General features: G+C 49.5%; 47 protein-coding genes (1 of these 47 running past the window's edge). 19 read left to right on the forward strand and 28 right to left on the reverse strand.

Going from position 1 to position 57,671, the window contains the following annotated elements; translation table 11 throughout:
- Positions 1-164 precede the first annotated feature (164 nt).
- The 4 genes from BP71_RS36875 to BP71_RS36890 form a co-directional block, all read right to left on the reverse strand.
- The gene (locus BP71_RS36875) at positions 165-455 is read right to left on the reverse strand and encodes an ISAon1 family transposase N-terminal region protein (RefSeq protein ID WP_496386854.1); all 291 of its coding nucleotides are present in this window, start codon (positions 453-455) and stop codon (positions 165-167) included.
- A gap of 1,396 nt (positions 456-1,851) precedes the next feature.
- The gene (locus BP71_RS36880; RefSeq protein WP_496386758.1) at positions 1,852-3,315 is read right to left on the reverse strand and encodes a hypothetical protein; all 1,464 of its coding nucleotides are present in this window, start codon (positions 3,313-3,315) and stop codon (positions 1,852-1,854) included.
- 5 nt (positions 3,316-3,320) lie between these two features.
- On the reverse strand, positions 3,321-3,980 hold the full coding sequence (locus BP71_RS36885; RefSeq protein WP_496386759.1) for a hypothetical protein: 660 nt from the start codon (positions 3,978-3,980) through the stop codon (positions 3,321-3,323).
- A gap of 371 nt (positions 3,981-4,351) precedes the next feature.
- Entirely contained in the window at positions 4,352-4,624 is a 273-nt protein-coding gene (locus tag BP71_RS36890) for a hypothetical protein (protein ID WP_496386761.1), read from the reverse strand.
- Between the two features lie 215 nt (positions 4,625-4,839).
- Here BP71_RS36890 and BP71_RS36895 point away from each other — a divergent pair, with 215 nt between their 5' ends.
- The 4 genes from BP71_RS36895 to BP71_RS36910 are packed head-to-tail and all read left to right on the forward strand — an operon-like array spanning position 4,840 to position 11,492.
- A complete protein-coding gene (locus tag BP71_RS36895; RefSeq protein ID WP_496386763.1) occupies positions 4,840-9,753 on the forward strand; it encodes an AAA family ATPase in 4,914 nt (1,637 codons plus the stop codon).
- A 3-nt stretch (positions 9,754-9,756) separates the two neighbouring features.
- A complete protein-coding gene (locus BP71_RS36900) occupies positions 9,757-10,167 on the forward strand; it encodes a response regulator (RefSeq protein ID WP_496386765.1) in 411 nt (136 codons plus the stop codon).
- A 1-nt stretch (position 10,168) separates the two neighbouring features.
- Positions 10,169-10,852: a sensor histidine kinase gene (locus BP71_RS36905; protein ID WP_496386767.1), complete on the forward strand. Its 684-nt coding sequence runs from the start codon at positions 10,169-10,171 to the stop codon at positions 10,850-10,852.
- Positions 10,845-11,492, forward strand: a complete 648-nt coding sequence (locus tag BP71_RS36910; protein ID WP_496386769.1) for a response regulator — start codon at positions 10,845-10,847, stop codon at positions 11,490-11,492. The genes BP71_RS36905 and BP71_RS36910 overlap by 8 nt, the downstream gene beginning before the upstream one ends.
- Positions 11,493-11,503: 11 nt before the next feature.
- Here BP71_RS36910 and BP71_RS36915 read toward each other — a convergent pair whose 3' ends face one another.
- The 17 genes from BP71_RS36915 to BP71_RS36995 all read right to left on the reverse strand — a co-directional run bounded on the left by BP71_RS36915 (position 11,504) and on the right by BP71_RS36995 (position 29,484).
- A complete protein-coding gene (locus tag BP71_RS36915; protein WP_496386771.1) occupies positions 11,504-12,148 on the reverse strand; it encodes a response regulator transcription factor in 645 nt (214 codons plus the stop codon).
- Positions 12,149-12,196: 48 nt separating this feature from the next.
- On the reverse strand, positions 12,197-14,077 hold the full coding sequence (locus BP71_RS36920; protein ID WP_496386773.1) for a 7TM-DISM domain-containing protein: 1,881 nt from the start codon (positions 14,075-14,077) through the stop codon (positions 12,197-12,199).
- A 139-nt stretch (positions 14,078-14,216) separates the two neighbouring features.
- Complete coding sequence (locus BP71_RS36925; protein WP_496386775.1) at positions 14,217-14,528, reverse strand: hypothetical protein; 312 nt, start codon at positions 14,526-14,528, stop codon at positions 14,217-14,219.
- 189 nt (positions 14,529-14,717) lie between these two features.
- A complete protein-coding gene (locus BP71_RS36930; protein WP_496386777.1) occupies positions 14,718-15,182 on the reverse strand; it encodes a hypothetical protein in 465 nt (154 codons plus the stop codon).
- A 13-nt stretch (positions 15,183-15,195) separates the two neighbouring features.
- Positions 15,196-15,498: a PAAR domain-containing protein gene (locus BP71_RS36935; RefSeq protein ID WP_496386779.1), complete on the reverse strand. Its 303-nt coding sequence runs from the start codon at positions 15,496-15,498 to the stop codon at positions 15,196-15,198.
- 8 nt (positions 15,499-15,506) lie between these two features.
- On the reverse strand, positions 15,507-16,622 hold the full coding sequence (locus BP71_RS36940) for a hypothetical protein (RefSeq protein ID WP_496386781.1): 1,116 nt from the start codon (positions 16,620-16,622) through the stop codon (positions 15,507-15,509).
- A 2-nt stretch (positions 16,623-16,624) separates the two neighbouring features.
- The gene (locus BP71_RS36945; RefSeq protein WP_496386783.1) at positions 16,625-17,470 is read right to left on the reverse strand and encodes a TssN family type VI secretion system protein; all 846 of its coding nucleotides are present in this window, start codon (positions 17,468-17,470) and stop codon (positions 16,625-16,627) included.
- 19 nt (positions 17,471-17,489) lie between these two features.
- Positions 17,490-18,479, reverse strand: a complete 990-nt coding sequence (locus BP71_RS36950; RefSeq protein ID WP_496386785.1) for a hypothetical protein — start codon at positions 18,477-18,479, stop codon at positions 17,490-17,492.
- The gene (locus tag BP71_RS36955; protein WP_496386787.1) at positions 18,469-20,277 is read right to left on the reverse strand and encodes a hypothetical protein; all 1,809 of its coding nucleotides are present in this window, start codon (positions 20,275-20,277) and stop codon (positions 18,469-18,471) included. The genes BP71_RS36950 and BP71_RS36955 overlap by 11 nt, the downstream gene beginning before the upstream one ends.
- 6 nt (positions 20,278-20,283) lie before the next feature.
- Positions 20,284-20,733 carry a GPW/gp25 family protein gene (locus BP71_RS36960; protein WP_496386789.1) on the reverse strand — a complete coding sequence of 150 codons (450 nt, stop codon included), beginning with the start codon at positions 20,731-20,733 and terminating at the stop codon, positions 20,284-20,286.
- A gap of 7 nt (positions 20,734-20,740) precedes the next feature.
- On the reverse strand, positions 20,741-22,507 hold the full coding sequence (locus tag BP71_RS36965) for a type VI secretion system Vgr family protein (RefSeq protein ID WP_496386791.1): 1,767 nt from the start codon (positions 22,505-22,507) through the stop codon (positions 20,741-20,743).
- A gap of 18 nt (positions 22,508-22,525) precedes the next feature.
- Positions 22,526-23,581 (reverse strand): DUF6765 family protein, encoded by a 1,056-nt coding sequence (locus BP71_RS36970; RefSeq protein ID WP_496386793.1) that lies wholly within the window; start codon positions 23,579-23,581, stop codon positions 22,526-22,528.
- 77 nt (positions 23,582-23,658) lie between these two features.
- A complete protein-coding gene (gene tssD, locus BP71_RS36975; protein WP_496386795.1) occupies positions 23,659-24,066 on the reverse strand; it encodes a type VI secretion system tube protein TssD in 408 nt (135 codons plus the stop codon).
- A gap of 45 nt (positions 24,067-24,111) precedes the next feature.
- Positions 24,112-25,473, reverse strand: a complete 1,362-nt coding sequence (locus BP71_RS36980) for a type VI secretion system contractile sheath protein TssC (RefSeq protein ID WP_496386797.1) — start codon at positions 25,471-25,473, stop codon at positions 24,112-24,114.
- Positions 25,474-25,511: 38 nt separating this feature from the next.
- Positions 25,512-25,961, reverse strand: a complete 450-nt coding sequence (locus BP71_RS36985; protein WP_496386799.1) for a hypothetical protein — start codon at positions 25,959-25,961, stop codon at positions 25,512-25,514.
- A 28-nt stretch (positions 25,962-25,989) separates the two neighbouring features.
- Entirely contained in the window at positions 25,990-26,961 is a 972-nt protein-coding gene (locus BP71_RS36990) for a hypothetical protein (RefSeq protein WP_496386801.1), read from the reverse strand.
- Positions 26,962-26,973: 12 nt separating this feature from the next.
- A complete protein-coding gene (locus BP71_RS36995) occupies positions 26,974-29,484 on the reverse strand; it encodes an ATP-dependent Clp protease ATP-binding subunit (protein WP_496386803.1) in 2,511 nt (836 codons plus the stop codon).
- 183 nt (positions 29,485-29,667) lie between these two features.
- Here BP71_RS36995 and BP71_RS37000 point away from each other — a divergent pair, with 183 nt between their 5' ends.
- From BP71_RS37000 to BP71_RS37015, 4 genes are read left to right on the forward strand one after another with little or no spacing between them, the layout of a single operon-like run.
- Complete coding sequence (locus BP71_RS37000) at positions 29,668-30,417, forward strand: FHA domain-containing protein (RefSeq protein ID WP_496386805.1); 750 nt, start codon at positions 29,668-29,670, stop codon at positions 30,415-30,417.
- Between the two features lie 17 nt (positions 30,418-30,434).
- Positions 30,435-31,745 carry a hypothetical protein gene (locus BP71_RS37005; protein ID WP_496386807.1) on the forward strand — a complete coding sequence of 437 codons (1,311 nt, stop codon included), beginning with the start codon at positions 30,435-30,437 and terminating at the stop codon, positions 31,743-31,745.
- Positions 31,746-31,783: 38 nt separating this feature from the next.
- Positions 31,784-32,479 carry an FHA domain-containing protein gene (locus BP71_RS37010; RefSeq protein ID WP_496386809.1) on the forward strand — a complete coding sequence of 232 codons (696 nt, stop codon included), beginning with the start codon at positions 31,784-31,786 and terminating at the stop codon, positions 32,477-32,479.
- A 1-nt stretch (position 32,480) separates the two neighbouring features.
- Positions 32,481-34,037, forward strand: a complete 1,557-nt coding sequence (locus tag BP71_RS37015) for a PP2C family protein-serine/threonine phosphatase (protein ID WP_496386811.1) — start codon at positions 32,481-32,483, stop codon at positions 34,035-34,037.
- Positions 34,038-34,055: 18 nt separating this feature from the next.
- Here the strand turns inward: BP71_RS37015 and BP71_RS37020 are convergent, their stop codons facing one another.
- From BP71_RS37020 to BP71_RS37035, 4 genes are read right to left on the reverse strand one after another with little or no spacing between them, the layout of a single operon-like run.
- Positions 34,056-35,072: a WG repeat-containing protein gene (locus tag BP71_RS37020; protein ID WP_496386813.1), complete on the reverse strand. Its 1,017-nt coding sequence runs from the start codon at positions 35,070-35,072 to the stop codon at positions 34,056-34,058.
- A gap of 21 nt (positions 35,073-35,093) precedes the next feature.
- Positions 35,094-36,566: a serine/threonine-protein kinase gene (locus BP71_RS37025; RefSeq protein ID WP_496386815.1), complete on the reverse strand. Its 1,473-nt coding sequence runs from the start codon at positions 36,564-36,566 to the stop codon at positions 35,094-35,096.
- Positions 36,567-36,577: 11 nt separating this feature from the next.
- Complete coding sequence (locus BP71_RS37030; RefSeq protein WP_496386817.1) at positions 36,578-37,378, reverse strand: hypothetical protein; 801 nt, start codon at positions 37,376-37,378, stop codon at positions 36,578-36,580.
- Position 37,379: 1 nt separating this feature from the next.
- On the reverse strand, positions 37,380-37,754 hold the full coding sequence (locus BP71_RS37035) for a hypothetical protein (protein WP_496386819.1): 375 nt from the start codon (positions 37,752-37,754) through the stop codon (positions 37,380-37,382).
- Positions 37,755-38,387: 633 nt separating this feature from the next.
- Here BP71_RS37035 and BP71_RS37040 point away from each other — a divergent pair.
- The 6 genes from BP71_RS37040 to BP71_RS37065 all read left to right on the forward strand — a co-directional run bounded on the left by BP71_RS37040 (position 38,388) and on the right by BP71_RS37065 (position 47,133).
- A complete protein-coding gene (locus BP71_RS37040; protein WP_496386821.1) occupies positions 38,388-41,612 on the forward strand; it encodes a T9SS type A sorting domain-containing protein in 3,225 nt (1,074 codons plus the stop codon).
- Positions 41,609-43,042 (forward strand): hypothetical protein, encoded by a 1,434-nt coding sequence (locus tag BP71_RS37045; protein ID WP_496386823.1) that lies wholly within the window; start codon positions 41,609-41,611, stop codon positions 43,040-43,042. The genes BP71_RS37040 and BP71_RS37045 overlap by 4 nt, the downstream gene beginning before the upstream one ends.
- 114 nt (positions 43,043-43,156) lie before the next feature.
- Positions 43,157-44,140, forward strand: coding sequence for a TolB family protein (locus tag BP71_RS37050; RefSeq protein WP_496386825.1), 984 nt, complete (start codon positions 43,157-43,159; stop codon positions 44,138-44,140).
- Between the two features lie 23 nt (positions 44,141-44,163).
- Positions 44,164-45,294 (forward strand): hypothetical protein, encoded by a 1,131-nt coding sequence (locus BP71_RS37055; RefSeq protein ID WP_496386827.1) that lies wholly within the window; start codon positions 44,164-44,166, stop codon positions 45,292-45,294.
- A gap of 5 nt (positions 45,295-45,299) precedes the next feature.
- Positions 45,300-46,607, forward strand: a complete 1,308-nt coding sequence (locus BP71_RS37060) for an OmpA family protein (protein WP_496386829.1) — start codon at positions 45,300-45,302, stop codon at positions 46,605-46,607.
- Positions 46,608-46,698: 91 nt separating this feature from the next.
- A complete protein-coding gene (locus tag BP71_RS37065) occupies positions 46,699-47,133 on the forward strand; it encodes a hypothetical protein (RefSeq protein ID WP_496386831.1) in 435 nt (144 codons plus the stop codon).
- A gap of 228 nt (positions 47,134-47,361) precedes the next feature.
- On the opposite strand, the gene BP71_RS37070 is transcribed toward BP71_RS37065, so the two are convergent.
- Positions 47,362-47,562 (reverse strand): DUF6876 family protein, encoded by a 201-nt coding sequence (locus BP71_RS37070; RefSeq protein ID WP_496386833.1) that lies wholly within the window; start codon positions 47,560-47,562, stop codon positions 47,362-47,364.
- 404 nt (positions 47,563-47,966) lie between these two features.
- Here BP71_RS37070 and BP71_RS37075 point away from each other — a divergent pair, with 404 nt between their 5' ends.
- From BP71_RS37075 to BP71_RS37085, 3 genes are all read left to right on the forward strand, one after another.
- On the forward strand, positions 47,967-48,302 hold the full coding sequence (locus BP71_RS37075; protein ID WP_496386835.1) for a PadR family transcriptional regulator: 336 nt from the start codon (positions 47,967-47,969) through the stop codon (positions 48,300-48,302).
- The gene (locus BP71_RS37080; RefSeq protein ID WP_496386837.1) at positions 48,295-50,982 is read left to right on the forward strand and encodes an ABC transporter permease; all 2,688 of its coding nucleotides are present in this window, start codon (positions 48,295-48,297) and stop codon (positions 50,980-50,982) included. The genes BP71_RS37075 and BP71_RS37080 overlap by 8 nt, the downstream gene beginning before the upstream one ends.
- Before the next feature lie 147 nt (positions 50,983-51,129).
- Complete coding sequence (locus BP71_RS37085) at positions 51,130-51,858, forward strand: DUF6088 family protein (protein WP_496386839.1); 729 nt, start codon at positions 51,130-51,132, stop codon at positions 51,856-51,858.
- Positions 51,859-51,939: 81 nt separating this feature from the next.
- Here the strand turns inward: BP71_RS37085 and BP71_RS37090 are convergent, their stop codons facing one another.
- Both BP71_RS37090 and BP71_RS37095 read right to left on the reverse strand, forming a co-directional pair.
- On the reverse strand, positions 51,940-52,437 hold the full coding sequence (locus BP71_RS37090) for a hypothetical protein (protein WP_496386841.1): 498 nt from the start codon (positions 52,435-52,437) through the stop codon (positions 51,940-51,942).
- Positions 52,438-52,446: 9 nt separating this feature from the next.
- Entirely contained in the window at positions 52,447-52,626 is a 180-nt protein-coding gene (locus BP71_RS37095) for a hypothetical protein (protein WP_496386843.1), read from the reverse strand.
- Positions 52,627-53,132: 506 nt separating this feature from the next.
- Between BP71_RS37095 and BP71_RS37100 the strand changes: the two genes are divergently transcribed.
- Together BP71_RS37100 and BP71_RS37105 are read left to right on the forward strand one after the other, a co-directional pair.
- A complete protein-coding gene (locus tag BP71_RS37100) occupies positions 53,133-57,437 on the forward strand; it encodes a T9SS type A sorting domain-containing protein (RefSeq protein WP_496386844.1) in 4,305 nt (1,434 codons plus the stop codon).
- A gap of 23 nt (positions 57,438-57,460) precedes the next feature.
- On the forward strand, positions 57,461-57,671 hold the 5' portion of the coding sequence (locus tag BP71_RS37105; protein WP_496386846.1) for a hypothetical protein. It continues 59 nt past the right edge of the window; only the first 211 of its 270 coding nucleotides appear in the window; its start codon is at positions 57,461-57,463; its stop codon lies off the right edge, out of view.

Here is a 57,671-nt window from a genome sequence, read left to right on the forward strand (position 1 = left end):
TTAGATAGGTGCCGGTGTTTGCTGGGTACAAAAGCCATTCGGCCGCATGCTCGCGTTGATCCCAGTCTTTGTAGTCGCTTATATGGTCTTTATACTGCTGCTGAAGCTGCTTGCCGTCGAGATGAAAGTATTTGCCTAACTGAGAACAACTAACAGGATTATTATCAATACATTGTTTTTAAAAAATCAGCGAACTCTTTGGTCATCCGAGACTGGGCGTCCCCGTCCCCTTGTTGCACAATATTCCAATCTCTGCTGATAATCTCACCCGTATCCTTGACTTCCCAGCGCCGACGCTTAATGCAAAGCGTAACCTTCTGATTGCGAATGGGAAAATCTTGGACGTAAATCTCGGGCAGGAAGCCTTTGGATTCTAACTTTTGGTCTTTGTATTCGGAAGGAGGGAGATTTTTTTCTTCCAGATAGATGTGCAGGCCTGTTAAGCCTTCAACGATTTTAGAAAGTTCGAAATAATCGGGGGCGCCTAGCCGAGGATGTCCTCAGGTAACAGGAAGCGGACTAGGGATAAATAGGACTCGCGGTCCGCCGCCGCGGTGCAATGCGCTCAATATGGATTCATCGCAAAACAAATACATTTTTCGCCGCCCCACAAGTTTTAGGACTGATCCCATATTGGGACGTTTTGAACATTTTGGCATAGCGTTGGAAGAAAAAAGCCTGCAAATCAGTGATTTGCAGGCTTTTAATGTGTTTTGTTATTGATTTGCGCAGAGAGAGAGAGAGGATCTGAAACATATTTGCTAACTATTTATAAAACAGTTAGTTATAATATTTCTAAGATCACTTCCACGATTCATGACATCAGCTCAAAAAACCCCGCGAAAATCACTTAACGACCTGATTATCAATTAATAACAAACCGAGTTTTATGCAAAGTTATAAATTCTCTATTTAAGGGCAAAAATTGGTTTGATTTCTTCTGTATTTTAGGTTCGAATCCCTCGTCTCCGAAGGTTCGAATCCCTTTCGAACGAAAGAATTTCACGGCTCTGTCCTGTACGTCAAATTTAGATTTGACCTCTAAATCTGTTACAACGACCGATTGCTCGTTTGCCACCAAAGTTTCACCGGTGTTAGGGCCAATTCCTTTTACCGTCGGGCAGCTAATAATGTTCGAGATAAACTCGCTGTCTACCGGCTCGGCAATGTAGCACTAATCTTAGTGCCCATTTATAAGACAAATCAAAGATCGACAACCATTGCTTATCTAACCAAGTTGAAATACAGAATTCAAGAGCTATCCAAAACAAAGAGACCGCCCAGAATGATTGCTACGGTCTCCCCTAACCTACAACATCCCGGTACTTGATAAGGTTTTTAATCAAGATCACGCCACCTGGAATCAGGTATGTAATCGCCTCGATAACTGCATCTATAATGTCGAATGCAGTAGCACATTCACTCAAAAATTTGCAGACACATTCTTTGATTTTCTTCAAAGTAATCGCCCGGCCAATAATGAGGAAATCGAAAAATCGCTCCCAGTCGCGAAGGCCTCATTTTTTCAGGGCTATAATACACTAACACACTGGGTCTTGATACTAAAACAGATTGATATAAATTGGCCAAATCGGTCTCGATTTCGGGCTCATCTTCCAAAGGCATTTCGGCCAGGTCCTGATCGATTTCCTTTTCAATTCCTTAACATCGATCAAATTCAATTTTCGTCTTGCAGCAACATAACTTTGATGGTTTAATGCCCACTAATTGATCAGGTTTTCGGCAATTCCTGAGCATATGACGCACGGCTCCGCATCATCATATCGAAAGTAATATTAAACATCGCATTATTGGTTGTAAATACGTCAATTACCATTTTTGTAAAGTAATTTACCTCTCATTCAATCTTTTAAACGCCCAGGCGAAATTTGTCCGAACACTGTCCGGTTTGCCCTTCGTAACGCTGGTCTTTACCCCAGCCTTACTGTGACAAGAAAGGCAGGATGAATTTTGCCCAAAGTTCTCTATCACTGCATTGGAAAGGTAATGTGGCTCGGGAATCCCGATATAACTTTGATCATTGGGAAACAATTTTGGAAGAAAAGGCCATTGACTCCCCACCAAATCATAATATTGCCATACCGATTTTGGATCTATTGCTACCATTTGCTCATGCATCCAATCATTTAGCTGACGAGCTTTGTCGCTGATTTTGTGCTGCCTCGCCAACGGAGACTTACCGGAAACGTCCAGCTGCTTATTAACATTATTTCCGTATTTGCTATGATAGTAACTGTACCGTTTTCCCGGAAGCGCGTTCACATTTCCATTTATTATTTCCGGCACGTTATCGGTATGTTCAAATGTCGCCCAAAGCCATTGAGGCAGTTTTGAATATCTAACAGCTATGTGCATGGCTACAAGCCCAACCTTTACACTTCTCCATTTTTTACCTTCCAGTATCTTTGCCTTTCTGGTGTAAAACCGACTCGGATCATCTTTTCCTGAGATGACCTTCCATGCCATCTTGATCATAATAGATCCCTTGGAAGGCTGCATAGTAACCGTCGAGTCAGGTACGCTGTCCTCATCGACATAAAAAGAACCACCTTTGCTCGTCGAAAATACGGGAAAGTGAATTCTATTGATCCTGGATGCTTTCCCCGCTACCCGCAGCATAAAATTCTCGTCTGCATAAGGAAATGTTTTCACGAATTCTCTAAGCCCATCGAGCGATTTAATGTTCGTTTTCTCGATATAGGAAGACATAATGTCATTGTAGTATGACTGAAAATAAGTTTTATTCCCGTTCTGATCGACGACAGGAGGCACCTTACTGGCCTTATCTCCACGAATTGACTTGAAAGACCCAAGTTCACGGTTTTTGAAGCTATTCAAAAAGAAATCTATCCGATTCTCTTCCGGCACTTTGCCGTCGTCATTTACAAGAGGCTTTTGATTGGGCAGTTTCTTTAAAATGATCCGTGGGTTTCCATGCGGCAGGATCGTGCTGACTTCAAACCAGTGCTGCCATACCGTCTTCGCAGACCCATCGCCAAAACATTTTGTTGAATCGGGCCTGCCGCTCCAATCGGCCGGCCAATTAATTGCAACAAATGTTTTCCAAGATAATGTATCGGCAAAGGCCTGTGCCTGACCGACAAAATGTGTTTTATCCCTTGGATCCAGCGATCCAACGACCTTATCCAGATCAAAATTAACCGGTACGTTTGCATATTCTTTATATGCCAGACACTCACAATCGCGAGATTCAAGGTATTGATTCACGATTACGTAGCCAATCACAAGAGCGGTACCAACAGCAACGCTACCGAATATTATTTTCTTTTTCATAAATCCTAAGTTCTTTCCCAGAGATTATTACGCTTAATTCCGATGTATAACTTGGCCTCCATGCCACCCGATCCCGAATAAGTTATTTTGAAGTGATGAATAAACTCGGTATACAATGATTTCTGCTGACTTGATATTTCAAAAAATGATGCGATTTTATCGGAATACCGTATATCCATCACTTGACTGGACAACAAATAAGCGAGCACTTTTTCCAACCGGTCTTTTTCCCATTTCCTGACATATCCCTCAAATCCGACTACATTCCTTCTCGCCGCTGATTGCGTTTCGACATTCATATCAACGAAATCAAAAAGCTGGTGCATTTCATTTAAAAGTGCAGTTATTCCCTCCTCTTCAAATACATACCCGGCATTTAACAGAAACGGATATATTGCATCTTGAGAAATGTTATGTACGAATAATCTGACTTGCTGGTCGCCAGGTCTTGCAGCCATCATCCCGACTTGCGGTATCCATGCGCCATTGGGCAACGAACCGTGAATGTTTGATATCGAGGCTTGCTCGTCGGGCTTCAAAGTAATGCCTAAAACCGAAAACACATAGGATATAACCTTCGTGAAGTCAGGAGTAGATAATCCATCAGCAGGACCTAAAAAAAAGTTAGGCACCGGTTCGTAAGACCTCATTTGTGGTGCATCCATTTCCAACCATAGATTGCGCACCAGAACGCTGACGGGATCACGTCCGTCTATCCAGCGAGCTGTCAGGTTCAGAAAACTTTTCCACAGAGGGTGGTTGTAACAGGTTTCCGATAGGTAATTATAAAAACTCCTGTACGAAATATGCGAAACACAGATCTGAAAGTCAGTTTCCAGGTCAACATTAGCCAAGCGAAACTCATATCCCCATAACGTGCTTGCAGATGCGGGAATTCCAGAGAGGAACGACACGCTCCTCTCCTTATTTCTTTCCGATAATAGCTGGTGATATGCTGGAGTTTTGAATGTTTCCCACCTGTCTAAATAGCTATAGACAGACCGAAACGAAGGGTCTACGGACATTTAAAGTTCCGTCACAGCGTCTCCATAATATTTTGAATTCGCAAAGGCTGGCCGGGCGGGCACCATTCCGCTCCGCAAGGGTTAATAACGACTCTCGTCATATCACTTAAAACCCTGGTGTCCAATTTGATCAAATCATTTTGAAAAGGGCTCGAATCGGGATCCTTTAATTGTGCTATAACCTCCCCTACCGATTGATCCAGGAAATCTCCGGAAAATTCATCATAAAAAAAGGGGGGAATAATATCCCGCAAACGGTTGCTTGAGTCCATTAAATCTTTCATACTACTGAGAGGAGAGGTTAAGTTTACAACAAATAAAATATTGCCCAGAACGACAACCACCAAATATAACCACTATCTATCTACTACATACAACGTTCAATGTTATTTTTTTTAAAAATCAACATAAAATTTATTTTGTAATGTAAATTATAATCTGGTGTTGTTCAAAAATGATTAAATTACACAAAACCCCGCTCAACCTCTATCTATACTGAATGCTTACGCTGATCTCTGAAAGCCAACGATCGCTCGTTTACCACCTTCATGCGGATGGTGGCAGGCAGGAAATCTGGAAAGTTTATCCTAATGAAATGATTGCCGAGGAATACATGCTGAAAGAGCTCGGCCTCTCTGTAAAGTTTGCCACGACACGCTGTTTTCGTAAGGCAATATCAAGGTCCGTATACCGCAATCAGCCGTGCCTTGTCATGGACTTTGTACCTTGGCCTACTCTCAGGAATTTCAGCAAAAACCAGCGGCTTGAAATCACACAGATTTTGGCAATTTCGGACAGCATTCTCCAACTGCTCGACGAACTATCCGACCACGCTGTCACACACACCCGTATCAACCCCGACAACATCCTGGTTGATCCTGAAACTCTCCGGCTTTCGCTAATAGACTTTTCGAGGGCGGAAGGTTCGGTTTTCACGCCAGCGAGATTTTCGCCCGGGCATTTCGCCACTGACGAACTACCCTATTTCTCCCCTGAACTGACGGGATACCTTGTGTTAAAGGCCGACCACCGTTCCGATTTTTATGCGACAGGCGCTGTGTTGTATGAACTGCTTACTGGCCAGCGTCTTTTCGACTGCAAAGACAGGGATAGCTTGCTATACAATATCTTGGTAACTCCTCCCAATCCACCAACGGCCCATAATCGCTCAATTCCCAGGTTTTTTGAAGATATTGTTTTAAAGTTGCTTTCAAAATCACCCGATGACCGCTACCAGTCCGTGGCCGGGCTGAGGACCGACATTGATCTTTGCCGACAAACTCTGGACGATCCGATCGGCCAGATTTCCCTACGAGCTGGCATATACGACAAGTCTGATCAATTGTTGCTATCAAATAGAATTTACGGCCGCGAGCGGGAGCTGGGTGCTCTTCGGCAGTGTGTTCGAAACGTGAGCAAAGGAGAGAAAGTAGTCCTGGAAATTGTGGGGGGACCGGGAGCGGGTAAATCCACGCTCGCGCGGGAACTCCGAAATGAGACTATCCGGCATCGCACCATGTTCGTTTACGGAAAATACGATCGTGCCGATGCCGACAAACCGTTTCATGGCTTGCAAACCGCTCTGAGGGAGCTTGTAACCCAAGTCTTATGTGAGGAAGAATCCATTATGGATCAATGGAGAAATGCGCTGTTGGCCGCATGCGGTGACATTGGCAAGGTGCTTATCGACTTTGTTCCGGAATTCCAATGGGTAATCGGTGCCCAGCCTCCCGTTCCTGCACTGGATGGAGCAGAAGCCCAGAGTCGCTTTCAATACCTCTTGCAGCGATTGTTCGAACACATTGCCGACCACAATCACCCGATCGTTGTTTTTCTGGATGATTTTCAATGGGCAGACCATTCGTCGGTTGTATTACTTGATAACCTGGCGCGCTACAATCGAATTCAACATTTCATGCTGGTAGTCGCCTCACGCTCCGGCTACGAGACCAGCGCCATCTTTCAGGAAAAGGCCGCCAGGCTTCATCTTGGCGATCTTACATTATCCGCTATCAGGGAGATGATAGACGATCTCGGACTGACGGGCAATGCGCCTGTAGCGGATTTAATCTACGACAAGACCCAAGGTAACCCATTTTATACGATCCAGTTCATCCAGACACTTCACGAGCAAAAAGTCATCAAAATTAGCCCGGAATCAAACCAGTGGATTTGCGATACGGACCGGCTTACGTCGTTTCAGGTTGCTGAAAATGTCATTGACCTGATACTGGATCGGTTCAATACATTGTCTTCAAACTGCATTACACTGCTCCAATACGCCGCCTGCTCCGGCAAACATTTCCAGCCGGGCTTGTTATCGGGCCTCCCTGAATTTTCAGCCGGCTCTCTTTCGCCAGCAATCGAGGAAGCGCTGGAAAAGGGAATGATACTACCGGGCATAGAAAATCGCTATGAGTTTGCACATGACCGGATTTATGAAAGTATTTATGCCACCGTAAGCGAGGAAGAAAAAAAGGTGATACACCTACGGATCGCACGTGAATTGGAAAATGCGAATGCGCTTGCCGAAAATATGGATATTCTCATGGAAGTTGCGCGGCATTACCACCTGAGTGCAGAACTGCTTCCCAGTGAATCCAGGTTTGAAATGATTAGGCTGAACTACCGGTGCGGCATGCTCGCGCGGCAAAAAGCCGCGTTTTCGCTGGCCCTTGAATATTTTAAGAGGGCCGCTGACCGTGTCAGCGAAACGGATTGGCTAAACCACTACCAACTCACGATCGACCTGTTCATTCAGGCAGGTGAGTCGGCTGCCATCACCGGAGCACGCGCAGTGGCCGAAGCATGGGCGGAAACAGCGATCAGCAAATCCAAAAACCTGGCCGACCGCTTCAGGGCTTTCGAGGTGCAGCTCAATATCATGAACGAGAATCATGAAATGCTGAGCGCAGTTGAGCTGCTGATCAAACTGATTAACGAACTGGGTTTCGGCATTACCCGTCTCCCATCCAACTTGAGGCTCGCGAAAGAGCTGGTCCTTACGAGGTCGCTGCTTTGGAATAAAAAAACGGATGATCTGGCGGCTTTGCCAATCATGACACACGAGCCGGCCCTGATCTTTATGCGGCTTACAGCGAAATGCACCACATCCATCTTTTCCGCGGCTCCCGATATTTTGCCATTGATCATATTCAAGCAGGTGCAGCTTTCTGTACGACACGGAAACTCACCTTATTCCGCTGTTGCATACGCGGCTTACGGTTTTGCCCTTTCCAGCATCATGGGCAAGCTCGATCAGGGTTTTCAATTTGGTGAGCTGGCTATACGCCTTGCATCGAACGGCCATGCAGTCGAGGTAGAAAGCAAAGTGCGGGCCATGTTTTACGGATTTCTTTCGTATTGGAAAAACGACATCAAGGATGCAATCCCTGCATTGAAGAAAACTTACGTTCTCGGCCGCGAAACAGGGGATCTTCTCTACGCATCCTTTGCCGCCACATTTCATAGCTGCCTCCTGTTTTTTACCGGGGAGAAGCTTTCCGTCGTGCATAAAACCATGCAACAGGACAGCGTACTGATTGCGCAAATGAAACAGGATCTTGTTTATGTGGTCTCCGAGAACCAGCGACAGATGGTCTCTCATCTGATCTATTCCGATAGCCAATCCCTCGATATTACAGGCGATGAAGCATCCGAGGAGATATTTGTGGCCAAGCTTTTAGCGAAAAAGGATACTGCTACCCTATTTGATTTCTATGCGTATAAGCTTTTCGTGAGCTATCTGCTGGATTCGTCATCCAGCGCGGTCCATTACATAGAGAAAGCCCTGCATTATGAAGATGATACTTCATCGCACCAGATATCCTATCCTCATTTTCTTTTGTTCGCGGCCCTGGCAACTGCCGACGCCTATGCCCTCGGCCCGCAAAAGAAATACAAGGTCAGGGTTGACAAAATACGCCGCAGGCTCCGAAGGATTGTCGGGCATGCACCACTTAATTTCAGGGCTATGTATGAGCTTGCAAGTGGCTCCTATTGTATTATGCTCAATCAATTTGAACTTGGTTTACAACACTTTACATCCGGAATTGAATTTGCAAGGGCCGATCGCCTGCTGCACCTAGAAGCGATTGGATATGAATTGGTGGCACGACACTACGGGAAAAAAAATGCATGGTCGTTCGCGGAAGTGTTTCTTAAAAAAGCATATGCGGCATTTGAAAACTGGGAAGCAACTGCCAAGTGTAAAAAAATGGCCCGTGATTATCCTGAAATGACTTTTGAAACCAGGACATTCCGCCATGTCTTCGATACCCATAACCAACCGTTAGGGCTGAAAACCGACGAACCTTCTGACATCAATCAGGTGCTTGGCAATCTCACACTAGCCATGAAGCATCGGACAATGGCCGACAAAGTCACGTTATTGGTCAGAACTAAAACGGGGGCATTCGAGGTCAGGACCAGCTCCAATCACGATACCACGCCGATTGGTGACCGTGACTTACTGCTTTTCCCTCAGTCTGTCGTCAATTTCGTAAAACGGTCCGAACAGTCCGTGGTATGCCGGGATGTGCAGAAAGACCATCGGTTTGCGTCTGACCGATACATCCTCGATCACCACGTTAATGCCATGATGGGGTTTCCTGTAATGATGAAGGAAACCCTGACTGCCATCGTCTACATCGAGAATCATCGGGTCGACGAATATGGCCCCGAGTACGAGAACCTGGAATCGCTGAATGCGCTCATTGGCCTTTCCGTTGAAAATGCATTGCTTTTTGAAGAACACGAAGCGGTGAGATCCTTGGAGCAAAATCTGGATAAAAATCTCCTGCAAATCAGCCACCTCGCAGAGGAGAAGGAACGCAAAAGAATTGCCGACGACCTGCACGACGACATCGGAGCACTTTTATCTACCACGAAATTGTACCTCTCACACCAGGGCGCCGACAGTCGACAAGGCCTGCATAAGGCGGAAATGGTATTGGACGAGGCCATCAAGAACCTGCGCGAAATCGCCCACAAGCTATCGCCAGCCACGTTACAGCGTTTCGGACTGATCCCGACGCTTGATCTTATGGTTCAAAATATCAGTGAAACCGGGGCCATTTGCATTGAGATGGAAAGCAATCTGACCGAACGGCTTCCGGAAGGGACTGAACTGCAATTGTACCGCATTTACCAGGAGCTGCTCAACAATACAATGAAATACTCCTGCGCTACCGAAGTGAAGATCGGGATCGAAAAAAAGGAAAATGTGGTACGCTGCATGTTCTCCGACAACGGGATAGGTTTCAGCATGACCGAGACACAAAACCCTCCATTAAGCGGGCGCGGCGTAGGCATCCAGAACATTTACAACCGTGCCAAAGGTGTTAATGCAAAAGTCAGCTTTCAATCGTCGCCAGGCAATGGCGTGGCGATGAGCCTGGAAATTGAAATGTGACCTATGGGACAACTCAAAATTATTCTCGCAGACGATCACCGCCATTTCCGCGAAGGCCTTCGGTTCGTTCTTGAAAGCCAGGAGGATTTGAGAGTGGTAGCGGAAGTGGGCAACGGAGCAGAACTGATTTCCAGCATTCATCAAGAAGCACCCGACGTCGTACTGATGGACTTGCGGATGCCTGTAATGGATGGCGTGGAAGCGTTACGACGCATCCGGGCCGCGCAACTCAATGTTCGGGTGATCGTTATGTCCATGTATCATGAGGAATCGATGGTCTCCCATCTGTATGATCTTGGTGCCGACAGGTTTCTGCTCAAAAACATTGCCGCTGCCGAGATCATTGCCGTAATCCGTCAAGTTTGCTTTGCGGCTTTTGAAGACAACCTGCCGCAAACTAACAACCCCGTCTAAAATGCCCAGGATGCAAATTGATGCCTACCACGAAGCACTTTTCCAAACACAACTGGAAATCCAGCAGCAGGCATTTGACCAGATTGCCAGCGAGGTCCACAGCAATATTGGCCAAGTGCTTTCCCTGATCCGCTTAAATTTGAGCATGATAGCTTCGATAAATCCCGAAGCTGGCGAAAGGAAAATCAATGAATGCGGGGAGTTGCTGGATGCGACCCTGGAAGATTTAAGAAACCTTTCCAAAAGATTGGATGTAGCTGTCGTCAAGTCCTTACCCCTACGGAGCAGCTTATCAACGCAGATAAACTATATCAGGAAAAGCGGCCAGCACGCTGTATCTTTCGATGCTACCGGGGAAGAACCTGCGATCGACCCGGAACATAAATTGATACTTTTCCGCATGATGCAGCAACTTGTCAACAATGCCATAAAAAACCCTAACACATCCGACATTAGTTTGAATATAACCTACTTAGAGGAAAACATACAACTATCGCTGGCCATTGACTTACAAGATCTCAGCGACATCTTTCCCATAGCAAACATAGAAGACATCAGTAACCCGGCGATGTTCGATCGGGCGAATATGATAGGCGCGAAATTGTCAATCGCCCGGGCAGCGGCTTCCCGCATCTTTTTTCAATTGAATTATCCAGTTTGTAAAAACCCGTCATCCAATGCATAAACCGCTGTCAAAAGTTGTCATGGTGGATGATCACCGACTCTTTCGGAAGGGCGTGATAGAACTTGTTGAAGGGTTTTCTGGGTATCAGGTACTTTGGGAAGCGGAAAATGGCCACGATTTCATCCAAAAAGTAAAATCGACCACGGTGCCTGATATCGTGTTGCTGGACATCACCATGCCCGTCATGGATGGCTATCAGACAGCCCAATGGATCACGCACAATCTGCCCGAAGTGAAGGTTCTCGCGTTATCGATGCACAACGATGACGACTCCATTTTTAAAATGCTGAGCGCAGGCATCGATGGTTACATCCTGAAAAACTCGGAACCGACAGAATTGAAGATTGCGCTTGAAGCGCTTGCTACCGGTGGCAGCTACTATACCAAGCAAGCCACTTCGGTATTGATAGGCAGGATCAATGCAAAGCCCAATCCAGCCGTCGAGCTAACCGCCCGGGAAACGGAATTCCTCAAACTCGCCTGCACCGAACTCCCATACAAAGCATTCGGACCATTGATGGGCATTCATGGACGCGTCGTGGAAGCCACGCGCGAAACACTGTTCCGTAAACTCGCCGTATCGACCCGCGTAGGATTGGTGATTTACGCCATCAAAAACAGCATTTACATCATCGAATAGGTTAACGGGCCCTATTTCTTTTTCAAAAAAACATTTCGTCGGTCAATGAACATCCGGCTGTCGTGGATTTGCAGTTTCTCGTAAATATGTTCGAGATGCTTCCGAACGGTTTTTTCGGAAATGAAGAGCGTTTCGGCGATTTGCTTGACGCGCCAGCCTTTTTGAAGGCAATCCAGGACCTCCGCCTCACGGGCCGTCAGCGAGCTCATTTCGATCACTTCTCCTTCATGTTTGCTGCGCAACAGATCGAGCGCCTTGCTCGCCATCGTCGGCGAGAGCGGCGAACCGCCTTCCAGCACTTCTACGATCGCATTAACCAGTCGCGAAGGTTTTTCATCTTTCAAAAGGTATCCGGAGGCCCCGGCTTGTATGGCTTCGAACAAGCGCTGGTCGTCATCAAGCACTGTTTGCATGATGATCCGGATTTCCGGATAAATTTTCTTGACGTGCCTGGTCGCCGTTACGCCGTCCATCCCGTCCATCTCGATGTCCATGAGTAAAACATCCGGTATAACCTGGCTTTTAAGCTTTTCGAGCAAGTCTTTGCCGTTACTTGCCTGTAACACAATTTCCAGGTCTTCACTCATCGAGAGTTTTTCAATAATGAGCGCAGCCAGTTCTGCATTGTCCTCGATTACACCAACTTTTATAGCCATATCCCTTTTTGAACAAAGATCGTTTTTCAGTGACTGGCAGGAAATACGTCAACTGACGTATTTTGCGGTTAGGGGAATGATCACCCGAACGGACGCGCCGCCACGGTCAGACCGCAGTTCGAACATCCCGCCTATATCCTCTGCCCTGCATTGCATATTGGTAAGCCCATAGCCTTTTGCCACGTCGTTGATTACAAAACCCTGGCCATTGTCGGTAACGGAAAACACTAAACGCTCATCGTCGAAACACATTTCAAACGTGATTTCGGTGGCTGAGGCATATTTGAGGGCATTGTTCACCGCTTCCTGTGTGATCCGGAAAATGGCGTTGGCCACCGCAGGTCCCAGGTAAAGGTCCTCTGGACAATCGCAATGCGTTTGCAATCGGGGGTTCTCGCGGTCTTCCCAAATCCTTCCCAGCCAGGCCAGGGTCCGTTGGTACCACTGGTGCGCATCAATGCTCTGTTGATTCAGAATCCAGAGCGTATCGCGAAGGTTCTGATTGGTTGCCCTAGTGAAATCGCCCAAAGACAAAAGCGGCTGCTGGATGTCCGATTTGTATGCCAGAATATCCAAGCGGTTGATAATGTGGGTGAGCTCGGAGCCTATCCCGTCGTGCAGATCACGGGCGAGCCGGACCCGCTGCTGCTCGATCTCGTTGCGGAGGCTCAATACCTTGATCTCTTCCTGTTGCCGGAGGCGCACTGCATCGTCCGCTGCCTGTTGCTTAAGGACGTTTTCAAATGCGAGCTCCATCCGCTCGCTTTCCAGGATCCGCTGGCGGTATACCCACCCGATCAGGATCACAACAATGTCGATCGTGATCGCATAACGAAACAGCAACATATCGGGAATCGCTTCCTTGATGACACCTGCATTGACAAGCAATGCATTGAAACACAGGAAGCATACCAGCACCGCAACACTCGATATATGTACCCAAACCGGCTTAAAACGGCGGCGCATGGCGTCGGCAACGTAAAGCAGCCAGCACACAAGGTATCCAAACGACAAGATAAGGCCGGCGTAATAGCTGACGAGGAAAAGGTCGTCCAGCCGCTGCCATTCCGCGATATGCACCATCAGGATGGCGACTTCCACGCAAAGTGTGATCACGAGAGGATTGAACCGGACGAGCATTCGGTTATCCGACTGCCCTATTGCCAGAAACTTGCCGCTGAATAGCACAAAGAAACCAAGCCCGATGTTGATCCAATGCCCCAGGACCGTATTGGCATCCAAATAGCTTAAAAACGAAGGCAGAAAAACGCCCCAGCCGTCGTTGAGCAATGCATAAATATTGATAAAGCAAACATAGCCTGCGAAGTAGAGGTAGCTGCTGCTGGTTTTGCCAAAACCGAAGCTGACAAGGCTCAAAATCAGCGACATCATGACAATACCGACAAAAAAAGCCCAGTTCCAGATGTCCCCAAAGTTATGTTCCAGGAATGCCTGGGGCTCCCATATGACAACGGGCATTTTGAGCACATCAGGGGCCCTCACGAACCCGCGTATGAAAATCTGATAGCGCTTGCCTTTTGTGAAATGGTAAGGAAACAGAAAATACCGGTGCTTCATCGGCTGATGTCCAAAGCCCGACATCATCGTCGCGTCGCTGCCTTTGTCCTGAAAATCATCCACATATAAAACCAGCGAATCGATAAAGTGGCTCTGCACTTCGATCCATAAGGTCTGCGACTTTCGGGTTTGATAGGTAAACTTCACCCAACCATACCCACCTGTTTTACCAAAATTGGCAGCATTGACTTTCTCCCAGTCAGCATCGCGCAGGCGTCTTACCTCGTCCAGGGTGTAGCGGCCGTCCGGGTCGGGGCGTTGCATGAAGTCCGGGTTTTCCAGGGGAACCGCCTCTGCCACCGGCAAGGCAACACAAAATGCCAGCATCAAGTAAACAAGTCTAAAAACCATGGCAGTTTTACTCCGGGAGACGTTTGATTCATCGGTGTCAAAATTGCGATAAGTAAATGATTTTGTAAATGTGCACAACACCGTTTTGCGAGGGGTGTTTTCCACGCTTTATAAGTGAAAAATCCCCTTCCGGTATTTTTCAAAAAGGTTGTTTTTGTGATTTTTTCTCTTCCAGGGTTTGCCGGAGCAACTCGCTTGAAGCTGTAAGTTTTTTGTTTTCCGCCTTTATCTCCACGAGTTCCTGCTTTAATTTCGTGACCGTCGTGTCCTTTGCCCGGGCCGCTTCCCACTGGTCGATGCGCTTTTGGAAAGTAGCCAGAACAGCCTGATAGGCGGGCTGGGGATGGACCGATTTCAACCCACTGATCCACGTATGAAATTCGAGCAGGGATGCCTGTGTTACATTCGGTATCGTTTCGATATGCCCTGCAATGCGGTCGGCTTCTTTCATATCCGTTAAAAAAACTTTTGCCGCGTTCGCCTGCGCTAACTCATGCCTCGCATGCAACGCCGGTATCCGAACCCACGCCCAATAACTCCAAAACAACAGGCAAATGCACAGGCAGGCACAGAAAACCGCAAATTTTACAATTTTCTGCTCGCGGGCCTTTAAATTTTCGGCTTTCAGACTCATGGGAAATTATAAGGTAAATAGTGCCTGCTTGATCATCTGGATCTCTGCTTTCAATTCGTCCTTTCTGGCCTTTTCGTCTTCGAGCATTTCGCGCAGATCGGAAGTAGTATTTGCCGATGACGATTTCGCAGAAAGCATCGCTTTACCCGCTTCGGATTGATGATCGAAATTGACCAGCACCTGTGCCGCTAATGGGGCACCGATGGTTTGGCGAAATGCTTGCTCAAATGCCTGTTTGTGGGTTTCCCATTGCAGGCTTGCGTTGGCTATCCTCGCGGGATCCCGCGACAGGGTGGCCGCGGTCATCTGCCCGTGAAGGCTATCCAGTATAGCAACACCCCTGGCAAATGATTTTTCATCAATGCTTTCGAATGCATCGCTCCGGTATTTCCTGCCGGCAAGCCAAAAACCGATTGTCGAAACCACCGCAAGCGCAGCGAACCCGACCCTGAAAATCATGATCCTTTTCATAAGATATCCTGTTTTATCCTCCTATGAGCACGGTTGGACAGCCGGCCGCGATTATGCCCCCATGCGCCGTGGGATCGCCCAGCCGCAATGCCGGCGCGCCACCTATCATCACCGTAGCCGAGCCTAAGATGGTCGAATCGGGCGGCCCCGCGCATACGCACAAGTCGCCCACATGCGCGGCCGGCTGTCCTCCGATCAACACGGTTGGGACGCCGGGCCCGCTCACAGGCCCGCCCACATGCGGGATCGGTGGAAGTCCAGGCGTTACCATCGGGCAAGTGTGCATATCCCCTATACGTGCTGCTGGCTTTCCCATAGTCTCGGTTAACGTTGTTTACCATAAATATCCCAACTCCCCTGATTCTCCACATAGCTCAGCGGCAGCAATTTCTGGAACAGGAATTCCAGAAAGTCGAGAAACCGCACAATGCTGTCGAAAAGCACCGTACTATCGTTGTGGTGGTATTCGTTCACCAACACCCCGTCGATCATCGACTCCATCAGGGATTTAGACGCGGCAGGGACATGCGTTTTAAAAATGTTGGTCGTTCCCGCGATATTGTTTTGAAAGTAATTAAAAAGCAATGCCGCATTCGCCTCCGGAATACTGTCCAGCGAAATGCGCAACACTCTCGCCATTTTCATAAACACGCCCGCCATGTAAACCGGCGCCAGGTCGCGCACGACCAACCGATAATGGTCAGTGGATTCGGCACAGAATATCAGGACTTTTTCAAGCACCCGGTACAGGTCTGCCCCGATGCTGCTGCGGTTCTGCATTCCGCCTATCTTGCGGACGATCTGTATCGCTAGATGCTGTACATTGTTCAGCAATGTCCCACAACTTTCATAATACCAAAGCAAGCTTTCCCCGTGAATGTACACACATGGGGCAATGTACTCGTGATCGACCGAAAACCGCTGACTTTCAAAGCGTACCCGGCACACGGGAAAGCTATGGGCATCTGAAAGCATGTCATGTACCGATAACAGGTCGAGGCTGGGCTTGACGGTCACGTAGGGCCTTCTTCCCATCCCTTCCAGCTCATAATCCCCAATTTCAATCGTTTGAAAGGGGTTGGCCTTGATGACTACATAAAATACGCCAGCCGTTCCCAGTTTCATTTTGAAATCGAGCAGGGATAATGTCAGCGGCTGATGGTCTTTTCCTGCTTTCCATTCGAGACGCACCCCGCCGGGCGTAATGCCGCGGCACGAGGCGATCTGGATCACATCGCCGGACAAGATAGGCGTGGAAAGGCTGGAAGTGACGCCGTCGTTGGCAGGCAGCAGGCCATAGTTGTGGCTCGTAACCTGAATGGCGGCCACGTCACGGATCGAATCCCGGATCGCAAAGTCGTGATCGACAAAATGCCGCTGGGTTATTTTCATACCGTCACGCCAGTTGACGAACGAGTGCTTGATGTCTGGTAAGATCATTTTTATTCAGAATAGCTTTGTGCGATAATTTTGTCGTGGCGGCGTATGCGATTCTCTCTCAGGCTTTTGCCGCTATCCAGGTAAATCCGGCCCTGCTCGGGTTCATCCTTGTAAATCACCCATCCCAGCGGCTTTCCGTTCGCGGTAAAAGCGATCGGGTTTTTGCGGTGCTGCTGGTGCCGATTGTTATGGGAATAAATGATGTATTGATAAAGGATTCCAAGTTCGATGTCCCCGGGCAGCTCCACCTCGTATCCTTCAAATGTCGGGACCCGCTCATCCGGAAGCTTTGTAAACATGATATTGACCGGAATCACATTAACCGGTTCAAGAATAGGCAACGCCCGGTCCGAGTCGTAGTACCACCGGCGATAGCGTAATTCTGGAATGTTTTTCCAAAGATGGTCGGTTAACCGGTACAGCGCGGGGAAAAGCATGACCAACCAGGCAGGCAGCAATGCCGGTAAAAAAGCATTGGCTTCCTGCCCGCGCAAACCAAACACGAGATTGAAACCGCACATGCCCCAGCACATCCCGCAGGCGAACGTCATCAGATAGAACCTCTCTTGTCCCGGATGCAGCCAGGTAGACCATTTACTCCCCCACACTGCCATTACCAAGCCAATCACACCCGCCAAAACAGCCGTGGACGAAAACGAAACCGTAATGGCCGAGTCCCCGGTGAACAAAGCAAGTGTCCCGGCAGACAGCAAACACACCAAAGCTCCCAGGAGCAGCGATATCCGGCGCATTCCGGCCGGTCGCGCCATTCCCAACGCAACGGTTAAGCCTATCGCAGCTACCAAAGTAATGAATATCAAACAGATAACAAGCGGTGTTAAAGCCATGATTGATGTTGCATATAACCTATTCATTGATCAGCACCGTTGTATAACCCAATACACCCGGGCAATGCACTTCGTCCAGCAAAAAATTGACGACCAACCCTTCCGACTCTTCATGCGGGGAAGCCGGCACAAAATCCACGATCCAGTCCCACTCCGCAGGAATGAGCATCCCGCAAAGGAAATGCAGCAGTTTCTCGCCCTGGGACCCCGGGAAATAGCAACTCATCCGGTCATATGTCAACGGCCCTATGCGGATCACCAACTTGTTCCATTGCCTGTAACTCTCCATATCCAATACGGCGTCTACCCCCAGCAATGCCTCCCCCAACCCCGAAAAGTGACTGCCTACCTCCGCATAGTAAGGGCCTGACTGCATTTCGAGCGCGCAGTAATCCGACAGCATCCGCGTAAAGCATCGCTCCATCTCCCGCAGATTGCCCGCTACCCTATGCGCTATGACCGTTATTTGCAAAAGGTCCATGTTCTCGTTTTCGGTAAGGCCTAATGCCAGGGTTTCAGGCCAGAAAATCGCTACAAATTCCCGGAGAAACCCCGTTTCAGAACCCGACAACACTTGCGATTCAAAGTGCCCGATGCGCGCCATTTGCCGGATGAGCAGCTGATCGAAAGGCCCGAGAAAAAGCCGGGCATCTGCTTCCTGTTCTTTCTCCGACTGCCGGATCGATTCCCATTCGTCCTGTTTTTTGGAGGTCAATACCGACTTGTGAAACAACCGTTCGGGCAACATGTCGAACAAACCATCCCGCGGTGTGGCCGCCTTATACCGGAAATGCCCTGCTTTTGTAGCTGGAACATCGTCCAGATCGGCGATATCTCCTTCAAAAAATTTCGAAGAAGATTTTCCTGGTGAAAACATCACCTCACCGGGTTCGCAAAGACCCGACTCTGACAATTCGTTCAGCACATATTCCAGCCGCAGCCGTTTTACGGGCACTTCTGCCAGAAGCGAGCTGATCTCGGCTGCCAATAACCCATGCTCATTGTACATCGCTCACAATGATTTGTACCGGCCAGATACCGGGCCCCTGCTGGTCAAACAATCGCGTGAGCCTTAGTCTGTTCTCCTGCCAATGTTCCAGCGTGAAGGTTTTCTGTCTGTTAGGTGTCAGATGAATTTCAAGGGATGGCTGAATGCTTTCAAACGGATAGCTACCAACAGCAAACCCCTTCCTCACTTCCACATGGCGGATATCGTCGCCCAGCTCCGCACGGCAGACAGCTTTGTAATCTTCGAACGTAACAAGCCTGCCTCTCGACAGCACCGCCCGTTTAAATGCCGGCAGGCATTCATCACCGGAAAGCGGCTTTCTCCCTCCTTTCACCGTGGTAACAAGTGCGATCGACTCGTCGACAAAGGCTATATAGGCCCTGTCACGGTTCAGGCGTGTGCCCAATGCGATGCCATTAGCTTCCTCCGCACGGGTTGCCCAGTAGCGCAACTGTATTCTCCCTGCTTTCTCAGGTGTTTTAATAGTCAAAAACCAATTGGGGAATTGGTCTTTCCGCAGCGATTGATTGATCCTTTCAAGACGTTTATAGATTTCGTCCACGTCCGAATCGAGTTCCGTTTGCCCGCTGGCTTTGAAAACGGCACTTTCATCACGGATAAGGTCCGCGACATACCGGACCATTTCGGTCGCATCCCGTTCGTCGAACCGGGTCACGCCACGTTGCCGCAACAGGTATTGATGCCGCTCGCTTCGACCGAATTGCTCGGCACTCGTCAGACGGGCGCCGGAAGGCGCTTCCACCGCAACCATCCCCGCGAATTGCTCCCCGTCCTCGACCCTAACAGGGACTACGTTGAAAAGGGGCCGCAGCTCGTGGAACTGCGTGATAGCCCGTCGCTGGATGACCGGGAATGCATTGACATCGATAACCAGTCGCAGCATTTGTTCGGGCGAAATATCAGTAGGAACCTCCATCCGGATCCAAAACAGCTCTTTATGGAATGATTTGGCCAATTCATCGGGATTCATCTGGGCGGCAATCGTGTCCGGAACCCTGGTAGGGTTCAAGAGTATATCTTCGCCTGTAAACCTCGTTTGGCTCGCTACATTGAAAAAATGATTTTTATAGTGCTCCTCTACCGATGGCGCCTGCGTGCCATCATTCTGGCCATCTTCGGCCCCGACTCCACCCGTCAATCCCGGCGTTACCCGCATTTCCGCCTCCCCTACAAACATCCGCAGGCCAGCCAACCGCCCCAGGCATGCCAGGCGATCGGTGTCGCTGCGCCAATCAAAAAAGAATGAAAAACGCTCGAAAGCATTGAGTTCTCCGTCAATATCCAGCCCCAGCCACAATGCTCCGTGCGGCAACGATTCATTCATATAATATTCCTTCCCGCCCGGCCCGGTTTCTCTGATCCGGCTTTGCACAGCCCAGGTATGCAGGCGGATCTTGTAAAGGTCGTAGTGGCCGGACGGACTGAAATGGAAATCCTTTCCTCCCATATTACAATGGAACCCATGCTCGGGCATCACAACGTAATGAGGGTCGATGACTGCCGTTTTCATCACCGCATGGGCGGACTGAGGCCCGGTCCATATTTCCGGCACGAGCAAGTGGGCCAGCTTTTTCATCATTCTGCTACCCGCATTGTCCAGCTCATGATAGATTTGTTCCATGCCCGTCGCGAAAGCCCCCAGGAGCATTCCAACAAGCGGATCGAAACTCTCCGGCGCCACCTCGTCCTGGTCGTATTCCCACATTCGGGCAATTTCCCGGATCAGTTCGGCGCGGATGTTTTCCCTGGTTCTATATCGTTTGGCTTCGGCGTACATCGTTTGCTAGGAATATCTGATAAGCGTAAATTTCATGTCCGGCAGTTTCTCCTGCGTACTGATCAGCTGGCCGCCCACCGTCACGGTAATGTAGCGGCACATTCGGGCGTCGTTGCCATCCTTGACCTCCTGCACATCACTTATTTCTACGGCTACCTGCTGGACCTGGATGCGCGTTTCACAATGGGCAAGATACTCGGCGATGCCTTGTTTCAGTTGATTCTTGCTTTGGGTATCGCTCAGTTGCCGGAAGTCGTAGTGGTGGACCGCGCAGCCGTAAGTTTCGTCAAAGTAATATTCGCCCGGGCGGGTAGACAGGTACAAGGAAACGTTCTGGTACACCGATTGCTCCACCCCGACTTTGTCTATCCAGGTATTGTCGGGGCCGGTCGTCGCGCCACGTTTTTTCATCAGTGTGCGGAAAGAGAGCGGAATCGGGTAAAAATCGTTTTCCATCATCTCGTCAGTTGATCATCACCTGCGCCGCTTTGAGCGTTGCCTTGGCTCCGCCGTCCAGGTCAAGGCAGGTACCGGCGCTAAGCTGCATCTGCTGGTCGGCCTGGTGCGTGGCGGTTGCGGATTTCACACTCAGTTTCTGGGCAGCTTCAATCTGGATGTCAGGCGCTTTCAGGATAATTTTCTCGGCTGCTTCCAGCGAAATCTGCCCTTTGGATTTTACTTTGATACCCATCGTGCCGCCAAGGGTCAGCTCTAACTCATTTTGTTTGTCACGGTTGTAAATATGGATTTTTTCCGCGCCGCCGGTGTCGTCGATCATGATATGGTTACCGCCTCTTGTGATAATTCCTTTGATGTTATTTTGGGGATGAAAAAGGTTGCCGGGCAATCCTTCCGCCCGGTACATGCTGCCCGAAACAAAAGGAATGTCGGGATTACCAAATTCAAAATCCACAAATACCGTTTCACCGACTTCCGGGATAAAATAGACACCCTTATCCTGGCTGGCCATCGGATGCACTACCCGAGCCCATGGCGTCATTTCGCCTTCTGCTTCCTGCCAGGGAAATTGCACCATCACACGTCCCATGCTCTTGTCGTCATTCACTTTCATCACCTTCGCCGTTTGCGGTTCCGCATTGGGCTGGATGATGCGATAGTCCACTGGCGCGAAGTCGGTATCGTGCGGCAATGCTTCGAAATTGCATTGATAAATTCCCCGCGAATCCATGTAGTGGCTCAGGCGTGTGACCACAAACGATCCGTAATCGACAGATTCGGTCTGGTTGGCGGCTGTCAAGAACGTGTCGGTTATTTTCACCGTTGCGCCCAATTTGATTTCCATTTCGGGTGTCCGTCCGGTGAGAACGGCCAGTTTGTTGGTTTGCTCGCTTTTCTTCAATTGGACCGCACGTTTCAATGGACCACTTTCATGATGGTTCTGGTAACCGAGTTCTATCAATTCATCCCCGAATACCTTGTCCGATTTTTCAGCCCCGATCTTTGCGAATGATCCCAATCCGGAAATCTTCTCGGCTGAAGAGGGTGCCTGGTACGCTTTGTGTGTATAGTAATCGTAATAAAGCCCTGTCTGGTTTAGCGGCGTTACGCGCACGCTATACTGCATATCAAACAGGTTTACGCCGTTTTTAAGGCTGATTTCTTCACCTTTCTGCCGCCCCTTTTTCCCGAAAACCAGTTGCTTTCCGTCGTAAAACATCCATTCGCCATAATCTTCGGCGAGCCGCTGCATGAAATGGAAGTTGTCCTCTTCATACTGCGTGACGTAGGGGATCGCCGTCGTGAAAGTCGGATCAATGACCTTACTTATCTTGGCTAGTGGACTGAGTACGGCCCCCAGAATGCTTTTTAAGCTTTTTTCGGTAAATGAGCGGGTTGTTTTGCCCGCACTGAGCAGCGCGGTGGGACTAATGCCCGATACCAATAACGTGTTTGCCGTTCCACTGCCTTTAACCAATTTGACAGAGGTCACAAAGCCGTCAAAAATCAGCTTCTGTCGCTCGATACTGGATGTTTTTGTCTTTTCTACCTGTTTTAAGTAAAGGTTAATGTCCTCTCCGACCCAATCTTCTGCCAGTTTTTTCAAATCCACCTTCGATGACTTGCCCGGTAGCATTTCCGGCAAAAATGTAATTTCGAATGTATGATGGCCGTCAAACGGTTGGGTCAAAATCAAATCACTGACACGCGTCAAAACAGTGCCATTGATGGTCACCTTTACCTCTCCAAGAAGTTGCGTAGTACTTGGCATGTGGGAACAGTTTAAAAATTACTTCATGTCATATTTACGCTCCGCACTTTCCAGAAGTTTAGAGATATTTACGACAGCATCTTCGATCATGCTCGGGGTTATTCTGCGCTGCTGGTGGTCAGAGAGCTTATATTTGTTGAGAAAGGCAGCCAGCGTCATGACCCCATTGCGTTCCGGTTGATAAGGGTCTGCCTCAATTTTAAAGAGCTTCTGAATTTCACTTCTTATCACGCCCGCGAATTCTGCCTGTGCTTTGTCCTCGGGCGTAGCGCATTTGGCAAGGGAGACGCCCAATGTCACCGGACGCCCCAGGCCCATGCTCAGATCTTTTTTAAATGCACTTACCCGAAACCCCGCTCTGCCCAAAGTATCCTTATTTGAACAAACCTGGATATTGGCTATCGCTTTTCTAAATACTTTTTCGACTTCCCCTGATGACAATGATTGTCCCTCCTGCCGCATCACTTTCGCGTCGGGGTGTTTAAGCGCCTTGGTAAGCACATCATACAGCTCCCTCACATATGCCATAAAAATATGCTGGCGTTGCCAGGGATGGTCGGGAGCAGAACCGTGTAAAGCGTGCCCCCTATCTTGACTCAGCATTTGCTTATCCGTGCGGTACAGCATCGTTTCATCGTCTATATGACTGTGCGCAAATGTATCGCCAAGGCGATGCAGTAGAAAGCCGAACTTAATTCCATCTTTGGGTGACACGTTTTCCATCGCCGACCGGGTGATTTCCCGCTGCTTTCTGACATCCCCACCGGTTAATGAGTGCAATACTTGTTCAACGAGCATTCGCCAGTCGTTTTCCGTCGCAACCTGTGTGGAAAGGTTTGTATTCACGCCGGCTTTGGCCAGCAATGTTTCTGGTATGTTTAATTTTCGCAGCGTGTCAACCATCGTCTGTCTAGCGGTTAACCCTCCCTGCCTGATTTCCAATTCCTTTGCATCCAGAGATGCGACCTCATCCGGCATTTGCGCACAAAAAGCAAATCCCTTAGCTGCTTTTCCCGAAAAGCCCACAGCCAGTGCCACGAAATAGACGGTATAGTAATGCCCTGACTCTTCCATTGTTGAAAACGGATGAATAACGAAAAGATAAGCCGAAAAACAATTAGTAAGGCCCCAAAAAGTCAGGGCCTATCCCACTAGTCCCGCTTTAAAACGAGCTTATTTCCATTGATATCCATGGATCTCGTCGAAATGGTGAACGACTGCGTTCCTGCATTATCGCCTGATAGCGAGAATGTTTCACTGAAATTCACCACGGCTGCGTCTTCAAATTTGATCTGCCGGACCGATTCGTTTTTCTGATTGAAGAACTCGACCAGGCCCTGCGCGCTGTCGTGATGCGGCATCAGCATCAGCTCGATGATTTTATTGCCATTGCCCATGGTATCGTCCTTCCGGGTCGCAACGGTCAGATCGATGTTACCGCCGAAAATCTCGGAAGTAGTCTCATTCGTATGCGGGTTTACATGCTGGTGGAATGAATACGTACAATGAAGCACTTCGAATTTGGTGCTATCGATTTCAAGTACAGCCTTGTGTGCCATGATTTTAAGAAAGTTAAATGATTAATAATAAACTATCTGAGCTAACTATTTTACTTCCGAATTCCAGCTTCCCTTTGTGCCTGTCATGCTGATATTGAAGACTTTGGCCGGAAAAAATGGTTTCAGTTCGACATCGATCAAAACGTGTGTCGGATTGAGCGGGTCTTTTCTTACTGATAGATTGCGGTAACCTTCGATAATCTTTCCGGGGCCTTCGATGGAACTCAGGAACCGCGATATCTGCTTTTGAATGTCTCCCAACATCTGGTTGTTGATATTGGTGAAGGTCCGTCTGTTCAAAAAATCCTGCATGATTTTTCCGATCCAGTCAAACACACGCACTACGCTATACGTTTGCATTCCTACATTGTCTCCATTGAACAAAGTACGGGCAGACTGCGGTATCACCCGGCCCCATTCATAAATGAGCGGAATGAGTCCGCGGCTTTCCAGTTCGGCGACCTCATTCTTCCGCATCGCAAAACGGGTGCCGCTGGCCATACGCAACTTTCCATTTGCCAAACCGGCAGACGGCTGGGCGATGTTACCGCCCCAAAGCAGCCCGGCGAGTGCCATCGAAGGCGACACGTACAGATGGTCCGTTTCCCCGACCTCCGCATACGACTCGCGGCCGATAATCCAGTTACACGGCATCATCACATGTGCCTTATGTGGGTCCGATCCCGTCAGTTTATCCTTATCGAAAGCTTTTTCAATTTCCTCCGCGCTGTCCAGGTGCCGGTAGTCCGTCAGCATCATTACTTTGTTTTCATGTGCTAGTTCGGCCCATTTGTCCACAATGAGATTGTTTTTCAGCCAGCCTGGGATCACCAGCAATGAATAATTGTTGACCAGATCGAATTTGTTGTAATTATCGCGCAGCTCATTGGCCACCTGAAGAAAAATCCCCACGGCATTACTGAAATTGTCAGCGTCTACGGTCTGTTTATTACCGGCGTCAAACAACACCAGGTTTTTGACTTTCTCCTCTGCTGCATTTTCAAAAAACAGCGCCAGTGAACGGTAGGAACCTTCCAGTTCGGCCGATTTTTTCAGGCAGTTGTTCAGGTTTTTACGGAGTGTCTGGCTTGCGGTTTGCGCCCTGGCCTCGCTTGCTTCGACCATATCCGCGACGTGCTCGTGAGCATTGACGATCGCGAGGACATTGAGTATCCGCTTTTTCAGCAGTTTCCGGTCCGCCTTGTTTTCATCCTCTTCTAAAAACATCGCTTTACGGGCGCGCTTGGAAGGATCCATGTTCTCGGCACCATCAACGACCGTTTTGAGAAAGTCGAAGCCGCCAAATTGCGCAAGCGCAGGAATGACTTCGGCGAGTGGCCGGGGCGCAGCTTTTTCATTTACAAGCTCCTGCGTTTTCAGCAGTGGCGCTCGCTCTTCTTGTGCCATCGTTATAGCTGTTTAAGTTAAAAAGTGAATGTCACAGGTCAGTTCGCCTCATCGATTTCGGAAACCATCGCTTCCAGTGCCTCTACAAAAGCGGCTTTAAGGGCCGGGTTGGCCAGCATGCTCTGCAACAGTTTGTTGGTGGTGAGTCGGGTGCTGATCGTCCTGAAATCTTCCTCCTGGCTCCTGAGATCGCGCAAAAAGTTACTTTGTTCCGTGATCCCGTTTTTCGTGAAAGCACTCAGGTTGGTAAAACGGATCGACTCGTTTACTTCTTCCCCGTCGGCAGTAAGATGCGTAATGGGAATATTCGGATTAAAACGGTCAAATGCATCCTGCAACTTTTGAATATCGCGTACCGGCGCCTGGCTCAGCGAATTCGCCGTAAATTTGTTGATAATCGCCGTCTTGTTGTCGTGCAATAAATTGATTGCCTCGGTCGTGCCCTCATCGATGATGACACCGCCTAACTGGGGTTTGTCAATGGCCATTTTGGAATGATTTAGATAAAGTTGAAATTTATGCGCCTTGGGGCAGCTTCAATTTAGACTTCAATAGGATTGCCTCTCGGTACTCCCTGTCTCCCCACGGAAGGTGCTGACTGGAACCAGGCAGCGGGACGCCGCAGTTGCTGGCTATACTTCTTACATATCGATCTGCGTCGCCCGAAGCAAGCCAAAAGGACCTGACTTGTGCGATGCGCTCGTCGGGATTTTTTTTGAAATGTGTTGTGTAAATATGCTTGTAGGGAGTTGAAATTGTTTCGCGCCACGAGCTTTCCGGGTTTTCGATGAGATCAAGTGCATTACAATACAGATCCTTTCGTACCTCCAATGGTGTAAAAAAACCAGGGTCTCCCCCAACTCCACCATGAGACAAATCAAAGACTTTTCCTGGTTCTTTGGGTATAACAATACTATCGAACGACGGCCGGGAAGCGGTTAGGGACGCAAATGAATACCATTTTTCGATAACCCGGGTTGCGTGCGCTATGCGATTCACGTTGTTGAGTGTCAGATCTCCCGAAATCTCTGTTGCGGTTCGCTTAACTGCGTCATATAGCCCCAAAAAATTCACATTGATCCGGTTAAGCGCACTGCTGCGTCCCAATTGGCTGTTGATAAAGCGCATTCTTTTTTCCGAATCCGTTTTCGCAGGTTGCACGTATAAAACCGGGTTGGCAAGCATATTGGCAATCTTGATCGCGATAAACCCTCCCCTGCTATGCCCCACCAGATTCACATGTATGTCATTTATCGAACAACCACGCTCTTCCAATACCTGATTGATCATCACGTAAACCATCTTTATTCCCTCGTCAAGAATATTACTTACATCAAGCCCGGTAACGCCGGGGCCATGCATGGGATATTTCTTTTCTCCCTGAAAATCAGTATAAAATCGCCAAATGTGACTATTGAGCCCGTCCTGACGACGCCAGTCTTTGGAATCCGTACCATCAATAGCCAAAAGAATGTGATAAGTAGGCATAGGTATTCAAGGTTAATGTAATACTTCATCTATCGTTTTTTCCCAAACCAACTCCCCATTCTCTCCTTCTACCAGGCTGATTTCCGAACCTCGTCCCAGTTCACCGGAGACGATCATCCTGGATAGCGGCCTTCTCAGTCGGTCGCGGATTACGCCACGCAACGGGCGGGCCCCGTAACGGGGTGTAAAGCCTTCCAATGCGAGGCGACGGATCATTTGGTCATTCAAATGCAATCGGATACCCTGTTTTTCCAGGAGTTTGAGCAAAGGATGCAACTGGATTTTGAAGATATCGATGACCGCATTTTCCGTAATCGGGGAAAATGGAATGATTTCGGTCAAACGTCCCAAAAACTCCGGGCGGAAATGGCGGGTCATCAGTTCCAGCAAATCATTTGAACGCGGTATTTTACCGGCTCCACATTGCTCGACGATCCAGTCGGCGCCGATGTTGGAAGTAAATAAGATGATTGCATTCGAGAAGTCTCCCTCCCTGCCGAGCCGGTCATGGAGCAGCCCTTCGTCAAGGATTTGCAGGAAAATGTCGAATACCGACGGATGGGCCTTCTCTATTTCATCGAACAGGACGATGGCAAACGGCTGTTGCCTGATTTTGGTGACCAGCAATCCGCCTTCCTCGTAACCCACGTAGCCGGGAGGGGCGCCGTACAGCAATGCTGCCGAATGCTCTTCCTTGAATTCGGACATATCGAACCGGATCAAAGCCTGCTCGTCATTAAAAAGAAAGTCGGCCATCGTTTTGGCCAGTTCGGTCTTCCCTGTGCCTGTTGGGCCCAGAAAGAAAAATGAACCGATAGGTTGACCGGCCCTGCTAAGCCCCGACCTGTTCTCTAAAATCGCGTCTGCGATAACGCGGATCGCATGGTTTTGCCCAACCACACGCTTTTTAAGGTGTTCGTCGAGCAGCAATAACTTCTCTCTTTCTTTGGACTGGATTTTCCCCAGCGGGATCCCTGTCTTATGTGCCACCACAGCCGCCACATCCGCCTTTTCGACATATTCTTTCGCCTGCCTGCTGAGTCCGGAAACCACTTCCAGCAATCCAACAAGATGGTCATACAGCGACTCGGCGATCTCAATTTGCGTGGTGTCTTCCCCGCTTTCGATCTGCCCCAGTAGCACCGGGCTCAGCCGGTCGTGGAGTTGCGTCTCAAACCAGCGGAGTTCCTGCATATACAACTCCCGATCTCCGTCTCCATAAAGTCGGTGAAGTTCGTTGAGCTCGTTGCCGAGCTTGCCGATCTCCGTCGCCGAGGTTTCTTTCATATGCCGGATGGCTGCCATCGTCCGGTCTATCAGGTCGATAGCCGCGTCTGGCAAACGCCGGTCTTTAATGTATCTTTTCGCCAAGCGGACGGTTTCCGGCACCGTTTCGGGAGCTACACCAACGCCGTGATGGTTTTCAAACAAGCCTACCACCCGACCGATCATTCTGCTTGCGATCGTTTCGCCAGGCTCGTCTACCCGCACCAGTTCAAACCGCCGCGCAAAGGCTTCGTCCGGTTCGATGAATTTCCGGAATTCGTCCAGCGTGGTGGCACCGATTAAGGTGAGCTCGCCCCGCGCGAGTTCCGGTTTCAGCAGATTGACTAACCCAGCTGCGCCACTTTGCGGATCGGCGAGCGTGTGTATCTCGTCGATAAAGAGCAATGCACGTGGATATTCTTTCAGGTCTGCCAAGATACTTTTCAAACGGTCTTCAATTTCTCCTTTATAGGAAGCGCCTGCAATCAGCGAGCCCATGTCCAGTCGGAACAACGAGGCGTCTGTCAAATGGCCGGGGACCTGTTTGTCAGCCATCAATTGGCTCAACCCCTCTACCAGGGCTGTTTTACCCACACCGGGTTCGCCCACAATGATCACATTAGGCTTGGTGCGCCGGCCAAGTATTTCTACGATCGTCCGGGTCTCCTTATCTCTTCCGATTACCGGATCGAGCTTCCCTTCCTGAGCAAGGGCCGTTTGATCCGCACAAAATTTCGTCAATGCCTGGCCCCGTTTTGCTTCATTGGACGAAGCACCTGCTTTTCCCGCGACGCCGACAGGTGTAATCGCCCTGTCAACAGCCGACGCTCCCAATGCCTTTCCGAGCAGTTCGGTTTCCGTTACGGGATAGGCTTTCAGCTGCTCTTTCGAAAATCCCACGCCTGGCCTGGCCATCGCAATGAATGCCGCAAGAGGGCTCACCAGATCTTCTCCAAGCTTCATCCTGACCACATCCGCCACCTCGATGATCGCCTGTACCGATGCATCGCCGCGCGGTTCTGTTTCAGTCCTAGCCGATTTAGGAAGTTTTTCAATGCGGACATCAGCCCAATCCTGCATGTAATGGATGTCAATCCCCCAGGAAACGAGCATGGCCGACAGCCCTATGTCGTGGTGCAGCACTCCTTTCAGCAAATGCGCTGCCGTAAACCCGGAGTGATAATGCTCCTTGGCAACGGCCTGTGCGATATGGATCGCACGCTTCAATTCTGAGCTAAAAAGCGAGGTGGACGTCATCTTGATTACAGGTTCGAAGTGTGGCTGCGGTCAGCTTCCCGAGTGGGGCATTGCGCTGAACTACTTTGCAATTCTAGGGAAGAAAAAACACGAATAAAATACGTCAATTGACGTATTTTATCGGACAGGCATATATTCCATCTTTGCATTAACCTAAAAAAGATTACTGCTAAGTGGTTGTATATGAATAGCGAATCCAGGACTGTAACCGTCGGGCGCAAACAGGGAAATACCATTGTCCTTTCCAGTCCGGACGTCAGTGGAGAACACGCTTTGCTAACCCTTAAAGAGGCAGAATCGAATACGTGGGAAATCCGGGACCTCGGGTCAAGAAACGGGACATTTGTGGACGGGCAGCGGATATTCCAAAAAGAAATTACACCCAAAAACAAAGTGCTGTTCGGGAACACACCTTTACCGTGGGAAAAGCTGGTAACTTCCGGCCTACCAAAACAGGCGGCGTCGCTCAGCGATCATTTCGACAAGTTGCTGCCTTCCTTAACCACGCTGGCACCGGCGCAATCTTTCCCCGTGCTGGCGGGCGCGCCCACGCTGAAAATGGTGTACGAACAATACATTGCCAAAAGGAGCCAGCTTGAAGAACTCCAACGCAACGAAGCCCTGAACGCACGCTACCAGTCGCTGGGGATTCCGTTCACGGCGCTATGTGCGGGATCGGCGGTATTTGTCCCGAACGAGTACCGCTATATCTCGATCGTCGGTTCTGTGATATCCTTGCTCATTGCAGCTTGGTCCTTCATCAAATCGAGGCAATTTGCGCGGGAGAAACGTGAGCTGAACATGACCAGATTAACCGAACAATACGACATCCATTACCGGTGCCCACATTGCCACGTCAAGCTAATGGACCCGTTTCCTGTATTGGTTCAGATTAAAAACTGCCGGCATTGCAAAAAAAGCTTAATCACATAATAGTCTAACAACTTGCTATGAGCCCGATAGACCTTGACAAGACCAGGATATTTGCCGGAAAAGCGGACACCGAGTCGACTTCCGAGCCGAACCCTGCCGAACCTGCGTGGGAAGCGGTGGTAACGCCCGCGGAACCGTACATCAAACCCAAAATAAAAACATTGACGAAGGTCGAACAATTGTCCCTGGTCGCCGGAGGCATGCTCACGCTGGGATTAGGAACGATCGTCATCGCAGGGATGGATGAGCGCGCAGTGACAACCCATGCAAAGCCGGTCGCACCGGCACCGGTCATCAAGCCACTCATAGCATCGGAAAACAGCGACACACCGGCTAATGAGCCGTCACCACCGCCCATTTCCGAGCCAAAACCCACTACTGTTTCACACCATACAGCTACGCCCGAAATTGCTATTCCCGATGAACTGGCCGTGTCGACAGGCATTACCGACGAAATGGATTTTGAAACCGCATTCAATGCCGCGCGTTCGGAAGTAGGCCCGGGTGGGTTGTTTGTTTGGAACGACACCTATTACAGTACTTTCAGGCAGGCAGAATGGGAACGCTTGCCCGACGCCAGGAAGCAGCAATGGCTCAGCGCGACCGAACCCTTATTGGAACCAGCTTCACCCGAACCAGATGCGGCAAACCCGTTGGTAGCAGTGGCGGAATCAGGAATGATCACCTGGACGGGCGTCGACCGTGACCAGGACGGCATTGCAGAAGTGCTGATTGCGCATACGAAAGGAAAAGCGCCCATTGTGATGATGGACACGGACGGCGACCTCATGCTGGATGCTAAATTCGGGCTGGATACGGCGGGGCAGCTTGTCAATGTTTCTCTCGAAAAGTCATCATTTCCTCTCGCGGACGTCCCGAAAATTCCGGAAACGCCGGTGGGCGAGGTGTTCGATTTGTCGGCCGGACAATCCGCCGATGCGTCTGCGCAATGGCCGATATCCATCGTCCGGGACCACACCGACTACCTGATAGGAATGGATCTGAACAATGACTACATCGTGGATGTAGTGTCACTAAGCCAGGAAGACAAATCTCCGTTCACAGCGATGGACCTGGACGAGGATGGGCAGATCGAAACCAGCTTTTACCTGAACAACACGGATGGCAGGATACAATCGGTTGAACTGGATCCGCTGGATCCCATAACTGTTTTTAACGCCGACGAAGATGTGGAAGCGAGTTATACCCAAATGGAATTCGAGCACCACGACCACTTTCTACCCGTCGATTTCGAACACGACGACGAACCTGGCGGGCTTTCCGCCAACGATCATTTTTACACAGATCCGGGTGCAGACCTGGGCTGATCAACGAAGCAATGGAAATATCCTGTAAAAAATGTCATATGCGGCTGACCGTTGCCAACAATGGCAGCCAAATCGTTCGCTGCGGCAGCTGCGGCTTTCCGAATGCGGTGGCTTTGCCTGCGGATACGGAAAGGGAAGTTAGCCCGCCCAGCCCCGTGGCTCCCGTGGCCTTACCGCATCAACCGGTGCCCGTCTCGATCCCTAATCCGCGGCCGGTCGTTATTCCTGCTTCCGCGCCTGCCCCAACTCCCTCCCCAATCGACTCATTTTCAACGGGTGTGACCGGAAAGAACGAAGTAGGCTGGCTGGTGGTACATGACGAAAATGCTGCCTTGCAAACATTCCCACTCCGGGTAGGAAGGCAAATTATCGGACGGCACAATTCCGCAAGTCCGTGCGACATCATGATTGTAACACAGGATGCATTTATGAGCCGGAATCATTGCATATTGGAGGTAAAGCCGGTTAGAGCCGGCGGTTACGACTACCTGGTGTCCGATCGGAAAATGACCACCGGCAGGCCGGAGAACATGAGTACCAACGGCACGTTTGTCAACGCATTTCAAAAAGGCTTGCAACCGGACGACGTCGTTTATCTCAATGACGGCGATACGATCCAGGTTGGTCAAACGAAACTGGTTATAAAAACCATTCGCACCGTCGCCAATTCCGATGACGCAACCCGCCTTGTGAAGGATTCTGAATACAGCCCAACCGTAATCATCAGAAACTAGCATGAAAATCGAAATTTTTCCACCCGCAGGATTCTCAGAAACCGGCCAGAGATCTAATAACGAAGACAGCATTTACCCGCTTCCAGGCATTGAAAACCCTGAAAATACGCTTTTTCTGGTCTGCGACGGAGTGGGCGGGCAACATAAGGGTGAAATTGCCAGCGAACTGGTATGCGGATCTGTCAGCGATTATTTCAATACATACCCTACCCCTGTGGCCGATGAAACCTACATTACTCAGGCGTTGCGAAAGGTGACAGCCGACTTCCTTGAAAAAGAACGGGAAGATCCGGAAACCCGTGGCATGGCAACGACCTTTACATTACTGCATTTCAACGAAGCCGGCGCAACCATGGCCCATTTGGGCGACAGCCGGATTTACCAGGTCCGCGACGGACAAGTAATTCGTGTCAGCGAAGACCATAAGCTCGTGAACGAGCTGATGAAAAACGGACATATTACGGAACAGGAAGCCCGCAACCATCCCCAGAAGAATGTGATCACAAAAGTGCTGGCGGCTGATCGCAACGACCGGCCCGACGTGCGGATTATCAATGATGTGGCTGCGGGAGACTACTTTTTCCTGTGCACAGACGGCGTACTGGAAAACGTGTACGATGAATTGCTGGCTTACCACTTGCGCGAAACGCCGGATAACCAGTTGCCGATCGAAGCCAAGCTCCGGAACATCCGGCAGGAATGCGATGAAAAGACAAGGGACAATTACTCGGCCTACCTGATCCAGGTCCGTAAAGTTTCCGGCGAAGTGGCCGAAGGATACCGGTTTGCAGACCATGCGCTGCTGACGATGGCCCAGCCCTTGGCAAAACAGGTTGTGCAGCTTCTTAGCTACGAGTATGATATGCCAACAACATTTTTCAAGCCGTCGGCACAACTGCCGGAAGTTGGCTTGAAAACGAACAATGTTGCTCAAAGCGATCGCCCAGTCGCTAAAAGCCGGTCCAGGCTGGTTCCCTACATGCTGGGGGCGCTGGGCGGGATTATCGCGACTGCCGCCGGGTTGATCATTCAACAGCAAAGACAAAGCCCCGTCAAAACTGCGGTGGCCGAAAAGGACACATTTCGCACCTTGCCGGTGAAGGTAAATCGGGGTAAGACCGAACCCAAAGCGGCTGCTATGTCTAAATCGGAACAAACTCCTACCTTCACCTCGCCAGCTATGCCGATTGCCGGTGAAGTAATTGCGCAATCCAAACGTTACCGTTTTTCCATTATCCGGAACGGTGAGGGGTACTTTACCTGGGAGCCGCACAAAAAGCGCAAAACGCGCATTTTATATGACGACGCCACAAGCATACCCGATACAGTGCACCTGTACAGCTTTGAAGAAGGTGGAAAATACTATCTCTATGTGTCGAAGCCGGACGTCCGTATCGAAGGCGTGGAAAGTGCGTCCACCGACCCTAACTTCACCGAATATCTGAAGAATGGAATTAAGACCAAAATAGGTAACATATCTGGCCAAAAGGCAATGGCTATCGAGCATTTCAAACCTTCGGATATAAAAAATTCCGTCGAACAGGCGGCCGAGGAGTAGGGCAAACGTGCCGGATTATCATTTCACTATTTTTCCGTTGACGTCGATCGTCATGCGGCGGCCGCCAAATTCTACCTGCGCTTTGCCTTTGACAAAAGAAAGCGCAAGATCGTAGCGACAAGGAATCGCCAATTTGCCTTCCCGGTCTACAAAACCCCATTTGCCATCCTGGCAAACCAGCGCCCTGCCCTCCTCGGTAAACTCATCGACTTCACAGAAAACGGGCTGAGCCAATATCCGTTTATCATTGTTCTCATCGGTAAACAATCCCCACAATTCATTGCTGTAAAATGCTTTTATCGACGGAATGCGGCTCACGATCTTCGTTTCTGATGCGATCGCATCCTCGTATTTGATATCCATTTTCATCACTTCCTCGACAATTCCGACGGAAGCCGCTTTGCTATCGATCGCGATGGCCGGGTCATGAAACCGCAGCGACCGGATGTATGCACGCCAGTTTTTGCCTTCCCGCTCCAACGTCATTTCTGCCACCCGCTCCGCATTTTTGAACGGATGTCCATTACGGGCTACCCCATCGTACAGGATTTCGAACGTCGCTTTGATGTACATGGAGTCCACATCCGAATGCGCCTGGATTTTCGAAAGCTGGGTGATTTTCAGCGCTACCGTCTTCCCCGCATTGACGCTTTCTCCCTGGTCGTTTTCGCCGAATTTTGCGGCGAGCCGGTTGAAGTAGTCTTCCACGGGAAGGTCGCGGTCACGCTGCTCGAGTCCTTCGACCGACGTGTCGAAAAAGTCGTCTTCTATCGTCACTTTATCATTGGCAAACATTCTTTGCGCGCCGGGTGTGAGCAAATGGCCGAGACGATTGTCGCGCTCGGAAGCGGTAGATGCCAGAAAAAAATCGTATTCCTGGTCGAGTGCATCAATGAGGTTTCTGGTCTCCCGTTTGATCTTATTTTCGTCCGCCTTGGTGATCTTCCGGCTGGTTTGGGCGTGAAGGGATGGCGCAATGCTTGCCAGCAGCACCCCGAAAAAGAGCCAATCTATGTATTGCTTTTGAATTGCCATTGCGGTAAAATTCCGGTAATTTCAGTTAAATTTTTCTTCATAAACCCGTTGGAACACCTGCCCGGGCGCCACAGTCAACGGCTCAGCGGGCGGCGTCAGACCGAATTCGATATATTCAATTTTGAAAATCACTCCCTGACCGACCGGCAGGGCGAACCTCGTCGTGCGCCCCGCCTCCGCGATACCTGGCTGTTTGACACCGTCAATGTATACACGCAGGTTATGGTGCCGGGTGAATATCTCCATTTTTCCGGTTTGGACTTTTGGCCGTGAAGGCCTTGGCGTCTCCATTTTCTTTTCTTTCGGGTCGGGGTCGGGATTGGGGAAATGCAGCGACTTTGCGCCCGTTGTATCCGCACGGGCAGTCACCGCGCGATGGACCGGCACATTCCCGGGGCTTCCTAGAAGGGTCACAACGAGGTACAGCACAACCCCGACGACCAGAAGCAGTCCCGCCAAAAGAAACGGCTTGGCCTTTATGCGTCGTCGCGGAGCAGGCATGGTCCTATCATAATAGCTCGTCGCCGGCTCACTGATGCGCGTCGGCGGGTCAAAAGGGCTCCTTAGCGGCTGTCCTTTCAACATGGTTTTGCCATCGAAACCTTCCGGTTGGCCGTTCGGGACAGCAACAGGTGGCTGCTCTTTTTCCAGCAGTTTAAGTAATTCCTCAGCTCGCTTAACCCTTTTTTCAGGACTGACCACGAGGCATTTCTGGATAATAGTACAATAGGGTTGCCTGATTTTTCCAATGTCTTTGGGCAACTTCCCTTCCAGCACCATGGTTCTGATCCGGTGCGACGTATCCTTTTCCGCCGCCTCTCCCTCCACCCTGAATGGCAGTCGGCCCGTCATCATTTTATAGGTCATCACCCCAAAAGCCCACAGATCCGTGTTGGGCCGCAATGCGTCATTCTCGGTATACTGCTCGGGGGCCGCGTAGTTGGGCGTGATGGCGATCTGGGAGTTGTTCAGCACATAGCTCACGTCCGCATCGACCATCCTGCTTAATCCAAAATCCGCAATCACAGGCAGCCAGCTTCCATTTCCGTCCCGATCCATCAGCACATTGGCGGCTTTGAGGTCACGATGGATAATGGGGATGCTGTGCAAATGGGCCAGGCCGCGTAAAATACCGGTCAATATTTGTCTTTGCTCCGGATCCGTGAGCGTGTACCGGCTCAACACTTGGTCAAGGTTGCCCTCCGAATAGTATTTGATAATGGCATAATCGTAAGTACCGGCACGGTCGGTAATCCTTTCCACATTTTCGTACCGGAGAATATTAGGGTGGTAGTCGATCTCATTTGCCAGCTTCACCTCCCTTTCCAGGTCAAATTTGGTAAATACTCCTACCTCGCTGCGTTTAACGGCTACGTACCTTTTCCTTACTTTATCAAATACCTTGTATACACTGCTGAATCCACCCCGGCCAAGCAAGCTGCCGGAAGCGGACGGATTGAATTCAAATCGCGCGTAAAAATCTTCGGCTGTCATAGCTTGTCACGTTAAAATGTAATCTTGACCCCAACGGAAACCATTTCAGGGCCCCAGTCGAACCGGAGCGCCGCTTTTTTGTTTGCCCGGCTACGAAGCCTGGGAAGCATGAGAACGGCATCCACTACGGCAACAGCAATGCCGCCATAGGTAAAAACCCTGGACATCATTTGTTGCCTTTTAGCCAGTTTCAAATCCGTTTCAGCCTGTTCGGCCGAGCTTTTGTACAGCGTTTGCAGATACGTATCGTTGCCGGCCAGGTTAAGGTCATTTTTATGGTTCCAGTTGCGGGATTTGTACAAATCGTAATTGTCCTGGCTACGTCCTTTTTGAAGATAGCCCTGATAAGCCAATGCCCCACCCGCAGCCAGGCCGGCACCGAGCGTGAGCAATGCCATGCCATTCAGCTTTCCCTTGGGTGCTTTGGCTACAATGGGACGCCTGGGCGGTATACTGTCGCGCACGGCCACGACAGGCACAGGTAAACTCCATACATTTATTACAATGCCGACTTCCTCATTAACCCGCAGGTCGTCGGCGACCACATCCCAAATCACTTTTTTATTTTTCCCGGCTTTCAGGCCCGTCCCCACGTTGCCTTGCAACGTACGAGGCCTGATCTCGTGGCCTTTGCGCGTTTTGGCGATGATGTAAACGGAATCGCTTTGAACAAGGCCCTGGGCATCGTAGCGGATTTCGATGACTTTGGATTTTTCCCGCACCTCAAAACGCACGTTGGTGATGCGAGGCTGGCACAGCGCCACCTGGGATATCGTCATCATAAAACAGATAAAGTAGAGGATTCTTTGCATATCATTTTACTTGTATGATCGTGTCTTTGGTTGTCTGCATGAAGCACGGGTTAGTCATGATCACCGTGACTTTCTGCTCACCTTTTTTTTCAAATTGGTAGGATAGCCACCGGGCTGTGAAGGAATGTTCCTCGACGATCCAGGTGACGCGGATGGGCGCACTTTCAGGGGTATTGCCCGATTGGTTCACCTCGAATTCGCGCCGGAAATTTCCCCTATCCACCACCTTGATTCCGCCGCGCGGGGCTTGCTTGCAACGTTCTTTTTGGAAGTCAATTTCCTCATAGGAACTGCAACGCACGAAGCCTCCCCCAGAGGCAAAAATCAATGCGGCGGCGGTGAGCCATTTCGCCCGAATAGAATATAGATATCTCATTATCAGAATACTGCATAAACACTTTTTTTCCCAAGTAGCTGCAAGTACGCTATTCCTTAAAAAACAAAAAATACGTCAGTTGACGTATTTTTCGGCCCTTCGTTTCTCCGTAACCTTGTGGTGGAAATGTAACATTCTGGGCTTATGTTTAAACGATACCATTGGTTTTTTATCATCAACCTTTTAGTTCTGTGCACGCACACTTTGATATGTGACGGACAGACTTTCGAAACCGGTTCACTGAATCTGAGTTTTCTCGCTAGTGGTGGAACCTGTACCCCCGCGACATATAAGTTTTCGGGCATTGAGGTGCGAATTCTTAGCGCCAACACGGCTAAAATAAGCTACACCAGCTCTTTCTCGCCGTGCAGCGGATCATGTACTCCGGCCACTCGCGAGGCCACGGGTAGCATAAATCAAAGTGGAGGGTCAATCAGCTTTTCATTTCCTTCGGTAAATATTTCTTCATGCAGCGGTGTCTCAAACTTTCTGGACATCGTATTTAACAGCGCTCTTTACACGCAGAACCCGTTGAAAAACGACAGTTTTGGCGGCGTCTTGCGGTTCTCGGTTAGGGGTTCACAGAATGCTGCAGGGGAAGTTGCCGCTAAATTTGATTTCCAAAATCTGTCGATGAACGTTGCATACATCAACGGAAGCAAGTTTTCGTATCGCATGAATGGTGTATATAACTCCACCCTCAACGAATATCGGAACGATCAGTTCGTCCTATGCAATAGTGAGTCGATAAAGCTGACATTGGAGTTGACCGCACCGCTTGAGCATGTGTTCAATGTAAATTTGTGGAATAACAAGGGCGGAGGGAAATTAGCCACAATCGAATCCATTACGACCTCCTCCTACATATTCGAAGGTACCTATTTAACCGTCGAATTCAAGTTGGCCGACTTCCCAATTGTCGGTGACTACATATTTTTCCAGGTGGTTGACGTAGTGAATGGTCGGGAAACGAATGGCGGGGTTGCACTTGCAGTTGTTTCGGCCCCGGCAAATCAACCAACTATCACTGCTGATAAAGCATTATTGTGCTCTTCTAACGAAAAAGCAACAATTACGCTCTCCAATCCGTCCGACAATACTGATTATCAATGGTCTTCAGGTGAGAAAGGATCGAGTATCCATGTAAATAAGACAGGCAAATACACCGTTGAGGCGTTTACATATATCAAGACCTCTGGGGGAAATCTCCAAGTGTGCAATGGAGTGCCCTCCAATGAGCTGGCAATTGATATCTTCAACTTCGAAGCCAGCATTGCGCCGCCTGATAGCCGCGTCAAATGCTCGGGCGAAAGTATTTCACTTTCTGCCAATGCCACCGGCGATTTCACCTATGACTGGAAACTGGCAGGTACCTCGGTAGGCACTTCCCAATCTTATCAGGCAACTCAGGGGGGCATTTACACGGTTACTGTGAAGCCCAGCAAGGTCAATTGCGAGGCAAAAACTTCCGGGCCCGTCGAGCTGGCTTTCGACGCGCCGATCGCTAATGAGCCCATCTCTGCGTCGGCCAACATTATCTGTGGCGCGCCCGGGCCGACCGAAGTAACCCTGACCGCCAACCCGGATCAGCTCCGAACGTATAACTGGACCCGTGAGGGCGATAATTCGTTTTTCCAAAGTGGAAGAATGGTGACCATTTCCCAGGCGGGGACCTATAAAGTATCGATGTCCAAAGGTGCCTGCAGCCAGCAACAGCAGATTACCATTTCTGACAATAACTACAACCCCGAAATTGCGTCGGCAGTAGGTGCTTACTGCTCAAATACGCCCATTTCCCTCATGGCGATCACCAATAACCCCGACCAGTTCGATTATGTGTGGACACGGGATGGCACAACGGTAGGGGGTAACACGGCTACGCTGGACCTGGACGGCGCGCTGGGGACATTCACCTATTTGCTGGCCATTACCGCAAAGGATAAAAGCTGCCCGACGAAAAAATCGAAAGAGAAAGTCATCAAAGTAGACCAGGCGATTACCGGTGCCGACATCGGATTGCCTGCGACTAAAAAACGGGCCATCATATGCGGGATGCCGGAGGAAAAATCCATTGACCTGCAAGCGACCGCCGATACACCGCTGGACAACATCGCATATGCCTGGTCGGGCCCGCAGTCAGGCAGCTCCGCCGTGCTCAGTGCGCAGTCGCCCGGTACATACCTGGTTACATTTACCCGTGGGGCGTGCGTTGCGACCGCATCTACGCAGGTAGAAATCGGTGCATTTACCCCATCGATGGAAATTGTCTCGGCGACGTTGATTTCCTCTCCTACCGAAGCCAGGATTTGCCAGGGAGAAGGAGCCGGCCTCCGGGCCATTGCAACCGGCACGAGCTTTGCCAACAGCAGCGAAAACTTCGTGTATGAATGGTTTGGTGGGGCCGACGCCACTGTGCCGCTTGCCAGTCAAACGGAGCCATCATTGCCTGTGAGCGCGAGCGGAAGTTATGCATTGAAAATGACCCTGAAAGACAGCGGTTGTAAATCCAAAGACGCTACACCCAAAGCCATCACGATACTCGCCGATCCGGAAATCAGGAATGTGCGGCTTACGCCTGACCCGGCCGTTATCTGCAACAAAACACAGGGTCTGACCCTTACCGCATTGACGGACAGTTCCGCTGGCGTCCGCTACACCTGGACCGGTAACGGACAGGCCAAGGGAGATTCGCAATATGTCGTCCACAATGCCGGCACGTACTCGGTTACTTTCACACGCGGTGCTTGCAGCAAAACACTCAGCGTGTCGCCGCGCGAGGAAGAGCTTACTGTAAAAGTGACACCGCCCAATCAGTCCGTTCCGATCATTGTTTGCTCCGGCGATAATGCAGTCTCGATGGAACTTAAAGCCGAGTCAAACCTGAGCACCGCGACTGTCAAATGGTACCGGGATAACGGCATCGCGGCTTTGGGCAACAGCACGGGAAATGTTTACACCCCGACAGAAAGTGGTCTCTATTATGCAGTTGCAGATTTCAACAATATTTGCACGGCCACATCTTCCCAAAAGATCTCCATTGAAGCACTAGGCCAATTCAGCGTCGGCATTTCGCCCGCGGATACTCCCGCCATATGCGATGACCGTTCCTTTACATTGCGTGCGGAGGCATCGGAAGCCCGTTTTGAGAAACTGTACAATTACACCTGGAATCAGGAAAATGTTTCGGTAAAAAAGGGTGTCGGTGCTGCCGGCAGCGAGCTTACAACCGGTAAAAACGTCATTTACGAGGGCAATACACTGGCCAGTTTGTCGGAATCCGAATTTGTTGTTTCGGTGGAAAAGGATGGCTGCAAAGCTTCATCGGCATCCAGAAAATTGACTTTGAAAGCGTCGAGACCGGCGATCATCGCGCTGGATTTCAACACCCTGGAAGCTACCCAAAGCATCGACGAGAAGTACCAGTGGTTTTATCGGGAAACGGTCTTCACTTCGGAATCGGACACGACCGGTTACACGTTGCTTTCAGATGCCAACGGGCGTACATTGATGGGTGTGCCCAAGGGCAGCTATATCGTAAAAGCCAATCACAATGCCTGCGGCAGCAGATATTCGGGGCCTTTTCTGGTCGACCTGATCACGGCGGTTAACCCGCCCGCACCGGAATCCTGGAAAATTTTCCCCAACCCCATTGCCGACGCGCTGACCCTCGAACGTTCCTCGCCACCTGCCAAGCCTGCCACGGTAAGTATGCATAATGTAAAAGGGCAGTTACTCTGGAAATCGCAGCAACGTAAAGCAAGCAATACATACAAACTGGACGATATACCCGCCGGAACCTACCTGCTGGAAGTCGTCGACGGCAACCGCGTCATACAGCAAAAAATAATAAAGCAATGAAAATCATTACGCTAATTCTCATCGGCGGGTTACCGCTATGGATGGTACCGGCAGTTGGCCAAAACCGCCCGGGAAGCTTGGTATCGGCAAGCAGCGGTATGCAGAAGGTCAACACACTCGCTTTTTTTGAATCTCCTGAAAAAGAGCCTGTCGACAGCAAAAAAGAGAAGGAGAATGAAAACAAAATCCCTGCTGTACAACCGCCTATCGCAGAAATTGGCAAACCAGCTCCGAAAAACAAACCCGAACCCAGGAGCGAGCCTTCGGACCCCGACGGCATCCGGACCGTATATTTCGACAAACGTGAGAACCCGACTACCAAGGAAGGCAATGCCTACTTCATCCGTCAGGCCAAATTCGACCGCGCAACCAATCAGCCCAAGGGCGTGGTAAAGGACTTCTACAAATTGTCGGGCAAGCCGAAATTTGAAGGCCAATACAGGCATTATGAAAGCAAGTACGAAGAGCGCAACCGCGATTACGACGGCCTGTGCAAGTTTTTCGAGGAAGATGGGAGCTATGCATTACGCCAATACGAAAAAAAACGGGTGGTGCGCGAAACCAAGTATACGCCCGACAACCAGATGATTACCCAGACCGAGTTTGATCTGACAGGCAACCGAAGGAAGTTCAGGGATTACGTCTTTGATAAAAACGGCAATCAGATCGGATCGGTAGAAGGAGGCTTTAATTCCAAAACCAACCGCGAAGAGGCTGTAAAACGCATCAATTATCAGAACGGCAAACCTAAGTCTATCGTATACATGGTCAACAATTGTCCACAAAGCAAAGCAGAGCATTTCACGGAAAACGGCTTGCGTCACGACGTCTATTTCCTCGATTTCGATTGTGAACCGTCAGGCCAGTGGAGGTTTGTCAACAAAAGTAATTTTCAAACCACCCATAAAACCGATCCGAATGGTTTCAAGGTAATGGCGGTCAATGCACGTGAGGAAGGAATGCTGCAAATGCCGGTCAGCTACGATTTTTACAACAGCCCGTACGAAATCGTGGCATCATTTGACCTCCACGAGCAACGGCCTATGACCGAATTCGGGATCGTATGGGAGTACAAGGACAATGTTAATTTCTCCTATCTGAAAATCAATGTTCAGAAAAAAACCTTTGAAGTCAATGCTGTCAAAGCCGGGAATGTAGAGCGGTACATGGCGGGCGTGCGGCAGCCTGCATTGGAGATCGGCAGCGGGCAGGTGACCGTATCTTTTAGAAATGGCGGAGGCGAGCGGGTATTTAAATTAAATGGCGAACCGCTGAAATATTTGAAAGGCGACGTGCCTGTCAACTTCGATAAGTTGCCCAGGGTCGATTTTGAGAAAGAGCTTAAAAGCTGGGGCATAGGTTTCTACTTCCGGTCCGGCATGATCAACGATGGAATAACACTGCGCAGCATCGAAATCAGGCTGCTATAACCTCAATATACACCGAAAACCAACCCCGGGACATGATAGCGTGCAACCCGGACGGGATTGTCATGCCCTCTGATACCCCCTATTTTCTTTAAACAAATCAAACATCAATGCCTTATGAAGAAGTTTTCCAACCTGTATATCTGGATAGGCCTGCTCGTTGCGGGAGGCTGCGCACCGAAAGCCTACGAACTAACGACGGACGGTGAAAGTTTTGAGACCCTGACCAAGATCAGTGACTCCGACAAACCTTGCCTGTACCCTAACGGCGGGGATTTGGGAGAAAACCTGGTGTATGTTTCGAGGGAGGAAGACGGCTCCTACAACATTTACATGAAGGATAAAATCCTCACAAAGGCGGTCACACAAAAAAGCTCCGGGAAAAATCTCATCCTGTCGCCCGTGTATTGCAATGCCAATAACCGGATCGTCTTCCAGTATTTCGATAAAACAAACTTCGATATCTATTACATCGATGCTGCCAAGGGCAAAGCCATTACCCAGGTAACCAATACCGATGAGGATGAATACAACCCTTCCTGGTCGTCGGACGGAAACCTAATCATATTTGAAAAAGGCGCAACACCGAAAACTTACGCGACGATCAACCAGAAGACGAATAAGATGTATTCCGGGGTGTCGGTAAAGAAAAATCAGATCTGGATCAAAGACCTCAAAACGAAGGAACTGCGCATGATCGGTGAAGGGAGCTTTCCCAAATTTTCCCCCGACGGCAAATCCATTGCTTTCGTGAAGTATGACCTCGACAGAAGTAAATCAAAGGAGATTGGGACTGTATGGATCATGTCCAGTGAAGGCGACTCACCCAGGCAGATCACGGATGTGAGCCTCGGATATGCAACAAACCCGAATTGGAGCCCGGATAGCAAGAACCTGATCTTTCAGCTGACAAAGAAGAACAAACAGGATTCCGATATCTACGTCGTGGATGTAAACGGCGAGAACCTACGGCAATATACGCTGAACAAATCTAACGATTTCGCGCCCTACTGGTCGGTGGACGATTACGTCGTGTTTAGCTCCGACCGAGGCTCGAAAGCATCGAAATACCAGATATGGCGATTTAAAATGAAGAAATAGTCCGATTTACCATCCGACCTCCTATGAAAAATCTAACGATACTCACGCTTGTGCTCGCCACACTGAACGCAGCCGGCTGCTTTGCGCAGGGAGACGAGCACATCTACTTTGCCACCGGCAGCAAGATCAAAGGCAAGATCGAATCGGCCGACGATGAAAAAATCAACACCGTGCTTGACAATGGAGCCCGCTACCCTGGCTTACGGGATAAATTTGTCATTTTCTTCAACAAGTCCGGTGATTACCTCACCGAGAAATCCATCGCCCGCGACGCCCAGCAGGCCCAGCAACAGATCCAGGACTTCTATGGTCATTCGCCGGAAGCGAAAGTCGTCAACGACATTCTGTTCAAAGCGTCGCCTCGCGAAGTCATTGCCTGCCACATCAAAAATGAGTTTCCGGACGCGATCAATTACGTAACGCTGGATGGGAAATCGGCTTCGATCAACAAGGATAACCTGTTTGCCATTATCCGGCAGTCGGGCAGCCATGAGATGCTGCGCGACCTTCCCGAGGTAGCGGACAACCTTTCGGTCATGCGGGATGATTTTGAGAAGTTACGGTTCAAAAAAACGCAGGAACAGCCTGCCGGTCCTGTGCAAAGGCCAACCGTTACGCCGTCGGTACCAGAGGTGAGGCAGACAGTGCTGCCGGGCGAGAAAAAGCGCCTTTCGTCGGACGAGCAGAAGGTTTATAAAGCCAAGTCCGTGGACAAAATGCACGAACTGGCGGAATTGCTAACCAAAATTGTCGATAACACCCAAAGCAGGAAGGAAAAAGACCATGCGATCGAGCAAGCGGCAAAAATGTTCATCAAAGATGCCACCGTAGAAGTATCGGCTGTGAACAATCCCAACAACAAAACCCGGAGAAACGTCACGGAATATTTGGGCAGGCTCAGCCGGCTGAATTATTCCAAAGTGAACGTCACCTATGCAGAAATTAACTTTGTGGAAGAATTCGAACCCGACACTGCCGGCAACTTTTGGGGCCTGGCTTCCTATACACAGACTTTCTCGACCAATAATTTCGAAGACGTTACCCCTAAAAAGCAGAAAATCAAGCTCCAACCTTACGAAAAAATTGTCGATGGCCTAGCACAGGACAAGTTTGAAGTTTTGCTTGGCAACATCTCCATTCATGTAAGCCCCTGATTTCGATGCGAATTGCATTTGTAATATTGTTCGTCGCCGTGACAGCCTGGGCCCGCGCATATGGGCAGTGCTACCAGCTCGCGGGCAAAATTGTCGACGCCAGCACCGACAAGGCCACAAAGGCGAAGGTATTTTTGAGAACGGCGGGGCGCAAGCAACCGGTCGGTGAAACCAATGTGAAAGGTGAATTTTCGATCGGTATACCTTGCGAAAGTACCGGGCTGGTTATCGAGCAACCCGGTTTCCGCACGCTCACACTGCCCCTATCCGGCCAGCCGGGCACCTACGCGGTCGCATTGAAGCTACATCCGGTCGATAAGCAGGCAACAGATCGTCCCTACTTTCAGTCTGAACAGCAGGACCTGGTGCTCAATAACAGCGATAGCACGGAAGCGTCGCGGTTTGTGACCCGCTATTTCAAACTGGTTGATATCAACACGGGAAAGCCGGTTAAAGGCGAGATCTGTCTTTTTTTTACCCAAAAAGACACCAAGCAATGCCTCCCAATTACCAATGGAACCAAGCAGACAGAAGGCAAGATGCTTTTTACGCAGAAAGACATTATCGGCATCGTGGCGACCGCGGACGGTTATCAAACCTACCACGGCAATCTGATCATCGAGCAGCTCGACAGATCGACTTCCATTTACGAAATTGCATTGAGCAAGCCCATGTCCATCATATCCTTTATGGTGGAAGCGGGGGGAAATAGCATGCTACAGATCACCGATGCCAGGGGGGGCAAAGTCGCCATCACTATGGCAGATGCGGCACATGGCTATGCCGAAGTGCAACCTGCACAAGCATACCAACTGGGCCTGGCCGTTCCGGGAGCTGTCGAAAAAGCCATTGCCACACAGATTCTCTCGACCGACGGTCTTTTGTTTACGAGCCTAAAATCGGTAGTCTCCCGGCCAGTAACGTCAGCCCCGCAACCTACTGCTCCCGCGCAGGCGCTGGTGCCCGACACGGCCATCACGAAACCGTGGATGATCTATTTTGACCAAAGCCGCTACGAACTACGTCCCTCAGCAAAGCAAACCCTCGACTCGCTGGCAAGCCTGCTCAAAAATAGCAGCGGTTATCGGATCGAGATTACCGGCCACACCGACAATGTAGGCGATGCGCAGCGCAATCTGGCTCTTTCGGAATTCCGTTCGCGGGTTACATCCCATTATCTGGTCGAAAAAGGCATTGCCCCGCATGCCGTTCATTGGCAGGCTAAAGGCGGGAAGCTACCCGCTTATTCAAACGATCAGGATTCGACCAAAGCGATGAACCGGCGGGTAGAATTAAAAGTCATACTGGAATAGCAAAACCGTCCTCCAGGGCAAAACAATTCACTAAATCGAATGATAAATGGCTACTTATGCAATAAACTCTTCAATTAAATCCTTCAATGCCATGAAAAATCTGCTACCAATGCTTTTGCTATCAGCAAATACTTTTTCTTGTAAATCACCTGAACCGACTGTTCCGGAGCAGATCAGTAAAACCTGGATTGCGAGGACAGTAAAGGAAAACAATATTGTCGTCTTTCAGAAATCCTCGACCGGTAACAGTAAACTCGGTTATGAAAATTATCGACTGGATCTAAGTATCAAGGACATCGCCCGGTTGACGGAGCTCGACAAGTCAATGTTCAGCGGCAGATGGACCTTATCTTCGGACAATGCATTGCTTACGCTAAGTGAACTTACACCCCGGCCAACAGGAAGTGAAGGTTCCTTACAATACCAAATTCTGTCTGTTTCGGAGAAGGTTATGGAACTCCGGCTTACAACGACTTCGATAAAAACGGGCGGCACGACAAACGAATACTTGCTCGAAAGTCAATGAGATTTTAAAAGTCTACCGGGTTAAACTAGCCGATTGGACAACATGCCGTCCCGTGGTCGTAAGCGACTGGCGGGTCACCCACCCACTCTGTGTCGGCACCGATAACGCTCTCGAAGATGGTCACCAAGCCAGGTTGTTAGCAATATTCACTGGGTAGCAAGATGGTGTTGCCGAAACATAGATTTTTATCTCACGTAAAGCAAAGTCAGTATAAGGGATGCCCCTTGTTCAGAGGAACCGGCCATTACTGTCATAGCAAATAAGTGTTGCCTTGGATTGAGCCAGATCGACACAGAGCGTCGAGACTTGAAATTCTTTTCTTTTCGTCCGTGGACGAAATTGTTGAAATGCAATGTCAACAATTATCCAGAATGTACCTGCTTCTACCGTCATGTATCTGTTCCCGTCAGTGTCAAGGTCCTTACGCAACCAGATGGTGGTGCCAATTGGAGTCCGTAAATACTGAAAGGTCTTGGTGTCAATTGGTCAGTTGCATTGTTTCTTTCAGGTGGTTGCCGTTTAAGTAGAAATTGTAAACTGAAACTTAACGGGCATTGCATTACATTTCCGAACACTATTGGCGGAATGGTAGATGACAAACTTTACTTATAGGCGGCTTCGGGCATATCAGAAAGCTGCAGCAGCGCCTTTTCCCGCGATCCAGTATCGCCTTTCAATAGCTTACATTGTTATCCCTGTGCCCGAGAGCGTACAGGATCTGTTCGAAAATGGACAACCAAATGACCCAATTCTTCTGTTTTAGCTCACTGGCGACCTGGCATTATATTTATTTAACAAACAATAATGATATCAAATTCCAACCAACAGTTTTCATGGCAAGAGCTTACTTGGGAGAGTTTGAGGAAATTGTCCTCCTGACTGTCGCAGTGCTTCAATCCGATGCATATGGGGTTACCGTTGCCGCAGAGTTAAACCGGCGTTCGGAAAGAGCGGTAAGCCTTAGTGGGGTTCATGTGGCGCTTTATCGGCTCGAAGAAAAGGGGTTTGTCAACTCAGAGTTGGGCAGCCCGTCGGCGGAAAGAGGTGGAAGACGAAAACGCATCTATATCATTACAGCTTACGGCAAACGTATGCTAGCCGAGATACGGGCGCTCGGAAACGAACTCTGGGAGTCCATACCTCTCGTTTCATCCCCTGACCATGGCTAAAAACGAACAGGAGCCAGCCCCTCCTTACTGGGCAGACTACGTACTGAAATGGGTATGCCCGACCGAATTGTACGAAGAGCTGCAAGGCGATCTGCACGAGCAGTTCAGAATTGACTCAATTGAAATCGGTGAAGCTCTCGCCCGAAGGCGCTACCTGGTGGAAGTACTGAAATTCGTACGCCCTTATTTTCTCGTTCGCAATCTACGCGTGTCGTGGAGAGCGTATAAACTTTCACTAATTTCTTTTCCCAAAAGCGATATGATCAAAAACTACATTAAGATTGCTTTCAGAGGTTTTAAAAAAAACAAAGTTTATACACTTATTAACATATCGGGGCTTGCACTGTCCCTGGCCGTTGCCCTGCTGATTTCCCTATGGGTTTGGGACGAGTGGAACTACAACAAAGGCAATGCAAACTACCAGCGCGTTGGGCGCCTCATGTCGCATTCCACTCAAAATGGTCAGATTGTGAGTTCTCCGAATTTACCTTTTCCGCTTGCTGCGGAGCTGCGGGATAACTTTCAAGCCGATTTGGAACATGTTGCCGTATCGTGGGATACGGAAGACTACAACCTGATTGCGAATGGAAACAAGTTCCAGAAGAAAGGTCGGTTTATGGAGCCCGACGGCGCTAAGATTTTGGCACCTCAAATGGTGGCCGGCACAATAGCTGCCCTCGGCGGCCCTTCCCAGGTGTTGCTTTCGGAATCTGCAGCCATTTCTATGTTTGGCACACCTCAGGCCACCGGCCAGGTGCTGAAAATAGATAATGAGTTGGAAGCACTGGTCGCAGGGGTTTACAAAGATTTCCCTTCTAATTCAGACTATTACAATTTGTCATTTATAGCGCCCTGGAAGCTATTCACTTCGGCCCGAAGGCGACAGTGGGTGAATGAAGTCAAAGACAAATGGAATGTCAATACGTTTGAGATACTGGTTCAAACTAAGCAGACGAGTACTATTGAAACCGCATCCTCGAAGGTAAAACACTTACTCGGGAAGCATTTGAACAATGTACATAGCACGACCGGTGCTGCGCCCACTATTTCCCTTCACCCGATGCAAAAATGGCATCTATACTCCTCGTGGGAAAACGGTGTGAATACAGGAGGAGATATTTATTACGTGAAGCTCTTCACGGCGATTGCGGCTTTCATTCTCCTGCTGGCCTGTATCAATTTTATGAACCTGAGCACTGCCCGCTCCGAACAGCGGGCAAAAGAGATTGGTGTCCGGAAAGTGGTAGGGTCTATGCGCGCCCAACTAATTGCTCAATTCATTTTGGAATCGCTGATCGTCGTCGCCTTGTCTTTCGCAATTGCTTTGATTGGTGTGCAGTTAGCCCTGCCCGATTTCAATGCGATTACGTCCAAGCAAATCGATTTCATGTCCCCGGGCGGTTTGGCGTTCAATTCCTATTTCTTGCTGATCGGCCTTGCATTTTGTGTTTTGGTGAGCTTCATAGCCGGAAGTTATCCTGCGCTTTACCTCTCCTCTCTTAAACCGGTCAAGGTATTAAAATCGGGTTCGGCCAATGCAGGCAGGCTTTCCGCACGACCAAGAAAAGCGCTTGTAGTACTCCAATTTACCATCTCAATTTCGCTCATTATCGGCGCAGCCGGCATTTTTTGCCAAATGCAGTTTGGACAAAGCAGGCATACCGGCTACGACCGACAAGGGCTGGTTTATGTAAAAATCCCCCCTGGAAGTTCCCGTTTAGAAGCATTAAAAAACGACTTACTGCATTCCGGAATCGTTTCATCGGTAGCTCAATCCTCCGGGCCGGTTACCGATCTGCTTTCGAACGCAAGAGGGTTTTCCTGGCCGGGCAAGTCACCTGTTCATGGTGACGAGTTTGCCGTCATCGCCGCATCGCATAGTTATGGTCAAACTGTCGGCTGGCAGATTATTCAGGGGCGAGATTTTTCCGAAAAATTCATTTCCGATTCTTCCGCGGTCATTATCAACGAATCGGCGGCGAAATATATGGGCCTGGCTAATCCAGTCGGCAAGACGATCAGGTGGAAAGATGGGACGTTCAACGACTCGGAGTATCACATCGTGGGAGTGGTGCGGGATATGGTTATGCAATCGCCTTATGAGCCCGTAAAACAAGCGATTTATTTCATGACTTATGCGCCTAACTATTTATATATCAAACTTAATTCCGATCTGAGAACAAGCAGCGTTACTCCTAACCTTAACCGGATCTTCAATCGGTATTTACCCGGCAATGTGTTCGATTTCCAATTTGCCGATCAACAATATGGGTTAAAATTCAAAACAGAGAGCAGGATTGGTACTATAACTCTCCTATTCGCGGCCATCGCCATTTTCACATCCTGCCTGGGATTGTTCGGTCTGACTGCATATACAGCCGAGCAAAGAAAAAGTGAAATCGGAATACGCAAGGTACTGGGTGCATCCGTGGCCGGTATCTGGAAGTTGATTGCCAAAGATTTTGTATATCTGACCATCATCGCCATCATCGTCGCGATGCCGGTGAGCTACTATTTACTGACCCTAATGCTTGAAAAATACCATTATCGTTCCCAGATGCCTTGGTGGCTTTTTGGCGGATCAGGAGCGTTGGCACTTTTGCTTACAATATTGACCGTCAGCTATCAAGCCATAAAAGCCGCTCTAACAGATCCGGTGAAAGCCCTCCGTTCTGAGTAAATTTTGTGTTGAGGATTAATCAGTTTGTCGTGGAAAGGGATTTTAGCTGGTTTTTCAGGCATGGTTAATCTGACAGGATTTTCCATTCGAAAAATGTCAAGTTTTTTGCTCAGGAAACTTGACATTCCGATCTAGTACATTGGTAATATGGCTAATCTATCTAAAGCTATACAGGAACAGATTCAGGGCATACCGGAGGATACCAGCTTCGGGTATGGAGAGCTAACCATACCCGAGCAACAGTACCCGTCGGCAGCGAAGGTGCTTGAACGGTTGCAACAGAAAGGCCTGATTAGAAAACTCTCTAAAGGCATCTTCTATAAACCGAAAACGACAGTCTTTGGTGAAAAGCGTCCTGGTGAGGAGCAGGTGCTCAAACCCTATTTGTATCGTGAGGGGCAAAGGATTGCCTACATTACGGGAACTTATCTTTATAACCAAATGGGACTGACGACCCAGATTCCAGCCATTATCCAGATAGCCAGCCGTGAAAGGCGGATTTTTGTCAACCGGGGCACTGTACGTGCGACGGCAGTCAAAAGTTATGTGGACGTCACCGAAGACAATTATCAACTACTTGAGCTGCTGGACGCTTTAAAGGATTTGAAAGATATTCCCGATGTCGATATGCAAGCGGCGATCGGGATTATAAAAAGCCAGATCCAGCAGTTAACCGAAAGCAGGCTTAAAGAAATTGTTGGATACGCGTTGAAATACCCGCCGCGTGTCCGCGCTCTACTTGGAGCAGTGTTGTCTTCCGAAGGGAAGACAGCCATCGCAAAGGCTTTAAAGGAAAGCCTCAATCCTTTGACCGTTTTCAAATTAGGAATTAACGATACATTGTTGTCTTCGGCTGCGCAATGGAACATTCAATGAGACTGCACGAAAATAAGGAACCTAAAAGAATGTGATGGAAATGAGCCTCACAGATATGTGGTGCTACGCAAAGTGGCGCGATTAGATGCTCGGATATAACTTTCTCAGTTCCAGTATGTCGATGATATCCTTCGGACGCCCCATTAGCTCTTTATCATTGATCAGATCTTCCAGGCTGATGAAGGATATTTCCATACTGTTCCGTTTGAAAGCAGTTCGCCGATTGTAAGCGTCCCGGAACCGGATCGGTGCACGGATAGCCGGGTTCAGATCCAGGGTACAATCGGCCAGGTCGAATTTCAGAAATGACTTTTTCGGGTTTGGGTCCTGTTCTGCTTTCAGTCTTTCAACGTCCAGCTGTACGGCCTCCAGAGCGTTCAGCAGATTGAAATAGTTTTCATACGTCGGGTTGTACCAGATATCCAGGTCAGCTTTATCCGCCGGCCGGTTCGTATTCCTGGCCATCGAGACGCGCACGTATCCGTAGTACGACACAGCAAAGCCACCCACTATCATGTACTCGACCTTGTGATAGTTCAACGATGTAATGATCTGGGGAAGTGACTCGAAATCAAGCATGAGCCATCCTTATTCTGGTTGCTTCGTAGCTTTTCGATGTGATTTTTCAGGAGGATTATCACCTCTAAGGAAATTCATGAAGGTTTCAAACTTTTTGTAACGTTCTGCAAGTACAGCCGCGCTCACCGTTCCACTGGTCGCGGTGTCTTTCATTTCCTCGAAGCTGCTATATTTTCTTACCTTTTCCATAGCGGTAGCTTTTCCTGATTATAGAACACGGAAATTTACTGATATAGTGCAAAGTTGCAATGAATTTATTTATCTGCTGCGCAAATTTCAGCTAGCCAGTTCCGATTACGCGACAATAAGTGTCATAATTAAAGGTGGATTGTACAACGTTGTTAACGGAATGCGGATTTGGCCACTCTCGGATGAAGTATGAACCCTTGGGCTAATTCCCGACCGATTCTTGGGAAGGCAAAGCATAGCGAAAATTGTTCCCTTCGGAACTTCCGCGCGTGGCCTAGTTCGTACGGGCGATAAAAAACTGGCCAGGGTATTCTATCGAAGACCGAGTCCATGTGTCAGGATCACTCGATTGTTGACAACTTTTGAAAGCAGAAGTTATATACCGGATAGAAGGCGCAAGTCGTATTCTCGCCGGCAGATAGGAGTGATTTTGTATAGCCGTGTTTACTTAATTGGAATAGTCTCCACAAATACTGAAATTGCATACAATCTCCCTCTTGACAAATATGACTAAACAATTACTGATCTTCTTTGCTCTCTGTTGCAATTTCTGTTCGTTTGCCCAAACACCTGCTATTCGCATTAATAAAGTCAATTCTGAAAATTATTGCATTGGAACGGAGCTATCTATGGACGTTACGATCGAGGGCACATTTCCTGCTGATAATAAATTTACTGTCGTAGCTTACCGTTATTGGTATGACCCTGCCAGACGCTGGGAATACCCTGCTGTGCTCAAAGGAAACAAGCTGATCACGGTTTTGAAAGACGCGGCGCTCGCCGATCCGGAAAGCTTTCAAATAAGGGTAATTTCTTCCAACCCTAAAACAGAAACCGATGCAAACGGCTCATTCAGGGCGCTGACGAAATCGTCAGTGCGGCTAACGACCCGTTGGGGCTCTTCGGCAGATACGCTCAATTCTAACGAAGCAGTTGTTCTGGCGTTGGTTGCGACACCGATGACGCCCGGGGAGGTGACCTTGAATACCGGGGAAAAGATACAACTCAACTATACCATGTCGGATGGTGCCGTGGCTTATCCGACCTACATTACATTCCCGAAAACACAGGAAGGGATTTACTCGATCAAGGAAGCGAGCAACGTCTGCGGCGCGCTGAGCGGAAGTGGGCAGGTGCGCATTAAAGTGAATGCCGGTGATTTGATGCCTACCGACCTGAACCCGGAGCAGCCATGCGAAGGCAGCGAAATAAAGGTGACATTCGACCTGGGTACGGCAGCGTTCAATGCAAGCACAAAATACAGGGTCCGTTTTGCCAGCGACAATGTGAGTATAGGCACGTATAAGTTCGTCGATGCGCCTGCTACTTTCACTGCGAAGAACGAGCTGACTGCGCGGGTTCCCGACAATCTCCTGAAAGCCTTGGATAGCGGCGGCGGTATTTACATCGGGATCGTCACCGAAAACCCCTCAATAGTTTCGGTCAATAAAGCGTTGAAGATTAGTATTTACCCAAAGCCTTCATTCTCGCTGACGGCCGAAAAATCTGCTATTTCGCTTGGTGAACAGCCCTGGATTTCGGGTAATCCGAAGGGGCTGCCACCTTTCAAATTTACCTTCACAAGCGGTGAAACGTTCGCCTATAATAGACAGGTAAGTCCCGACCAAACCACGCAGTATCAGGTGAAGAAGTTCGAATCGGGCTGCGGTGTGATCGAAAACCCCGGGCAGGCACCCCTGGTGATTACTGTACAGCCAAGCCTGCTGCTAGGCGAGCGTGTGGTGCCGGCGAAAGTCAAACCTTTTTGCGAGGGGCAAACGGTGCGAATGCGTTTCAGGGCGGTTGGCGTGAATGCGCAAACAACGTTCCTGGTTGAAGGAACGAACTATACAGGAACGAAAATCTCTTTCCCGGCAAAGATCGTGGGCGATTCACTGGAATTTTTTATCCCAAAACGTACTGCCGAAGATCCCGCCCGCGATTATGGCGACATTACGAGTTTGCGGGTGGTATCGGCAAATCCGGCGCTGGCCTCCCCTTACACCAATGCATTGATCCAGAGCCCGCCCTTTATGACACCGGCCCCAAATTACCAGCCGAACGTGCCTTACCCTTCCAGCATTCGCCTGGATTATTATGTGTGGGGGAGCCGATCGTACACCGTCGAGCTGAGGGACGGTACGAAAGAAACCTATGACTATCGCAATATCTATTATAACCTGTTTGTCAGGAAAGACACTACTTTTCGGGTAAAGGCTATTGCCAATGAATGCTTTATTAATACAAACCTGACCGCTTTCCCGATAAAGGTTTTAAAACCCTCCGGTACCACGCCTGCAATGCTTACGACTGTGCCCGGCACGGCAGATCGTTGCGGAGGTGACAGCATAGCAGTGTCCGTAAACTTCGCCGGAAATTTCGAGGCCGGAAACCGGTTTGCATTATCCTACCCGTATTCCGACCAGACTTCCACCGGGCCTTATCAAAATTTAACAAAACAAGGTGTCTATAAAATAGCACTCACTGACCGGCCGGAAGATTACCTCGCAAACTTTTCGCTCAGCTCGACCTTGCCGCGCCTCACCTCGGAATCCGGCTATTTCTATGTGCGGGCAAAACCACAAAAGCCTTCAATCCATCCGCAGACGGTGAAAGAATATCCGGAAAGAATGTATTTGGGCGATTCGCCGCGCGTTACCGTATATGCGAGCAGGTACAGCACGCTCAAGTACTCGGTAGATGGAAAGGAAAAGACCATTGGGACCGATCATAACGGCATGCAGAACGTCCCGCTGGAACTAACGAATGGCAAAGTTTCGGAATTTAAGCTGATTGCCGTAACCAATCCTTGCGGGACCTACAACAGCGATATTACCGGCTATTATACGGGTGTGGCTTACAAACTCGTGCTGGAAAGGACCGATTTTTCGATATACCACTGCGTGGCAACCGAGGCGGAGATTAAGTTTGGTACGGAAAGCGGTACTGCGGGTGCAGGCACGAATTTTACGCTTGAAATCTCGAAATCCGGCGATCAAAATTCGTATACCGAAGTTGCCACTGCCACAGACAGCCGCATTTTCAAATTCAAGGTGCCCGATCTGACAGCCGGGTCCTATTATCTCAGGGCACGGTCATCGGATGGTATTTATTCGGAAGCGATAAACTTCATGGTAGGGAAGGTGCCCACAAGCGGTAGCTTTGACGGCTCTTCACGGGATGTTCTCCATGCTAATACCCTGACTGTTGACCACGGTTCAGGCATTGTTCTCAGCACCGTCATCGACGGCGACCAGCCCTGGGGGCTCGTGTACAGCGACGGGGCACGGCAGGAGCAGACCGCCAACTATACTTCCTATTCGCTCGTAGTAACCGCTCCACAGGTCTTTACCATCAGCAAGATCTGGAATTCATGTGGTTATGGTAAAATAGAGGGATCTGTGACAGTTAAAGTGAAGCCGGTCATAGCGTTGAAAAAATATCCCGAAAATTCCGATGCGATCATCTGCGCCGGCCAAACCATTCAGCTCGACTATCAGATTAAAGGCGCTGATTTGCAGGCGAATAGCTATCTAGTGTTCAGCTTCCTGAGCGAGCAGGGTAATCCGGTCAAACTGGATTCTGTGAATAACGCAGGCGGGCGCATCCAACTGAAAATACCTGCCAACATCGCCGGCGGAACGTTTGCGATCAAGGCCGAAATCGCAGCTTTGCAAGCTTCCGGATCCATAGGGTACCAACTCTACGCCTCCCCGGACATGACATTGTTCGGAGACAACACCATTACCGCCGGTGAAACCACCACATTGTATGTTCGTGCCAATAATAAATTTCCATATGGCACATCCTTTCAGTTGTCCGACGGCAAGTCGTATGCGCACGCAGCCCCATATCCCGGAGGTATCGCGGAAATCAAGCTGACGCCGACAGCTACAACCACTTATACTTTAAAGGAGTTGAAATCGGCTTGCGGCACAGGCAAGGTTTCAGGATCTGCAACGATAACGGTTCAGCCCAGGCTCTCCCGATGGCTTTCCGTCGAGGGTGTCAAAGGTTTGAGAAACCCGAACGTCTGCAATTCCGATACCATGCTGGTCTTTTTTTATCTGAATGCGGGGCCGTCGGTAGAAACCACCTACGAAGTGCAGCTATCCGACAGCACCGGAAACAACTTTGTGAGCCTGCCCACTTCCGGTAACTTCTCTCCGGTGGCGGCAGTAGTTCCGGCCAGCCTGAAAAGATCAGATTTTTACAGGGTTCGATTGGTACCCAAAGACGCGAGTATCAGCCCGGGAACTGTTCCTGGCGGCGTGAGTATCGGGCAATATGCTACGGCCAAAGTCCTCACTCCCTCTGTTTATTACAAGCCTGGTCAAAAGGTCGAGGCTGTGATCGGGCTGGAAGGTAGCTCGCCATTCTATTACCGCTTTGGAGATGCCAATTTTTCACAATTCAGAAACGTAGCGAAGTATACCGACACACTCCGGCTCAGCCCCGCGAGCCCTATGGTAGAATACCGGATATTGCAGGTCGGCAATGGATGCGGGCTTGGAAAAGCCGGCGACCCTTCCTCTTTCCGCATTGAGTTGATCACGGCCAACGAGCCATTGTCATCCGGCGAAATCATTACATTCGGTCCCAATCCGACGGGAGCAGTGCTGTCGATGCAGTTCCGGAATTCCGCTCAGCGTGAGCTGGATATTTTTAATGCGGCAGGCAAAAGCGTTTATACAGGCCGGTCACAGGCAACGAATACTGCTATCGATGTGTCCCGGTTAGCGGCCGGGACGTACCTTTTACAAGTCAGAAAGAAGGCTCTTGTCACTACCTACCGGATTATCAAATACTAAAACCTCTGTCAGGAATTACCTTCATGAAGTTAAGAGAACTGTTGCTTATAGCATTGTGCCTGCTCACCAAGTCAGCATTTGCTCAGGATACCGAGACCAGGATATCGGTCGAAAACGATTACTACGCGCCCATTTGCTCGTTTAAGGAAATGAAAATCCCTGGCACCATTGCAGGGAGGTTTAACGGCGACAATAAATTTTATGTAGAGCTGATTTCAGGCGTGGATTATAAGC

Source organism: Dyadobacter ginsengisoli DSM 21015 (assembly GCF_059568735.1).

What these genes read in the sequence shown, in the direction of transcription:
- BP71_RS36880 (WP_496386758.1), bottom strand. Translation starts at nt 3,315, where the DNA reads ATGAAAAAGAAAATAATATTCGGTAGCGTTGCTGTTGGTACCGCTCTT.
- BP71_RS36885 (WP_496386759.1), bottom strand. Translation starts at nt 3,980, where the DNA reads ATGGATGCACCACAAATGAGGTCTTACGAACCGGTGCCTAACTTTTTT.
- BP71_RS36890 (WP_496386761.1), bottom strand. Translation starts at nt 4,624, where the DNA reads ATGAAAGATTTAATGGACTCAAGCAACCGTTTGCGGGATATTATTCCC.
- BP71_RS36895 (WP_496386763.1), top strand. Translation starts at nt 4,840, where the DNA reads ATGCTTACGCTGATCTCTGAAAGCCAACGATCGCTCGTTTACCACCTT.
- BP71_RS36900 (WP_496386765.1), top strand. Translation starts at nt 9,757, where the DNA reads ATGGGACAACTCAAAATTATTCTCGCAGACGATCACCGCCATTTCCGC.
- BP71_RS36905 (WP_496386767.1), top strand. Translation starts at nt 10,169, where the DNA reads ATGCCCAGGATGCAAATTGATGCCTACCACGAAGCACTTTTCCAAACA.
- BP71_RS36910 (WP_496386769.1), top strand. Translation starts at nt 10,845, where the DNA reads ATGCATAAACCGCTGTCAAAAGTTGTCATGGTGGATGATCACCGACTC.
- BP71_RS36915 (WP_496386771.1), bottom strand. Translation starts at nt 12,148, where the DNA reads ATGGCTATAAAAGTTGGTGTAATCGAGGACAATGCAGAACTGGCTGCG.
- BP71_RS36920 (WP_496386773.1), bottom strand. Translation starts at nt 14,077, where the DNA reads ATGGTTTTTAGACTTGTTTACTTGATGCTGGCATTTTGTGTTGCCTTG.
- BP71_RS36925 (WP_496386775.1), bottom strand. Translation starts at nt 14,528, where the DNA reads ATGAAAGAAGCCGACCGCATTGCAGGGCATATCGAAACGATACCGAAT.
- BP71_RS36930 (WP_496386777.1), bottom strand. Translation starts at nt 15,182, where the DNA reads ATGAAAAGGATCATGATTTTCAGGGTCGGGTTCGCTGCGCTTGCGGTG.
- BP71_RS36935 (WP_496386779.1), bottom strand. Translation starts at nt 15,498, where the DNA reads ATGGGAAAGCCAGCAGCACGTATAGGGGATATGCACACTTGCCCGATG.
- BP71_RS36940 (WP_496386781.1), bottom strand. Translation starts at nt 16,622, where the DNA reads ATGATCTTACCAGACATCAAGCACTCGTTCGTCAACTGGCGTGACGGT.
- BP71_RS36945 (WP_496386783.1), bottom strand. Translation starts at nt 17,470, where the DNA reads ATGGCTTTAACACCGCTTGTTATCTGTTTGATATTCATTACTTTGGTA.
- BP71_RS36950 (WP_496386785.1), bottom strand. Translation starts at nt 18,479, where the DNA reads ATGTACAATGAGCATGGGTTATTGGCAGCCGAGATCAGCTCGCTTCTG.
- BP71_RS36955 (WP_496386787.1), bottom strand. Translation starts at nt 20,277, where the DNA reads ATGTACGCCGAAGCCAAACGATATAGAACCAGGGAAAACATCCGCGCC.
- BP71_RS36960 (WP_496386789.1), bottom strand. Translation starts at nt 20,733, where the DNA reads ATGGAAAACGATTTTTACCCGATTCCGCTCTCTTTCCGCACACTGATG.
- BP71_RS36965 (WP_496386791.1), bottom strand. Translation starts at nt 22,507, where the DNA reads ATGCCAAGTACTACGCAACTTCTTGGAGAGGTAAAGGTGACCATCAAT.
- BP71_RS36970 (WP_496386793.1), bottom strand. Translation starts at nt 23,581, where the DNA reads ATGGAAGAGTCAGGGCATTACTATACCGTCTATTTCGTGGCACTGGCT.
- tssD (WP_496386795.1), bottom strand. Translation starts at nt 24,066, where the DNA reads ATGGCACACAAGGCTGTACTTGAAATCGATAGCACCAAATTCGAAGTG.
- BP71_RS36980 (WP_496386797.1), bottom strand. Translation starts at nt 25,473, where the DNA reads ATGGCACAAGAAGAGCGAGCGCCACTGCTGAAAACGCAGGAGCTTGTA.
- BP71_RS36985 (WP_496386799.1), bottom strand. Translation starts at nt 25,961, where the DNA reads ATGGCCATTGACAAACCCCAGTTAGGCGGTGTCATCATCGATGAGGGC.
- BP71_RS36990 (WP_496386801.1), bottom strand. Translation starts at nt 26,961, where the DNA reads ATGCCTACTTATCACATTCTTTTGGCTATTGATGGTACGGATTCCAAA.
- BP71_RS36995 (WP_496386803.1), bottom strand. Translation starts at nt 29,484, where the DNA reads ATGACGTCCACCTCGCTTTTTAGCTCAGAATTGAAGCGTGCGATCCAT.
- BP71_RS37000 (WP_496386805.1), top strand. Translation starts at nt 29,668, where the DNA reads ATGAATAGCGAATCCAGGACTGTAACCGTCGGGCGCAAACAGGGAAAT.
- BP71_RS37005 (WP_496386807.1), top strand. Translation starts at nt 30,435, where the DNA reads ATGAGCCCGATAGACCTTGACAAGACCAGGATATTTGCCGGAAAAGCG.
- BP71_RS37010 (WP_496386809.1), top strand. Translation starts at nt 31,784, where the DNA reads ATGCGGCTGACCGTTGCCAACAATGGCAGCCAAATCGTTCGCTGCGGC.
- BP71_RS37015 (WP_496386811.1), top strand. Translation starts at nt 32,481, where the DNA reads ATGAAAATCGAAATTTTTCCACCCGCAGGATTCTCAGAAACCGGCCAG.
- BP71_RS37020 (WP_496386813.1), bottom strand. Translation starts at nt 35,072, where the DNA reads ATGGCAATTCAAAAGCAATACATAGATTGGCTCTTTTTCGGGGTGCTG.
- BP71_RS37025 (WP_496386815.1), bottom strand. Translation starts at nt 36,566, where the DNA reads ATGACAGCCGAAGATTTTTACGCGCGATTTGAATTCAATCCGTCCGCT.
- BP71_RS37030 (WP_496386817.1), bottom strand. Translation starts at nt 37,378, where the DNA reads ATGCAAAGAATCCTCTACTTTATCTGTTTTATGATGACGATATCCCAG.
- BP71_RS37035 (WP_496386819.1), bottom strand. Translation starts at nt 37,754, where the DNA reads ATGAGATATCTATATTCTATTCGGGCGAAATGGCTCACCGCCGCCGCA.
- BP71_RS37040 (WP_496386821.1), top strand. Translation starts at nt 38,388, where the DNA reads ATGAACGTTGCATACATCAACGGAAGCAAGTTTTCGTATCGCATGAAT.
- BP71_RS37045 (WP_496386823.1), top strand. Translation starts at nt 41,609, where the DNA reads ATGAAAATCATTACGCTAATTCTCATCGGCGGGTTACCGCTATGGATG.
- BP71_RS37050 (WP_496386825.1), top strand. Translation starts at nt 43,157, where the DNA reads ATGAAGAAGTTTTCCAACCTGTATATCTGGATAGGCCTGCTCGTTGCG.
- BP71_RS37055 (WP_496386827.1), top strand. Translation starts at nt 44,164, where the DNA reads ATGAAAAATCTAACGATACTCACGCTTGTGCTCGCCACACTGAACGCA.
- BP71_RS37060 (WP_496386829.1), top strand. Translation starts at nt 45,300, where the DNA reads ATGCGAATTGCATTTGTAATATTGTTCGTCGCCGTGACAGCCTGGGCC.
- BP71_RS37065 (WP_496386831.1), top strand. Translation starts at nt 46,699, where the DNA reads ATGAAAAATCTGCTACCAATGCTTTTGCTATCAGCAAATACTTTTTCT.
- BP71_RS37075 (WP_496386835.1), top strand. Translation starts at nt 47,967, where the DNA reads ATGGCAAGAGCTTACTTGGGAGAGTTTGAGGAAATTGTCCTCCTGACT.
- BP71_RS37080 (WP_496386837.1), top strand. Translation starts at nt 48,295, where the DNA reads ATGGCTAAAAACGAACAGGAGCCAGCCCCTCCTTACTGGGCAGACTAC.
- BP71_RS37085 (WP_496386839.1), top strand. Translation starts at nt 51,130, where the DNA reads ATGGCTAATCTATCTAAAGCTATACAGGAACAGATTCAGGGCATACCG.
- BP71_RS37090 (WP_496386841.1), bottom strand. Translation starts at nt 52,437, where the DNA reads ATGCTTGATTTCGAGTCACTTCCCCAGATCATTACATCGTTGAACTAT.
- BP71_RS37095 (WP_496386843.1), bottom strand. Translation starts at nt 52,626, where the DNA reads ATGGAAAAGGTAAGAAAATATAGCAGCTTCGAGGAAATGAAAGACACC.
- BP71_RS37100 (WP_496386844.1), top strand. Translation starts at nt 53,133, where the DNA reads ATGACTAAACAATTACTGATCTTCTTTGCTCTCTGTTGCAATTTCTGT.